The organism is Chloroflexota bacterium, from assembly GCA_016219275.1.
Lineage (GTDB): Bacteria > Chloroflexota > Anaerolineae > UBA4142 > UBA4142 > JACRBM01.
In genome coordinates this window covers 1-57,671 of the sequence record JACRBM010000050.1, presented here as the reverse complement: position 1 = coordinate 57,671, position 57,671 = coordinate 1, and the positions used below count along the sequence as shown (strand labels likewise).

The window sequence follows — 57,671 nt, the reverse complement described above, 5'->3', positions numbered from 1 at the left end:
CTGATTCCCCCACTTGCTTGTCCTCAATGACTCGGTAGTACGTGTCATCCTCATGCGCGTATTTTTGAAAGATGCTCCACGCGACCACGTCCGCCGCTTGCAATGCTCTTTCGTTCCGCGAGTCTGCATTTACGAATGTCAACGTGCTTCCTACCGGTTGCGCGTTCACAATCGTGTTCGCCAGTTTATCCCACAAACTCGCTTTGGTGTAACGGCGATCCATCGTCAAAATTACGCGCGAGTGCTGTGCCAGAACCAGCCGCACACACTCGGCGCACGTCGCGCGGTACCAATCTTCCGGATCGTCCGGCACGCGCGCCGCTTGTTTGTCCAAAATCGCCGCGTAAATTTGAATGTCCAACTGCGCCAGCCGGTTCAACATCTGAAAAATGAGTTTGGGCGGACTGTGCCACGCTTTGATTTCGGGAATTTCGCGCAACTCTTTACCCAAACTTTTGCGCGTGCGCGTAACGACTCGTCGCAAAGGTTCCAGATTACTGCACACAATCCCGGCGACCACCAGATAGCGCGAGGAACGCGCGCTGTGTCCCGTATCCCCAGCTTCGTCAAACACGCCCTGCATCAAAACCAGATCACTCACGCGCCAACTCCCTCAATCCCAACGAGCAAATGATGCGCGGTTCCTGGGTCTGTTGTTCCTCTTCGACGATGCACAGCCGATCATCTTCGCGCAAACTGATGACAATTTCCGCGAGTCGTTCATCGGGAATACTCGCGCGCAGTTGGCGATTGAGCGCATCTACCGCCGATGAGCGCAAAGGATAGCGATAGATTTCATCAATCGCTTTCAATAATTCTTGCGTCTCGAACAATGTGCCTTGGATGCTTTCGGCGTACCGCTTCAAGCGTTCGTACGTGCGGAAGCGCGCGCCGGACGGTCGCCCCAATTGTCCGCCCACCGTTTTTTCATCGCGCACAATTTTCTCGACGCCCTGCCGAACTAGGTCGTGGTGCTTTTCATCGCGTGGTATTGCCGGCGTGTCCGCTGAACACTCCGCCGCTTTGAGAATGGCATACTGCGATTCGGTGACACTCTTGCCATCCTGGTCTACCCATGTGAGCGCATCATTACCTTCGGCTGTGCGGAGATAGACCAGCACGCCTTCAGGCGCCTGCGCCGTAGACGTATGTGCTCGCGTTGAGAACGCAATGGGTGGCAAATTCGGGATTGTCGTTTTGAGTGCTGGGTCGGCGTCAGTTGCGTTTTTCCAAATCTGGTACGCGTACGATGCCAAATCCACCTCGGTATCCGCTTCACCGTCGAGGATACCAGACTTTTCCGTGAACAAGTCGCGCACGGTTTGATCGTTACGGTCGTCTTCAAAAAACATTTCATCCGTGCCAACCACTTCGGCATTCTCTTGCAAGCGTTGGCGCACGCGCGAACGCAAGCGAATGATGCGCTCGACACCATCGGCTGGTAGAAATGAGTAGCACAGTATCTCTTCCGCCAATTGTCCAATGCGGTCCACGCGTCCGGCTCGCTGGATGAGGCGAATGATCGCCCAGGGCAAATCGTAATTCACGACGATGTTACAGTCCTGCAAGTTTTGACCTTCGCTCAACACATCCGTCGCGACCAGTACGCGCAGTTCGTCCTCTGGTTTGATGTACTCGCGTTGATTGTTGCTGACCGGGCTAAAGCGCCACGCCAACTCGGTCGGGTCCGCCGAATCACCCGTTGCGCCCATGAGTTTTTTCAGACCGCGCGCTTTCAACTGTGCTTCGAGATAGTAGACTGTATCGGCGAACTGGGTGAAGATGAGCACCTTGTCGCGCGGATGTTTTTTCGTCAATAGTTTTTCGAGCGCGTTCAATTTCGCATCGCGCGCCGGATCCCAATCGCGGCACAGCGTGAGAATCCGTAGTAACGCGTTGGCATCGCTCTGCAAATCGGCGACCAAATCCATGTCTTTGGCGCGTGATTTCTTTGCCGATTGATTCTTGAACAGTGCGGAACGCAACCACTTGAAGCGCGTTTTGTATTGCGTCGCATACTGATTGTAGATTTCTGCGGCGCGTTGTTTGAAATCGGTTTCGGTGCGCAGCGCATTCCCCGGCATCACGCCTTGCGCTTCGCCATTCTCATCGTCAAACAATTCCGCTTGCGCGCCGCTATCCTCGTCCGCATCGTTCACGCGCGCATCGAGCAGTTCTGCGCCTTGCGTACCCAGCGGAATCGGCAAATCGTTTGCGAGTGCGTGCAGGAAAATATAATTACGAAGAATGTGCCGCTCGACCGATTGCACGAACGCCGAACCGCTACTTTCCAAACGCTTGAACAGGTTCGTCCGGCAGAAACCCATCAAGCGTTTGCCCGCGCGGGACAGGTCTTGCAGAATTGCATCCTCAGCCGGTGTTAGGAGCACACGCGGCGGATCCGCATAGTTGCCCATGCCATAGCGGGGCAAGCACAAATTATTGATCGTGTCCACCACGTCGGGCGCATACATGCGTGCGTACTGATCGTTCGGATCGGCATCGTCAATCTTGAATGGCACTTTGCGCGGCAAGCGCGTTGGAAAGTAGGATCGTCGCCCGTCCGCAAAGGTGAGATACCGACGTCCGTGCTCGTCCTGGTTCGCGTAATTCGTCTGGATGAAGCCGCGTGTGCGCCGCACGAGATACAAGCGCATCAACTCGCGCCAGTCTTCGGTAGAATCGCTTTTCTCGAACGCGGCAAGCGTGCGCAAGCCGCATTGATGCCGGCGGATAAATTCCGTTTCGCCAATCTCGCCAATCAAGCGTTCGGGGCGAATGCCAATGTCCTTGTCCTCGGGCACAAACAAACGCAATTGATTCGAGAGATCCAGGTAGGTCTTGTTGTACGGTGTCGCGGTGAGCATCATCACCTTGCACTCGTTCTTTTCGATGTACTGTTCGATGACTTTGTACCGCTTGCCCTCGCGGTTCCGCAAGTTATGGCTTTCATCCAGAATGAGCAAACGATGCCGCGGGAGACGCATTAACTGATTCTGAACCTGGCTCAGCGACATAACCGTCGCGCGCAAGCCGTACCGCATCCGATAATCATTCCACATCTTGACCAGGTTTTTGGGACAAATAACCAGCGTTTCGAGGAACTGATCGTTCTCCATGATGCTCGCGACTGCGGTCGCCATCAGAGTCTTGCCCAAGCCAACCACGTCACCGATGAGGACGCCACCCCGTTTATTCAAGTGATGTGCCGCGATCTTGACCGCCGCTTTTTGAAATTCAAACAACTCACGTTCAAAGCGTGCGGGGACGCTGAATTCGGCAAGCCCAGCGCGCGCTTCTTGCGAAAGGTGGTATGCCATATCGAGGTAGATGTGATACGGCGGAATCATCTCTTCGCGTGCCCAGGATTGCTCGATGATCGTCGCGAGTTCGTCCGAAATGTCCACGCAGAATCGGTCGCTCCACTGTTCCTCGAACCATGCGCCAAGTTTCTGGCATGCATCTAGGTCGAGCACGTCTACATTCAATTCACCTTGCTTGGAGAGACCTGCCATCGTGAGGTTGCTACTACCGAGGTAGCCAATGATGGGGTTGATGGGATCGGAACGAAAGAGGAGATACAGTTTGGCGTGGAGTTGGTGACGCAAAAAAAGTTTGACGACGACTTGCTTGGCGCGGATTTGTTTTGCAAGACGACGCAAGCCGGCTTCATCTGCGCTCGTCGGCGCGCCGATGGTCAATTGTTCGCGGAAATCTTCGGCGAGTTTCTTTTTCAGGCGGATTGTGGTTTGATTATCAATGCCGCTTGATTCAATGAGTCCGATGGACTCGCGCAATTCGTCCTGCGGTAACTTCTGCATACCAACGAGCAAGCGACAGCGATTTTCTTCGCCGCCCGCCCAGCGTTCAATATAGGCGTCAAGTTCTTTCCATCCTCGCAAGTTGAAATAGCCGACACAAAAATCAGCGCGGTTAGCAACATGCAATGTTTCTTTGAGTGCTGGCGCAAGGTACTGTCGAATGTTGTCAAAGATTCGCGGCATTGCGGTATCCTCGATTGGAATGAAAACAAACACCCGCCCTGGTATCCATTTGACCAGAGCGGGCATTCGTGCTACACTCTCGACCGTCCCTGGTGGTCTCTCACCTCGGACAATGCCTCGCGGGTTCTGCGAAAACTCCGCGGGGCTTTTGTTCTACATTATACTCTCTGTAGTTGATTTTACAAAACCAGTGTGTGGCTTATCAAACTGGGGAATGCCTATCTCTGACCTGCTCGAGCATTCGCCGAACCCAGAAGTGTCTGGGGCTTGCGCTCTGACACATTGAAGGGAACGCCAAAAGCTGAAAAAGCCATCTTGACAAAATGTATATACGGGGATAAACTGTAGAAGATGACAAAAGATGTGATGCTTTCGCCTATCAGGATTGAAAAAAAACTGCGCAATGACAGCGCAAAAGTAGCCAAACGAAAAGGTTGGACGATCTCATTTGTTGTTCGGTCAGTGCTACAAGCATTGGCACGTGGCGACGAACGCGTTATTCGGATTGTCGAAGAAGAACTGAATAAAAAATAGGGCAAACGAGTGTTAGCAGCACTCATTCGCCCTCTGCCCGCAGTGGTATAGCCCCCACCACGAGCAGTCGTACTATCATTGTATTTGCAATAGCGCAAAACTCACTTTGGGATGCACAAAAGCACCCGTTTTCAGGCGTTTGAGCCGCGATTCTCTACAGGGCGGCTTTTCCTAAAGTGACTTTTGCGGTATTGCTTGTATTTGCATTTCCTGGGGCTGAAAAGCCCCTTTTTCTTTTCTATCGTATCACGGAAACACGGTAACGGAAATCCGTGATATAGAAATCACGGCAAAATCACCAGTTTCCGTGATTGTAGGATTGGCTCTCCTGTGGTTTACTGAGCAAAATTATCTTGAAGGGGAGTCCATGAGCGAGAGCACCGTCGTATTGATGGTAATGGTGAACGTGCTCTGCGCGATCGGGAACTTGTTAGTTCGGATCGAGCGCCGCTTGTGCGCGATTGAAAAATCGTTCAAGCGGTAGATATGCACAGACCGTGTTCCCACAGATCAAAACACGGTCCGTGCACTTTCAAACCTTTGGAACTGTCCCAGGTTTAATTGGACTTGGGACCATTGGAGATCCTTTGCAGTCCTAGACAAATAGAATCCCTCGTTTGAACACCTCTGTTCATTCGTAAAGCCACCTTTCAGACTTGAACTGAAAACCGGCCGCTTACGATGCGGCTGCTCTACCGATTGAGCTAAGGTGGCGCGAATCTTTTCGGGTGGGAATATACCACACTTTGCGTTTTTTGCAAAATGCCTGTGCGGGAGTATAATCGGTCTGGATGTTCTGCCTGCCTCGTCCACGCGAGCAGGTTGCCTGGTTGTCCGCTGGTGGAACCCGAAGCGCGGTTTAGTTTGTAACTACACGGCGTGTCGTTCGTAAATACTATTGCGCGTCTGTTTGAATCTATTCTGTCCGTCATTCTTTTGGGGGATGCGCGAATTGTTGAAGTGTGTTATGCTCATCCCCGTCAAGAGCAAAACGCAAAGAACGGCATGTCACACGTGTGAGGAGCAAACGATGTTTGGCAAACGCCCCAAGCCGGTCGAAAAATCGAACGGGAACGCGTATCAACACGGGAATGAACACCTCATCGAACTGCGTCAGGTCGTCAAGAATTTTCAAACTGCCGCCGGATTGTTCACCGCGCTCAAAGATGTAGACCTGCGCGTGGATCGGAGTGAATTTGTCGCGGTTATTGGCAAATCCGGCAGCGGCAAGTCCACGCTCATCAACATGATCGCCGGGATTGATCGCCCGACCGCGGGCGAAGTCTTTGTCGGCGATACCGCCGTGCACAAACTCAACGAGGGACAAATGGCGGTATGGCGCGGTAAAAACCTGGGAATCGTTTTTCAGTTCTTCCAACTTTTGCCGACGCTTACACTCGTCGAGAACGTGATGCTGCCGATGGATTTTTGCAACGTACACCCCTCGCGCGAGCGCGAAAAAATCGCGATGAATTTGCTCGATCAGATGGAGATGGCGGATCACGCGCACAAATTGCCTTCCGCGATTTCCGGCGGTCAGCAACAACGCGTCGCGATCGCGCGCGCGCTCGCGAACGACCCGCCGATCATCATCGCGGACGAGCCGACCGGCAATCTCGATTCGAAAACGGCGGACGCGGTATTCACGGTATTTCAGCAATTGGTGGATCGCGGCAAGACGATTTTGATGGTGACGCACGACAACGATCTCGCGAAACGCGCGACGCGTTCGGTGATCATCGCCGACGGCGAGATCATTGAGGAATCGCTCGCGCGCGTGTTCGCGTCGTTGAGCGCGCCCGAGTTGATCGCCGCGACGCACAAAGCCGATCCCGAACGCTACGTGCCCGGCGCGGTCATCATCGCGCAAGGCAAGCACAACGATCATTTGCACGTCATTCTCAAAGGGCGTGTCGAAATTCTCAAGCACGCGCCCGATGGCACCGAGATGGTCGTCGCGACGATGGGCAAGGGACAGTACTTTGGCGAAATCGAAATGCTCTCCGGCGCGCCCAGCATCGCGACCGTGCGCGCGTCTGACGACGTGGAGACCGTCATGCTCGATCGCGCGGCGTTCCAACGGATGGTGGATGGCTCCAAGACGACGCGTGCGGAAATTGATCGCATCGCACAACAACGTCTTGCCGAGAATCGAGGCGCGCGATGATCGGTCCGCGCTGGCGGAAAATTTTGCGCGACCTCTGGCTCAACAAGACGCGCACGCTTCTCGTCGTCCTTTCGATTGCCGTTGGCGTGTTCGGCGTGGGTACGGTAACGCACACGTTCACGACCGTGCAAGACGAAATGATGGCGAATTATCCCAAAGCGCGTCCGGCAAGCGCGACGATTTACGCGGACGCGTTTGACGATACGCTCCTGGAAACCATCCGCCGCATGCCGGGTATTGCGGAGGTCGAAGCGCGAACCTCGCTTACGCTTCGCTTGCGGGTCGGTCCCGATGAATGGAAATCGCTCGGCGTGTACGCCGTGCCAAATTTCAACGATATTCGGATCAACCAAGTTGTGCCGCAGGGTCATTATAGTCCCGCACCGAGTTTCGGCGCGGAGCGCGGCGAATGGCCCCCCGCCGACCACGCGATTGTTCTCGAACGGTCATCCTTGCTATTGCCCGGCTTACTACCGCCCGGGGTCAAGGTGGGCGATTTTCTCGAAGTGGAAACGACGCGCGGACCCAGGCGCATGTTGCGGATTGCCGGGTTGGCGCACGAAGAGACCAATTTCCCCGCGACATTCATGAGTCAAGCGTACGGCTACGTGACGCTCGATACGCAAGAGTGGTTGACCGATTCGCGTAAACCGGATATGTTGATGATCATCGTCGCGGACAAAACGCTTGACAAGAATGGCGTTACGGCGATAGCGAATCGCGTCAAAGAAAAAATGGAGAGTGGTGGACTAACCGTCTATGCCGTTCAGGTACCGGAGCCGGGCAAACATCCGTTGCAAGATTTGTTCGCCGGTTTGCTCTTGCTCTTGAACTCGCTCGGTTTCGCGTCGTTGATCCTTAGCGGCTTTCTCGTCGTCAACACGATCTCCGCGCTGTTGAGTCAACAGGTTCGTCAAATTGGGATGATGAAAGCGATTGGCGCGCGCGCGCGTCAAATCGTGTTGTTGTATCTCGTGATGATTCTAATGTTCGGCGTGATGGCGCTTGTCTTGGCGGTGCCGTTGAGTGTAATGACCGCCGGTCAGTTGAGCCAATATCTCGCCGGTTTCATCAACACCGATTTTCCGCCGTTCACGATTCCCACGAACGTGATCGCGCTCGAAATCGCGATTGGGTTGATCGTGCCGCTGGTCGCCGGATTGTTGCCCGTGCTGACCGGCACGCGTGTAACGATTCGTCAAGCGATCAGCGATTATGGAATCAGTCAGCAAACCAAGCCCGGTTGGTTCGACCGTTTGTTGATGAGCGTGCGCGCCTTGTCGCGTCCGATGCGCTTGTCGTTGCGCAATACGTTTCGCCGCAAAGGACGCCTTGCTCTCACATTGCTCACCCTGATCCTGGGCGGCACGATTTTCATTTCGGTGTTGAGCGCGCGCGATTCGATGGGGCAGACGCTCGAAGACCTGCTCAAGTATTGGAAGTTCGACGTGCTCGAAACCTTTGCGCGCCCGCGCCGCATCGAAGAAATCGAACAGATCGTACGCGATTTGCCCGGCGTCGTGCGCGTCGAGATGTGGGGCTTTAGCAGTGTGCGGCGATTGCGCGCGGACGGCAGCGAAAGCGACAGCGTGATTCTCTTTGCGCCATCACAGGGCACGACGATGCTTGAACCGACCGTAATGCGCGGACGCTGGCTTTTGCCCGACGACGAAAATGCAATCGTCGTCAGCAATACGTTTCTCCAGACCGAACCGGATGTCAACCTGGGCGACGAAATCACACTCAAGATTTCGAACCGCGAACACAAATGGCGCGTGGTTGGGGTGGTGAACGCGCGCTTTGGCGCGGGCGGAGTCGCGTATGTCAATCGCGATTATTATGCGTACGCGGTCGGCGAGACGGGACGCGCCGCGAGTCTGCAGTTGGAAACCGAAAAACACGATCCGGTTTTTCAAGCCCAGGTGAAGAAAAATTTGGAGGAGCGATTCAAAAAAGCCGGGATTCGCGTCGGCTTTGGGATGACGAGCGGCGACATTCGCACGTCGAATGAAGTATTCTTCAACATCATCGCCGCGCTCTTGCTCGCGATGGCGGTCTTGATGGCGATGGTCGGCGGGCTGGGTCTGATGGGCACGATGTCACTCAACGTCATCGAACGGACGCGCGAGATCGGCGTGATGCGCGCGGTCGGCGCGTCGAATGGCGCGGTGCGCGGCGTGGTGCTCGTCGAAGGGATGTTCATCGGCATCTTGAGTGGATTGCTGGCGTCGGCGCTGGCGTACCCAATTGGCAAGTTGATCGCGGAAGGTGTTGGCGTGGCATTGTTCCAGCAATCGCTCAGTTATCAATTTTCGATTGCCGGTGTACTAGTCTGGATGATTTTGGTCGGCGTACTTTCGGTGCTGGCGAGTATCTTGCCGGCGCACAACGCCTCGCGGTTGACCGTCCGCGAGATTTTGGCTTACGAATAAAACTTGATGCGTGAATTGAGATTTCACGGCTCACGCATGACGAAACATTGATTCAAGGAGAACACTGTGAGACGCTTATTTCTGATCACTACTTTGATTTTGATTGCGTTCGGTCTGCTCGCGTGCGGCGGCGCGCCAACGCCCACGCCGAAACCAACGGCGGCGATTTCAGTAGTCAAAGCAAGCAGCAAAGTGGTTGCCGAAGGTAAGATCGTGCCGGTGAAAAGCGCGGCAATCGGTTTTCAGGTCGGTGGAATTATCGCGCAAGCGCCGGCTCAAGTGGGCGACAAGGTGCAAGCCGGTCAAGTGCTCGCGCAACTCGATGCGAAGCAGTTCCAACTGCAACTTGACCAAGCCGAAGGCAACCTCGCGTCTGCCAAAGCCAAGCTCGATCAACTCAAGCGCGGTCCGATCGCATCAGACCTATCTGCTGCCCAACAGAGTGTCAAGTCTGCCGAAGCCGCATACAACAATTTGCTTACGCCCGATCCAAACGAAATGATCGGGATCAAAGCGGACATTGAAAAGGCGAAAGCCGCCGTGGACCGCGCGCAAGCCGCGTACGACCGCATCGGCGGTGATTCGAATCCGTTCGCCAACATGACGCTCGAACGCATGCAACTACAACAGGCGTGGCTCGATTATCAAAAAGCATTATCCGCGTACAACTTGAAGATCACTCCGCCCAAGAGCCAGGTCGAAGCGGCGATCTCCGCGATACAAAACGCGCGCAATGGTCTCTCGAAATTGACGCCGCAAGCAGAGGACATTGCCGCCGCTGAAGCCGCGGTGAAAACGGCGACTGCCGCGCGCGATCTTGCCGCGGAAAATTTAAAGAACACGAAACTCGCCGCACCGTTCGATGGCGTCATCACCGCGATTGATTTGCGCGTCGGCGAATTCGCCGCGCCGAACGCGGTGGTTGCGCGCATTGCCGACACAGCGCAGTGGCAAGTCGAAACGACCGACCTCACCGAGATCAACATCGTTAGCGTGAAAGAAGGCGACCCAGTCACCGTCACGCTCGACGCGATTTCGGGACTAGAGTTAATCGGCAAGGTGACGCGCATCAAAGGGTTCGGCGAGAATCGTCAAGGCGACATCGTATACTCCGTCACGGTCGCGCTTGACAAACAAGATGAGCGTCTGCGTTGGAACATGACCGCGAAAGTCAGTATCGGCAAGTAGAAAGCGACCCTATGGGTTCACAAAACCCATAGGGTCTTTTAATGCGCGCGCCCGAAAGTTTGTGATATGCTTAACGATGTGATATAATGGCAAGCATAAACAGGTAGCAAGTACACCAGAAATAAATCGTGCTTTAGTGGCTTACTACTTGTTTCCTTATGTACGTGATTTTTCCTTAAGGAGCGAAAACCTATGGACGCTCAAACGATAAAGGCAAGTGATATTCCGGTCGCGCGCGACGATCCCGCGTCGAAATCGGGACAACCTGGGATTGTGTTTGCGAAACTCGACGACGTCGTGCGCTGGGCGCGCACCGGTTCGATGTGGCCCCTGCTGTTCGGTCTCGCGTGTTGCGCGATTGAAATGATGGCGGTCTACATGCCGCGTTTCGATCTCTCGCGCTTTGGGATGGAAGTGTACCGCGCGTCGCCGCGCCAAGCCGACTTGATGTTTGTCGCTGGGCGCGTCTCGCGCAAGATGGCGCCCGTCGTGCGGCAACTATACGATCAGATGATGGAACCCAAGTGGGTCATCGCGATGGGCGATTGCGCGGCGTGCGGCGGCATCTACAACAATTACGCGATTCTGCAGGGCGTGGACGAAATTATTCCGGTGGATGTGTACGTCGCCGGTTGCCCGCCGCGTCCTGAGGCGTTGATGGACGGCATCTTGATGTTACACGATAAAATCAAGAACGGCGCGCCGAAAGGGCAGATCAAGATCGAAGGGTTTGGTCTGCGCGGATAATAGTAGATCGGGTGACAGGTTGAGGTGACGAATGGCTTTGCCGCTAGATACCAAACTCATCTATACTAAACACGCGCGCCAAAGAATGATTGAGCGCAAGGTCACAGCGGAGCAGGTTTAAGCGGTCCTGTATACGCCCGATAATTGGTACCACGGTGAAGACGATGAAATCATCGCGACGAAACGAATAAGCCCGCGAGTGGTGATGGTTGTGTATCAATCTATTCCCGACGGTATCAAGATCATAACGGTAATGATAGAGTGAGGTGATCGTAATGCGAATCACATACGACAAAGATGCCGATGCGATGTACATTTATCTAAGTGAAAAAGATGTTGCCAAGACAGTCCGTGTTTCCAATCACGTGATGGTGGATTTGGACGCGGATGAAAACTTGAGGGGTGTCGAAATTCTTTTTGCGAGTGAAATGTTTGCCGACGCGGATTTTTCGCACATCCATCTGCAATTGCCCAAGGTCGGTGAAATAGATTTGCAACTCCCAATTCCGGCTCAATAGGTTCCACGAATGTCCATCGAAACCACAATCAGTCACCTGCGCGCGCGTTTTCCCAACGCGCTCAACGACATTTCCGAATTTCACGGCGAGACGCGCGTGACGATTCCGCGCGATGCGTTGCTCACCGTGACTCGCTTTCTGCGCGACGAGTGCGAGCCGCGTTTCCAAATGCTCCTCGACATTACCGCGCTCGATTGGTTCCCGCGCGAGCCGCGCTTTGAGGTTCTGTACTATTTGCTCGCGCTGCCGAGCAACACGCGCATTCGCTTGCGCGTGCTTCTCGCCGGGGACGACGCGAATGTGCCGTCGGTCACGCCGGTTTACACGGGCGCGAATTTCTACGAACGCGAAGTCTACGACTTGTTCGGGATCGCGTTCACCGATCATCCCTTTTTGCATCGCATCCTCTTGCCCGATTACGTGACCGGGCATCCGCTTCGCAAAGATCATCCGCTCGGTTACGAGCCGGTCGAGTTCACCCACACGTACGACGAGATTCAGCCGGACAAGCCAAGCGCGATCCCGCCGCCGCAAGCGCAAAAATTGTTGGGTAGCGTGCGCGGCTCGCCGGTCGAAATTCCGGTCGGCTTGCCCGATCCACAAACGCCCTGGTCGGCGGAAGATTCGGATACGTTGCTCATCAACATGGGACCACATCACCCGTCCACGCACGGCGTTCTGCGCGTCGCACTCGAAGTGGATGGCGAGCGTATCGTCAACGCATTGCCGGATATTGGCTACTTGCACACGGGCATCGAAAAGACGGCGGAGAACAAAACGTATCTCAAAGCAATTCCATTGTTCGACCGCATGGATTACCTCGGCGTGTTCTTCAACAATCTGACGTATGTCCTCGCGGTCGAAAAGTTGATGGAGGTGGATGTACCCGAACGCGCGCAAATCGCGCGGGTGATCCTGTGCGAACTTCAACGCGTCACGTCGCACCTGATCGCGGTTGGCTCGCAGGCGATGGACATTGGCGCGGTGACGGTAATGACATACGCGTTCCGCGAACGCGAGAGCGCGCTCGATATTTTCGAGATGGTGAGCGGCGCGCGCATGATGACCTCGTACTTCCGATTCGGCGGACTAGCGCTCGATTTGCCGGCGGGATTCTCTGACGCCGTGCGCGAATATATCAAGACCATTCCACCGCGCCTCAAAGAGTACGAAGACCTGCTCAACAAAAATCCGATCTGGCTCGAACGCACGCGCGGCATTGCCGAGTACACCCAGGAAGACGCGCTTGCTTACAGCGTGACCGGTCCGATGTTGCGTGCGACCGGCGTGAACTGGGATTTGCGTAAAGCTGCGCCGTACATGGGCTACGAGCAGTACGAGTTCGATGTGCCGGTGAGCACGCGCGCGAAAGCGGATGTGCTCGAATGCTACTACATTCGCATGGAAGAAATTCGCCAGAGTCTCCGCATCATCGAGCAGGCGCTGGATAAATTGGCAAAGACCAAGGGTCAACCGCACGTCACGAACAATCGCAAGGTCGCGCCGCCGCCGAAACAAGAATTGCAAACTTCGATGGAGTCGCTGATCCATCATTTCAAATTGTGGACGGAAGGATTCAAGCCGCCGGTCGGTTATGCGTACGCGGCAGTCGAATCGCCGCGCGGCGAGCTGGGTATGCTCGTTTCGAGCAATGGTAGCAACATGCCGCATCGTGTGCGCGTGCGGACACCTTCGTTTGCGAATCTGCAAATCCTGCCGTTGATCTCCAAGGGTTATTACATCGCGGACTTGGTTGGTATCATCGCGATGACGGATATTATTTTGGGAGACGTGGACCGATGAATTTCAGATTTCAGATTTCAGATTTATGATTTTTCAATCTGAAATCTGAAATCATCAATCTGAAACCGGAACTTAACGATGGAACATCTCATTCTGCGCGATCTCGATATCGAAAACCTCAAAGACATTACCGTTTACGAACAGCACGGCGGGTACGGCGCGTTGCGCAAGGCGATCAAAGAAATGACGCCCGACCAGGTGACGGATATGGTCAAGGTGTCTGGTTTGCGCGGACGCGGCGGCGCGGGTTTTCCTGCCGGCGTCAAGTGGAGTTTTCTGCCCAAAGGTGTCTTTCCGCGCTATCTCGTCGTGAACGCGGATGAGTCGGAACCAGGGACGTTCAAAGACCGGCAGATCATGGAATGTAACGCGCACCAACTGATCGAAGGCATCGCAATTGCGTCGTATGCGATTCAGTGTCATCACGCCTTCATCTACATTCGCGGCGAATTCCCGTACGCGGCAGAGTGTCTCGAACGCGCGATTGCATCAGCCGAGCAACGCGGCTATCTCGGCAATCATATCGTCGGCTCCGATTTCCATTTACAAATTACCGTTCATCGCGGCGCAGGCGCGTACATCTGCGGTGAAGAGACCGCGCTGCTCGAAAGTATGGAAGGCAAACTGGGTCAGCCGCGCGTCAAACCGCCGTTCCCGGCAAGTGTCGGTCTTTACAACAAGCCGACCGTCATCAACAACGTCGAGACGCTCGCGAACGTGCCGGTGATTATCGAACGCGGCGCGGAGTGGTACGCCAAAATCGGCACGCCGAAATCTACCGGACCCAAAGTGTTTTGCTTGAGCGGGCACGTCAATCGTCCTGGCAATTACGAAGCCGCGTTCGGTTCGATTTCGTTTCGCGATTTGATTTACGATTTGGGCGGCGGCGTGCGCGGCGGCAAAAAGTTGAAAGCGATTTTACCGGCGGGCGCGAGCGGTCCGATGGTCAGCCCGCTCGTGAACGAAGCGGTGCTCGATGTGAAACTTGATTATGAGGCGCTCGCGCCCTTTGGCTCGACGCTCGGTTCGGCGTCCGTGATCGTGTTGGACGAAGACACGTGCATCGTGTGGGCGGCGAAAAAGATGACGCACTTTTTTAAGAACGAGTCGTGCGGCAAATGCACGCCGTGTCGCGAAGGCACGTACTGGTTGTTGCGAATGTTGGAACGCATTGACGAGGGCATCGGGACGCGTGCGGACATTGACTTACTCACGAATGTCGCGAATCAAATCGTCGGTCGCACCTTGTGTCCGCTCGGCGATTTCGCCACGTCGCCGGTGCTGGGTAGCGTCAAGTTGTTCCGCGAGGAATATGAACGCCACATCAAAGAGCGCGGATGCTGGGCGAAGAAATAGTGGCGAGTGGTTCGTGGATGGTGAATTGTCCACAACGAATAGAAAGAGAGTATGCCAATGACTACCACAACTCTCGATGAAAGTCACCTCAAAGAATTGTTCAAGCAAGCAATGCTTGAATTGCTCGTCGAACGCAAAGATGTATTCTACGATTTGTTTGCCGAAGTCATCGAAGATGCCGCGCTGGTCAATGCGATTCGTGAGGGCGAAGCCGACGAGCCGGTCAGTCGTTCAGAGATTTTTGAGATTCTTGGGAGCGGGGCGTGAAGACTCTGTTCAAGAGCAGTTTCGCCAAAGACTTGCGGAAAATCCGCGACGCCAATCTGCAAAGGCAAGTCAAAGAAACGCTTGAACTGATTGAACGAGTTCAGTCGCTTCAAGAAATGAGCGACATCAAGAAACTCAAGGGTGGCGACCGTTACTATCGCATTCGCATCGGAGATTATCGCATCGGTTTGATTCTAGACAACGATACCGTTATCCTGGTTCGCTTTTTGCATCGCAAAGACCTCTACCGATATTTTCCGTAGAAGCAAAGCGGAGGCGCAAAATGGCATTATGGGAAGTGTGTAGAATCAAACACGTTTGTCGTGTAAAGGGATTTATGGGTTTTGAATTTGGAAAGGATGTTGCTGTTCTTGATACACCAAATGGCGAACAAGCGATTGATGAAACCCCTGAATTTCGTTACTCTCAAGGTGAAGAGAAAAATTGCTTGAGGAACGGGCAAAATTAGTGGGAAGATTGCTATCCGGAGGTTGGGAACCAATAAATTCTGAACGAGGATTGGTCACAGTATTCAGACGCCAAGTTCCCTAATTCGCAACTCGCAATTCGCAATTCCTAAATCGCAAATCGCAAATCGGAAATTGAACTATGCCTCAAGTAATCATTGATAACAAAAAAGTTCTAGTCTCCAACGGCACGCTCGTCGTCGAAGCGGCGAAACAAGCTGGCATCGAGATTCCGGTATTTTGCTATCACCCGAAACTCTCGCCGGTCGGCATGTGCCGCATGTGTCTCGTCGAAGTTGGCACGCCGCGACGTGGCAAGGATGGGCAGATCGAAAAAGACGCGAACGGCAACGATGTGATCGCGTGGATGCCCAAACTGCAGACCGGCTGCACGACGGTCGTCTCCGAGGGGATGACGATTCGCACGAACAGCGCGCCCGTCGCCGAAGCGCGTCGCGCGATTGTCGAGTTTTTGCTGACAAGTCATCCGCTCGATTGTCCGATTTGCGACAAGGGCGGCGAATGTCCTCTGCAAAATCTCACGATGGCGTACGGACCTGGGCAGTCGCGTTTCCCCGTCGAATCGAAATTTCACAATGAAAAGCGCGTACCGCTCGGCGATTTGATCATGCTTGATCGCGAGCGGTGCATCCAATGCTCGCGTTGCATTCGCTTTCAAGACGAAATCGCGGACGATCACGTCCTGGGTTTCAACGCGCGCGGACGCGGCTTGGAAATCGTTTCGATTTCGGAGCCGCCGTTCGATAGCAAGTACAGCGGCAACACGATTGATATTTGTCCGGTCGGCGCGCTCACCTCGCGCGATTTTCGTTTGAGCGCGCGGGTCTGGGAAGTAAAAGATTCTCCGAGTGTATGCGCACACTGTTCGGTCGGATGCAACATTTTGATCGGCGAGCGCGATCACGCGATCAAACGCATCGTCCCGCGCGAGAACGAACTCGTCAACGAGATTTGGCTGTGCGATAAGGGACGTTTCGCGCATCACTTTACGACATCATCCGAGCGATTGACCAAGCCACTCATTCGTAGAAATGGGAAGTTGGAAGTTGGAAGTTGGAATGAGGCGCTCGATTTAGTTGCGTCAAAGTTCAGTGAAATCAAAAAACAATCAGGCGCGAACGCGCTCGGCGGTTTCGGCGGCGACCGCGCGTCGAATGAAGATTTGTACGTGTTTCAAAAATTATTCCGCCAGGTGCTCGGCTCACCCAATCTCGAACATCGCGTCGGGTGGAGCGCGACGAACCTGGGTGCGGACTTGGTGCGCTTGTTCGGTGCGGGCATTGACACGAATCTGAGTGCGCTCGACAAGGATGTTGCGATTCTCGTCGTCGGTGCGGATCCGGAAGAAGAGCAACCAGTCATTCGCTTGCGACTGTCGCACAGTGCGCGCGCGTTTGGCGCGAACTTGCTCGTCGCGAATCCGCGCGTGACCAAACTCGCCGCACACGCGAAACAATCGGTCATTTACAATTTCGGAACCGAAGCGTACTTTTTGCTCGGCGTCGTGCGCGCGATTCTCGACGAAGGTCTCGAAAATAAAGAGTTCATCGCCGCGCGCGTTCAGAAATTCGACGCGTTCAAACAATCGCTCGAAAAGTTCACGGTCGAGCAATGCGCCGCGATCGCGCACGTCAAAGCGGACAAGATTCGCGACGTGGCGCGCGCGTTTGCATCATCGCCCCACGGTGTGATTCTCTACGGACGCGAGGCGATGTGGTCGCAACAGTATGACCAAGCGGTTGCGTCCGGCATCGCGACCTTGTTGCTCATCACCGGGCACGTCGGCAAAACGAATAACGGTCTCGTCGCGTTGTATCCGCACAACAATTCGACCGGCGCGTTCGATTTCGGTTTGATTTCGGATCACGGCGTCGGTCGCGCTCAAGTGGATGCAAAAGGTTTGTGGGCGCGCGATTTGATCGCGGGCAAGGTGCGCGGATTGTACGTGATGGCGTGCGACCCAGCATCGGATGGTGGATTCGTCAAGCCCGATTTTCTCGTCGTGCAAGATTTGTTCCTGACCGAAACGGCAAAGCAAGCAGATGTGGTGTTGCCGGCGCAATCAGTTGCCGAACGCGACGGCACATTCACGAACACGGAACGCCGCGTGCAATTGTTCCGCGCGGCAATCAAACCGGTCGGTGAAGCGAAAACCGATTGGTGGATCGTTTCTGAAATCGCCAGGCGACTGGGCGCGACCTGGATGTACGCGAACGCGTCAGCCGTGATGGATGAAATCGCAACGACCGTTCCGCTTTACAAAGGAATGACCTACGCCACACTCGCGGAGAATGTGAAAATGCCGCGCGCGCCGTACGGGCAGGGCAATCCCAGCGACGAGCCGACCGACATCGCGATGGGCGATCTCGAAAATGTTTCGAGCGGCAAAGCATGGGCGAGCGTCGCGGAGCGCGATGCGGCGGCGAAGTTCGAATTGATTTGGAATGAGCCGAGTCAACAGTCAACAGTCAACAGTCAACAGTATTCGTTGGCGGTGGCGAGGTCGTTGTTTGATCGCGGGACGCTTGTAAACAGATCGCAAATCATTCAGCCGCGCGTGCCATCGCCGTACATCGAAATCAATTCCCAGGATGCGGAAGAACTGGGTATTGCCGCGGAGCGTGGCGCGCGTGTGCGCGTGTCGTTCGATACGCGCGTGATCGAAGTGAACACGCACATGGATGGTCACATCCCGCCAGGTGTCGTGTTGATGCCGAACAATCTCGATGGCACCGCCGCGTTGCCGATGGGTGCGCGGGTGAAGATCGAAAAGGTGTAGCGATGACGCGCGAACGCGTTCGAACTCGCGTGAAGAAAACCGTGCATGAACGCCCTGCAACGTACAAAGCGGCGGTTGCCACTCAACCCAAGTTCAAACGTGTCACGCGCCGGCAGATCAACGCGGTTGTACGCAAGATCGTGGATGAATTCAATCCCGAAAAAATAATCTTGTTCGGCTCGTACGCGTATGGCAAACCGACGATTGATAGTGACGTGGATTTGCTAGTCGTGATGGAGAGCGAGGAACATCGCGCGCGACGTGGAGTCAAAATACTAAACCAATTGTTAGATGTCCCCTTTCCGCTTGATGTCCTAGTGCGAACACCGCAGGAAATCCAGAGTCGGATTGATATGCAAGATTATTTCATGCGTGAGATTGTTCAGCGGGGTCGCTTGTTATATGCTCGATGACGTTCTGCCACAATGGATCGAAAGAGCGGAAGAGGATTTTTGCCAATCGCAAGTAGCCTTGCGTCAACGCAAGTATCCTGCGTATAACAGCGCATGTTTTCATGCTCAACAGAGTGCTGAGAAATATCTCAAGGCGTTTCTTGTTCGCCACCACGTCGTTTTTCGCAAGACGCATGATTTACGAGAATTGCGACGACAGTGTATTGAGTTAGACCGCGCATTCGATTTACTGACCGATTCTTTGTTGTTGCTCAATCAATTTGCAATTGACGCGCGCTACCCAGGTTTGCCGCTGACGAAAGACGACGCACGCGATGCAGTTGCCGCGATGAAACAAGTTCGCCAATTCGTCCGCGCACGGCTCGGATTGAACACGTGATAATTGTCTGAGGTTTGAAAATGGCTTTCCCCGATCTTGGCGCAATTGTAAAAGGCATGTCCGTGACGCTGCGTGAGATGTTCACGCCGCCGGTCACGATTCAATATCCCGAAGTCAAACGGCCGGTCGCACCGCGTTTTCGCGGACGGCACGAATTGAAGCGGCACGCGGACGGTCTTGAAAAATGTATCGGCTGTTCGTTGTGCGCCGCCGCGTGTCCCGCCGATGCGATCTACGTCGAACCGGCGGAGCAGACCGACGCGGAACGTTATTCGCCGGGCGAACGCTATGCCAAACGATACGAGATCAATCTGATTCGCTGTATCTTTTGCGGATTCTGCGAAGAGGCATGTCCGACCGGTGCCATCGTGCTCGAACACCAGTACGAACTGTCGTACTATAATCGCCGCGATGCGATCATCACGAAAGACAAACTGCTCGTCGCGCCGCCCGCGCCCGATCAAGCCACGCCGCGCGCGCTGGCTGACCCAGGAAATCTCTACGCCGCGATTCCACCGATCAAAGGCGGAGTTGAGCAATAATTTCCTTCAGTTCCCTCAGTTCCCTTGACGGATTCAAGGGAACTGAGGGAACTGAAGGAAATGAAGGAATTAGCGCAAACTTTTCAACAATGGAGTTGAAGATGCCCGAATTCGCGTGTCCCCCCGGTCTCGTTTGTCGTCCCACGTTTTGGAACATTCCCGAATGGCTGCAGATCGCCGTCTATCTTGGCGGTTTAGTAGCCATTTTGATTTTCGCGTACGGCTTGTGGTTGCGCGTTCAACATTGGCGCAAAGGCAAGGGCACGTTTTCGTACCAGCCGCTTGGTGAACGCCTCAAGCAATGGCTCGTGATGGGCGTCGCGACGAAAAAGGTCGCGCTCGATCATCAGCCCGCCGGCGCGATGCACGTGAGTTTGATGTGGGGCATGATTATCCTGTTCATCGGCACCGCACTCGCGACGATTGACTGGGACATTACCAAGCCGCTGATTGACGGCAAGCAATGGCGATTGTTACAGGGCGACTTTTATTTCCTTTATAAAGTTGTCCTCGATATTTTTGGACTCCTTGCGCTGATTGGACTCACCATCGCGTTCGTCATTCGCTACGGCGTCAAGCCCGAACGACTCGACGGGCGATCCGGCAAAAAGTACTTTCGCGAAGATTTGTGGATCATCGGCGCACTGCTCTTGATCGTCGTCACCGGTTTTCTGATTGAAGCATTGCGTCTCGCGGGTCAACCCGCCGAAACGCAGAAACTCAGAGAGACGGTAATGTACTGCACGACCTGCTCGGTGATCGGTTTTCCGCTCGCGCAACTGTTTGCCGGAATTGATCTCAACACGCTCAAAGGATTGCACGTTTCGATTTGGATTTTGCACGCGGTCGCGGCGTTGACGTTGATCGGCACCGTGTCGTTCACCAAGATGTCGCACTTTGTCGTTTCGAGTGTCAACACATTCTTCAAAAAGCTCGAACCTGCTGGCGCGATTCCCAAGATTCAGGATATTGAGAACCAGGAATCATTCGGCATCAGCAAGCTCGAAGAATTCACGTGGAAACAGTTGCTCGATTTCGACGCGTGCACGCGTTGCGGACGATGCCAGGACGCATGTCCCGCCGCGTTGACCGGCAAGGCGTTGTCGCCGAAAAACGTCATCGTGAAATTGTTCGAGGTATCGAACGCGAAAACGCCGGGCGCGATTCACAACGAGGTGATTGACGCGCAAGAGTTGTGGGATTGCACGACGTGCATGGGATGTGTCAACGCGTGCCCGGTTTCGATTGACCAACTTGGCACGATCATTGACCTGCGTCGTTATCTCACGCTCTCCGAAGGTTCGGTGCAACCGTCCGGCGCGGGCGCGATGAATTCGATGGAGCGGCAGGGGAATCCGTACGGGTTTCCCAAGCAGGATCGGCACAAGTGGATGCAAGGACTCGATGTGCCGTTCGCGGATAGCGACACCGAGTACGACGTGCTGTTCTGGGTTGGATGCGCGGGCGCGTACGATCAGCGCGCGCAAAAAATCTCGAAAGCGTTTGTCAAGATTTTGCAAACGGCGGGCATCAAGTTCGCGGTGATGCAAGAGGAACGCTGTAACTGCGAATCGGCGCGGCGGCTCGGCAACGAGTACTTGTATCAGATGGCGACGATGGAAATCGTCGAATCACTCAAGCAGTACAAGTTCAAGCGCATCGTCACAACATGCCCGCACTGTTTGAATACAATCAAGAACGAGTACCCGCAGTTTGATGGCAAGTTCGAGGTTGTGCATCACACGGAGCTCATAAACGGACTGATAGCGGATAAACGGATAAGCCCAAAGCGGATGAATGAATCACGTGTCACGTATCACGATTCGTGCTACCTGGGACGCTACAACGGCATTTTCGATCCGCAACGCCATGTGTTGCAAGCGGTCGGTGCGAACTTGGTCGAGATGAGACGCGCGCGCGCGAATGGTTTGTGTTGCGGCGGTGGCGGTGGCAGAATGTGGTTGGAAGAAAATACCGGGACGCGGATCAACAACAAACGTTTCGAAGATGTGATCGCGGTGAACGCGCAGACGGTTGCCTCGGCGTGTCCGTTTTGCATGACGATGTTGGACGATGGCGCGAAAGCGTTGAGTGTGGATGAACAGATCGCGCGCAAGGATATCGCCGAGTTAGTGGCGGAGGCGTTATAGCGCGGAACTTGCAATAGACGCGAAAATCGCGAAAGAAAATAAGAGAGGCGAGTCATTCGACTCGCCTCTCTCGTAAAATCATCAACCATGTCATGCTTTGCTATTATGCTCCACAGTGATGACGACTTTTCCGCGAGCGTGTCCTGCTCCAAGATAGCGGAGAGCTTCCGCCGTTTCACTTAACGGGTAACATCTATCCATGACCGGTTTTACTTTGCCGGCTTCTAAAAGTTCTTTCATAAAAAGCAAATCTTTCTGGTTTGCTTTCGCCGTGAAACCTCCCAGCTTCCTACCCCCGTTTTCCGACATCCAGGTTCCCAGGAGCATTGCCTGGAAGATCTGAGTTGGGGAACCTCCTGCCATGACATAGATGCCCTTTGGCGTGAGGGCGCGCTTGTAAGCTGAAAGCGGATGATAACCATTCGCCGCCAGAATCAGGTCATACTGTTGCCCGTTTTTGGTGAAATCTTCTTTGGTGTAGTCAATGACATGGTCTGCCCCAAGTGAGCGTGCCTGATCAAAATTCCGGGTACTGCACACAGCAGTGACTTGAGCGCCGAACGAATTGGCAATCTGCACTGCAAACGTTCCCACCCCACCCGACGCACCTTGAATTAATACTTTTTGCCCAGGATGAATTTGTCCTTCATCGCGCAGACCCTGCAGGGCAGTGAGAGCTGCCATGGGTACCGCCGCGGCTTCCTCAAACGATAGATTTGCCGGTTTCAGCGTTAACGCTCTTTCGGGAACAGATACATATTCGGCAAAACTGCCATTCCCAAATGCGCCGATATCCCCGAACACCTCATCACCCAGCTGAAACTGCTTGACGTTTCTGCCAACCGCTTCAACTCGCCCCGCTATGTCAGCGCCGAGTCGCGTGTTTTTGGGTTTGAGCAATCCTCCACCCATCAAGCGAAGCAGGAATATGTCTGCGGTCAGGAAATGCCAGTCATAGGCATTTACCGACGCCGCATGAACTTTGATTAAGACTTCATCGTCCAGCGGGGTCGGTTTTTCCACCTCTTTTAATTCAAGAACATCGGGAGATCCATATTTTGTGTAAACGATTGCTTTCATGAGTGTTCCTCCAAAGTGATGACCACATTGCCTTTTTTATGCCCTTGCTCAACATAGCGATGCGCCTCGACAATTTGTTCCAACGGATAAACCCGGTCAATAACCGGTTTGAGCTTGCCCGCCTCGACCAATCCTTTGAGCGCGAGTAGGTTTTCGAGATTATCGCCGCCGTCCGAGTCGGCATGGACGTTGAGGTAGACGCCGCCCGGCTTGAGCGCCTTTTTTCCCTGCGCTGGTGAAAGTTTACCAACCGCGTCGAAAATCACATCGTACCTCTCGCCGCTTTGCGTGAAATCCTGCCGGGTATAATCCATCACCTGGTTCGCTCCCAGCGATTTCACCAGTTCCAGGTTTGCGCCACTGCATACGCCGGTCACTTCCGCCCCAAAGTGGCGGCTGGCAATCTGCACTGCATACGTGCCGACCGCGCCGGACGCGCCATAGATCAGAATTTTTTGTCCGCGCCGGATTTTTCCCTTTTTGAGACATTGCAGAGCCGTCTGCCCCGCGCCTGGGACGGCGGCGGCTTGGTCGTAAGTGAGGTTTGCTGATTTGATCGCGATCACCCCGTTTTCGGGCAGGCATTTGTACTCGGCATGCCCACCAAAATTCACGGCGAAGGTGGACGCGAAAACTGGGTCGCCCGGTTTAAAGCGCGTCACTTTTTTCCCCACGGACTCAATTTCTCCGGCGAGTTCCATTCCCAGGATCGGATGTTTGGGTTTGCGCCATCCCAGGATCAGACGCGCCATGAATTTCTGCCAGCCAGAGATGTTCGGTAGATTGAAACTCCGCATGATCGTGTCGCCGATGGTGACGGTGGTGGCATGAATTTTGACTGACACCTCTTGATCCTTCGGCGTTGGTTTCTCGATCTCTTTGAGTTCGAGAACATCTGGCGAACCAAACTTTTTGTACACGACTGCTTTCATTGGAATTCCCTACGTTTATATTTGTGTTGCCAAACACGCGGCGAGTTCTTGTATGATTTTCGCACAACCACCATCGCGCACATAACTCGCGTGGTCGGCTACATTCTCAAACTTGCGCCCAACGATTTTGGCACATTCGAATTCATAGTCGGAAGCCGTCAGGAATTTTTCCAACTCGGCTGAAGGAGCCGTGAGATTGAAACTTTGTTTGCCGCCATTCTTGAGCGTGTTGATTCCTTTGAACCAAATTGCGGCGCCCAATACGCCACACGCGCCACCGCTTAGACCGATGCCACCGGCAAGTCCTGCCGCCATGACCACGTGCATTTCTGATACGCCCATCTTCTGCGCCAGCATTGCCGCGCAACTGACCGGCTGAGTTGGCATATTGATCTGCTTTTCGCCAAGCGTGTGGTTAATCGTATCGAATGCAATCTGCGCGTAATCCGCCGCCAAACGAAAACAACCAATCGGTCCGCCTTTGGCGAGAAACTTGACCACCTGACCTTTGGATGGTTTCTTCCATTCCATCTCGGTGATTTCAGCGCAATTGATTTCTTTAGCGCGCGTGTGAAACGCTTCGACAAGTTTTTGCGATGCCAGCAATGCCTCAACTTCTGCGCGCGCGCCCGCGCCATAAAGCCGATATGCTTGCGCGCCGGCGGCGAGTGCTCCGCCCCACAACATTCCACATTGATAGCCGTTACCCATTATTCCGCCGGCTAATTGCATAACGGCGCACTCTTCAAGTTTCAACGGCTGATCGAATGAGCGGTCAACGACCCCCATAATTGTTTGCGATCAGGTTCCTTCCTTCAGAAATGTTCGGACCGTTCCCAACGCCGAGATTTTTTTCTCTTGAGCGATCATCGTTTCGACTCCTTGTGTCGCGCGATTATTTACGTCTCTTTAAGCAGACTTGCGATTGCCGCCGGATTGAATCCTTTTACGATCAACCAGACCGCCATCACCATTTCTTGAACGAGGATGGGAAAGTTGATCACGAAAATAACCGGCGACATACCAGGCGCGACGACGCGGAACAAAATCAAAAAGGCGGTGCTCACGTGCATCACAATCGCGATCAAGCCCCAAATGGATATCCAGCGCGGGATGAGTTTGGATTGATAGAAGACGCTGTAAAGCATTAGCGCATCCAAACTGAAAACGATGATCAACAGAGTATTGATCGAATCATGTCCGGATTGGAGTACCGCGCCCAAGGTTTGAAAATATGAAGCTTGAGTTCCCGCCCCTGTAGATTGCTGACTAACAATGATTAGGAATAGTCGTGTGACTATCATGGCAATATAGGCAACCGTTTCAAGTGCCCCCCGAAAGATAAGATACCCGAGAGCCAGGACTTCATTGTATTTTTTTAAGATTGGGAACAGCATCACCGGAACCATCGCCAATGCCAATGCCATCGTCAATACAAAGAGGAGTCCGATGATGATTTGATTTTCATGGACAGCGACTTGGCGCAGATAATCCGGATCCGTTAGAATGGATTGTGTGAAAACCACGCTGAGAATACCTGAAACCGTCCCAATAATGTACAGCACGCCCACAATTGTTGCGGTCGTTCTGTTTGTCTCATGGGGACTTGATTTGGTGTTCATTTTTTCTCCTTGTTGTGATTGATTTGGCGTAAACAAGCCGCCTACGCCAATTTACGATTTGACCTTTGACACATCTGCCTAGCTTGTCCCAAGCGTAGTCGGATGCCCGGGTTCGACGCGATTGACCGAGACCAATGGCATTCCCAAATCACGCACTTTTTTGAGCAAGCCGTGCAACGCGGCTTGATCAACCACCGCGCCGGTCAAAAGCGTATCGCCGTTTTCTTCTAGCGTGATGGTCATGCCCTCAAACCAGTCTGCCCATTGAGAATCCAAATGTCCCTTGATTCTGATCTGGTAGACTTGTGATTGGCTTGGTTCATGTTCGTTTGGCATTTTGGTTTGCTCGTTGATCTGTGAATCAACATCCCCAAAAATCTTAGGCGTGCGTTTGTACAGCGCGCGCCGAAGGAGTTTGGCAACCGACGATTGCCGGCGCTTGGTGAACGAGTTCGTCATTCTCAAGCGCATCTACCATGAACAGCGCATAGTCCACGCGGCGCGTCATGTTGCTCGCAAGAATTGGATCGCCCACATGCTTGCTCCACACCGGCAATCCCTGGCTCACGCCCTCTTCAAGGTCGCTCCCACGCACGACCGTCCACCGGGTGTCGCTGGCAAAAATCCGCCGGCACGCTTCTACCTGATCATCAAGATCAATGAAGGGAACAATCCGTGTGAGCCAGCGGGCGATCTTTTCCTCTCTTTTTAACGATGGCGGGTACACGTCTTTGCCATCGCGTGTGATGTGCCAGCCGCAAGAAAAAATGAGGCGCGCGCCAGGTTGTGCGTAATCGAGTACGGCTTGCGCGGTCCCGGTCGAGTAATGCTGATTGCCCCACGGCACCAGCACCGTGAGCACTCCATCACACCCGGCGACTGCTTGCTTGATCACCGCGCGGTCGTTCGTCGCGCCGGGAATGATCGTAATGCGCGCTTTGAATGTGTCGAGCTTGCTCACACTGCGTTCGCGACACACACCAACTACCTCATAGCCCCGGTCAAGCGCGTGTTGCACCATGTACTGCCCAAGTTTTCCAGAAGCACCTACGATACAAACTTTTTTCATTTTGATCTCCCTTCGGCGACACAAAATTGGCTGTGCCATTTGTTCAATGCACAGCCAATATATCTGCTCGACGGTATTGATGGGTAGATACTAAAGTATTGTTCGGAGGTATTGTTTTGGGGGATGGGCGAAGCATTTTTTTCGCCGCAGTTCAGGCGAAAAAAATGCTTGCCCTTACAAGAGACCCAGCGCGCGTCCGCGCGCGACCGCTTCGGTGCGATTGCGAACTTGGAGCTTGTCGAAGATGATGCGGCTGTGCCCTTTGATTGTACTCAAGGCGAGGAACAGTCGCTCGCTAATCTCGCGATTCGAAAGCCCTTGCGCGATCAGTTTTAGTACTTCTAACTCGCGCGCGCTTAATGGCTCTACAAGAATTTTCGATTTTCGATTTTCGATTTTCGATTCAGGTTGTGGAAACGCTGACAAGAGTTTTTCTATGTAATCAACCTGTTTATTGTCTCCGCCGCGCGATTGTTTTTCAATACAAATTCGAAAATCTAAAATCATCAATCGCATCGGCTCGCCTTCATCCACAAAGAGACGAATCAAACCGCCCGGCTCAGCCAGTGCCAGCGCGTCGCCCAGAACTTGCATCGCCTTGTCCTTTTCGCCGTGTGCATACAGAGCGATCGCCTGCAACACCATTGCCCTGAGTCGTTCATCTGCCCAACCTTTTGCTTCCATTTTTTGGCGAAATGGTTCCAGCACTGCTAACGCGGCGGATGGGTCGTTCTGGGCGATGAGCACGCGTACCTGGCTGAGCGGGAGTTCATATTGCAGAGCCAGTTGAGCGGCTGTGGCAACCTGACCCTGGCGAAGCAGAACCGGCACCTGCGCGGTAGCGATTTCCGGCAGGCGCAGGAGAAAGTTTTCCTGGCGCGCAGATTGTTCGGACTGCGCCAACATTGCCGCCGCACCATCCACATCGCCTTGAGCCAGTTTCAAGCGGGCTAGGAAGACTTGGCTGATAATAAAACGGTCAATCACCCGGTCATACTGCCGCGCCAGGTTGAGACTGTTTTCTCCGTGATGTTGCGCCGCGTCCAAATCGTTCCATTCGTAAAAAATGTGCGCCAGCCCAAGATGCGCGCCAGAAGCGAATGCGAGCGGAGGATTCCCGGCAAGCTGGAGCGCGCGCCGATACGTTTCCGCCGCGCGCGCGAGTTCGTTTTCGATCTCTTGTAGCGTGGCTAAAGTGCTTGTCGCCAAGAGTAGCGCAAAGTTACTCGCCGATGCTTGTGCGAGCGTCAAGGCGTTATTCACCGCGTCGCGGGCGGCGGCGCGCTCGCCTTGAAAAAAATAAGCGATACTCTGTGTCCAGTACGCCGAAGTGCGATCCGACAAATTGTCCGCATCAAGATATTCCAACGCGCGCTTTGACTGGACGAGAATGGTTTCAGTCTCGTAACGCGTCAGCGCTAACGTCGCGCGCGCGGTGGCAATCCGCCCGATAAGGTTGCGCGTCTTGTCCGTCGGCTCCGCGCCTTGCAATCCGTTCTCGGCAGATTGCAACTTTTCTTGAACGCCGGTGGTGATTCCAACAATCAATGACAATGCGGCAGAACGCCACCACAACGCGGGTCTTGCATCCAATACTTGCCTGGGCAGTGCATTCAGCCAATCCAAAATTGTGTTCACCGCGCCGGGAAAGTGAAGCGGCATCCGTTCACCCTCAATCAATCTCGTTGCGCGCTCGACATCCTTGGCGGCAGTTGCATGACGAAAGGCTTCAAACGCCAGTCCGTTGTTTTCATACCATTCACTGGCACGAATATGCAGTTCGGCGTTTCCTTCAGGGGCGAGACTTGATCCCAGCCGTTTCCGCAACAAATCTCCAAAGAGATGATGATAGCGGTACCAATGCCGTTCGTTATCCAGCGGGACAATGAACAAGTTGGCGCGCTCAAGATATTCCAGAGTGGCTTGCCCGGCAACAGCCGAGTCGCGCAGAACGGCATCACACAGAGAACCACAAATCCGGTCGAGAATAGAAGTGCGTAGCAAAAAAAATTGAACGCTTTCGGATTGTCGTTGCAGAACTTCGGCGAGCAAATAATCCAGGACGAAACGATGACTGCCGGTGAACGACTTGATAAAGCCGGTCGTGTCTTGATGTCCCTGCATTGAAAGCGCGGCGAGTTGCAACCCAGCGATCCATCCTTCGGTGCGGGTTTCCAGTGCGGCGATGTTTTCTGCCGAGAGACTTAATCCCATCACCTGGTTGAGAAATCCTGCGGCTTCGATGGAAGTAAAACGCAAGTCGGCGGCGCGCAGTTCGATCAATTGGTCCCGGGCGCGTAATCGAGCCAGGGGTAGATGTGGATCCTCACGCGTGGCAATCACCAGGTGCATCTGTGGTGGCAAGTGCTCAATCAGAAAGATGAGGGCATTGTCAATCGATTTGGCATCAATCGCATGGTAGTCATCAAGGACGAGGATGAAATTGCCGGCACGGGGAATGGTCGTGATTTCATTGAGCAGAGCCGTCAGATTCGCTTCGATGGATGGCGGTTGAGGGGCTTGGAGCACACCCAACACCCCTGCTCCAATGTTCGCCATAATCGTCTGCAAAGCAACGATCAAGTAAGTCAGAAAGCGTGTGGAGTCGCTATCCCCTTCGTCCAGCGACAACCAAGCGACTGGTCGCTCGCAACCGGCGACCCATTCGCTGACCAACGCGGTTTTGCCAAAACCGGCAGGAGCCGAGATGAGGGTCAACTTGCAACCCGAAGAGAGACCTGCGTTCAGCCGCTCGATCAAGCGGGGGCGGAGGACAACTTTAGGACGCGGTGGGGGGATATAAAGTTTGGTGGCTAGAACTGGCGTAGACATGGATCAATTATAACACACACACACATCAAAATTCAAAAAACGGCAAAACCTAACGGTTTGTGTTGTGGCGGCGGACAGATGTGGCTTGAAGAAAACACTGGGACGCACATCAACAACAAACGCGTCGAGTATGTGATTGCAGTGAACGCGCAAACGGTCGTGTCCGCGTGTCCGTTCTGCATGACGATGCTCGACGATGGCGCGAAGGCGTTGAGCGTGGACGAAAAGATCGCGCGCAAGGATATTGCGGAGTTGGTGGCGGAAAGTTTGGAACGCGAATAACGCGACCCTTCGACTTTGCTCAAGGTGCACGAAGGTTGCGAAATGAAAACGAGAGGTCTGGCTGATTGAAGCGCGATCTCTTTTACCACATTTGCAAATACTCTGCTACCCGCTCAATCGCCTCCACGAAATTTCTCCGTCCCAATCCCACCCGAAAATGATCGCCGGGAAAATCAAAAATGCTTCCTGGGACGATCATCACACTTTGTCGTTCGCGCATGTCTGCACAAAATTGTTCGACCGACGTTCCGCCAATCCAGCGCGGAAACGCAACGGAACCGGCGTGCGGCTTGAGCCAGGTAAAGCGATTCGCGTGCTCGGCGAAAAACTGTGCGGCGATTTCTAGATTATTGTGAATGATGGTGAGATTGCGCGCGATGATTTTTTCTTTGGCGCGTAGCGCGATGATGCCCAGAATTTCGCTTGGCGCGCTGTTGCAGATCGTCGTGTAATCCTTGAAACGTTGACACGCGTCCAGAATCGCGCGCTCGCGCGTGGCGAGCCAGCCGATGCGGAGACCGGGCAGCGCGAAGGTCTTGGACAAGCCGGACAATGAAATGCCTTTCTCGTACAGATCGCACATCGCCGGCAAGCGGCGCGCCGGATCGTATTCGAGCAAGCGGTACATTTCGTCGCTGAAAATGTGCGCGCCACGTTGCCGCGCCAAATCCACCATCGTGTCCAGCTCGTCGCGTGTCGGCAAATAGCCGGTGGGATTGTGCGGAAAGTTGAGGACGATCAAGCGAGTGCGCTCGGTGAGCAAGCGCGCCAACTGATCGAGGTCGAGCTGCCAGTGGTTATCGCGCAATTCAAATGACCAAGGCGTGACATCGCCACCGATGGCGTGCGCGATTTCGGACAGCGATTGGTACGCCGGAGAAATCGCGACGACATGATCGCCCGGCTTGAGCAAGGTGTGCATCGCGATAAAAATCGCTTCTTCCGGCGCGGCGATCAGCACATCGTCCGGCGTCATCGTTTCGTACATCCGCGCAACCTCAGCGCGCAAGAGTGGATGTCCCGGCGTTTCGGTGTACCCCAGACCCAGGTTTTCCCACAACGCGAGACCATCCGGGTCCGCCATCTGAAGCAGTTCGAGCAGAGATAAACTCTCGCAATCGGATGGGCAGAGCAGGTACTGTGCCTTGAATTCGTACTCGGCAAAATAGCGTTCGAGTTTGAACGGCGCGATTTGCATGGATGTTCCCCTTGGAGCGGATTCCGCTCTGATTTATGGTGATATGACGCATTCAAGACCTATCAGGTTTCTAAAAACCTGACAGGTCTCCCGTAAACGCAATAGGAATTCGCTCTAAACGATGAATCGGTGGCGCGAGGTCGTTCGCCAATACGCTACTTGACCGCGACGCCTTTGAAAAAGGTGTAGCTGAACGTTCCATCTTCGCCGGCGGTCGCGTGCAAATCGGCGATGCCGCGTTCCCAGGTCTCAAGATCGAGCAATCCCTGTTTGAGCGCCTGCTCTCGTGCGCCATTGACCATCGCGGTGAATGTATTCTTGGTAAATCCTTCAACCCATTCGGGTCTGCTCGAATCGGCATAGACCTGGCGCGGCGTGACGCGAATGTTTTTGAATCCCGCGCGTTTGAGCAAGGGATAGAGTTGTCTGCCGATCAACGCATTGCCGCCCATGCTCGCTTGAATCTTGACCAAACAATCAATCGTTTGCTGCGCGAATGGACTCTCTGGATAAAAATAGGCGGACGCATGATCGCCTTCGATGACGGTGAGCGTCCCCCCAGGTTTCACGACAACCTTCAATCGCGCCAACGCTTCGAGCGGTTGCCGCAGATGTTCCAACACAAAGCAAACAAAGATGTGATCAAAACTGTTTGCATCAAATGGGAGATCGAAAATATCTTCCGTACGAAAGGTGACATTTGTCAAACCTTGTTGCGCGACGCGTGCCCGCGCTGTTTCGACGGACTCGGGCGAAACATCAACCGATGTGAAATGCGCCTGAGGACTCTGCTGAGCCAGGATAATCGTTTGCGCGCCGACCCCACAGCCGGCTTCCAACACTTGGCTATCTGCCGGATAGATTGTGTCGTGATGCAATAATTCGGCGAGTGTGTTCGCTTGGTCGAGCAAACGGTCGCTTTCTCGCCCAGAATACCCGTGAACATAGTCGTTTGTGCTCATGGTTCCTCGCTGTGGTTTACTGTTCAATGCTTGCGAGTATATTCCAATCGCGCACTGGAGGCAATTTTCATAGAGTCAAGCCCCGATTGTCATCGCGACATCCGTGGTGGGAGCATTGACAAGTTTGAACGGGAATGGTATAGTAGAAACACTTGAGCAATCATTCAACTATCTAGGTGACGATGCGTAAACGAGCCGATGTCTGCGACGTGCTGTACGTGAGTACCGCGCAGGTCAAGCGCGCGGGCAAACACATGCCGGCAATAGACCGCGTCATGCAAGCCGCGGAAATCTTCGCCGCGCTGGGCGATCCGACGCGCGTGCGGATCATCGCCGCGTTGGCGCAAGCCGAGCTGTGCGTGTGCGACCTTGCCGCGCTGTTAGAGATGACGGTCTCCGCGGTATCGCATCAACTGCGGGTGCTTCGTCACCTGGGTCTGGTCAAGTATCGCAAAGAAGGACGCCTGGCGTTTTATACTGTCGAGGATGAACATGCCAGCGAGTTATTGACGCAAGTGCTCGATCACCTCCAGCACACGCGTCCTTGAAATTTTTCGTGAGGATTTAGCCAATGACAGAAACAGTGGAACTAGCCATTCGCGGAATGGATTGTGCGGAATGTGCGGTGCACGTCGAAGAACGCATCGGCAAGATTGCCGGCGTTGCTTCGGTCAAGGTGTTCTTGACGGCGGAACGCGGCGTGGTCTCGTTCGATTCGGAGCGTGCGGAACCCGCCGCGTTCGTTCGCGCGATTGAGGAACTGGGTTATCGCGTCGAGTCGCCGAATGCGACGCGGCAGGTCGAGGCGCGACAAAAGATCGGCGAACTTGCCGGCGCGGCGCGCTTTGCGTTTGTCGCGGTCGTCGCGGTGTTGGCGCTCGCGAGTTTGCTGGTCGAGCGGCTGGGTCTGTTCAATCGCATTGTCGAACAGATTCCCACGCCGGTGTTCGGGCTGGCGGTACTCGTCGGCGGTTTGCCGATTTTTCGCAGTGCGCTCGCCGGTGTCCGCGCGCGGCAGATCAACGCGGATTTGTTGATGAGCATCGCGATTGGCGCGGCGTGCGTGATCGGGGAATTTCTCTCCGCCGCGCTCATCGTGTTCTTTATGAGCGTCGCGCATTTCCTCGAACACTTCACGACCGAAAAATCGCGTGCGGCGATTCGACACTTGGTCGCGCTCGCGCCAAAGACCGCGCGCGTGTTGCGCGACGGCGCGGAAATCGAAATGCCGATTGAAGCGTTAACCGTCGGCGATGTGATCGTCGTGCGACCGGGCGAACGTTTGCCGGCGGACGGGCAAGTGATTGTCGGTGCGAGCGCGGTGGACCAATCGCCCATCACCGGCGAATCGTTGCCGGTGGACAAGCGCGCCGGGGATGGCGTGTACGCCGCGAGTATCAATCAACGCGGCGCGCTCCAGGTGCGCGTGACGCGCGTCGGGCGCGATTCGATGCTCGGCAAGATCGTTCGCTTGGTCGAAGAAGCCGAAGCCGCCAAAGCGCCAGTCCAAAAATTCGCCGACCGATACAGCATGATTTATTTGCCCGTCGTCCTTGGCGTTGCGTTCCTTACTTTTCTCATCACGCGCAATCCGGTAAACGCGATTGCCGTCCTTCTCGTCGCGTGTCCGTGCGCGATTGCGTTGGCGACTCCGCTTGCCGTCGTTGCGGGCGTCGGTCGCGCGGCGAGTCGCGGCATTCTCATCAAAGGTGGTTTGTATCTCGAAGCGTTGGCGCGTGTGGACACGTTGGTGATGGACAAGACCGGCACGTTGACGTTTGGACGACCGAAAGTTACCGACGTGGAGATGGCAGAGGGCAGATGGCAGATCGCGGATTTGGATAAATCGAAAATCGAAATTCAGAAATCGAAAATTCTCCGGCTTGCCGCGAGCGCGGAAAAATTCTCCGAGCATCCGCTCGCGTCCGCGATTTTGGACGAGGCGAACGCGCGCGGCATCGCGATTGAATCGCCCGAATCGTTCGAGGTGATGGCGGGGCAAGGTGTCGTTGCGCGCTGGAACAGTCACGCGATTACGTTTGGCAATCGCCGACTCATGGATGAGCAGGGGATCGCGCTCGACGACGCGCTCGCGCAACGCGCGGACGAATTGGAACGCGCCGGCAAGACGGTGATGGTTCTGTCCGACAATCATCACGTCAGCGGTTTGATCGCGGTGGCGGATGTGGTGCGCGAAGAGGCGCCGCAAGCGATGGAGGAACTCCGGCGCATCGGCATTCACCGGATGATCTTGCTCACCGGCGATAATGCGCGCGTCGCGGCGGCGCTCGCGCAACAACTGGGGGTCGAGTATCGCGCCGAGATGTTGCCCGAAGACAAAATCGCGTTCGTGCGCGAACTCCAATCTGCCGGACATCGCGTCGCGATGATCGGCGATGGAATCAACGATGCGCCCGCGCTCGCGCAAGCGGATGTCGGCATCGCGATGGGCGTGGCGGGAACCGACGTCGCGATGGACGCGGCGCACGTCGCGCTGATGACGGATGACTGGGCGCACATCCCCGTCGCGATTCGATTGGCGCGCCGGACGTTTCGCACGATTCAACAAAACATCGCGTTCGGTTTGTTGTTCAACGTTGTGGGCTTGTCGCTCGCCTCGCTCGGCGTGTTGACGCCGGTGATGGCGGCGGCAGCGCAATCGTTTCCCGACGTCGCGGTCTTTGTGAACTCGTCTCGGTTGTTGAAGAGCGAATAATCAAAGCGCGAATGGCGCGTCGTTGCTCTTACGTAACTCGAACAAAGATTTGACCCTATTTTGACCTAGTTTCTTTATAATCGGCGATAAGCATGACTTATCGTTGACAGTGAAGCTGCTGTTGAAATGCGTTACGGAAGGTGACGGATTGCCTTTCGACGTTACACGTAAGCGACGATTGGCTTTTTAATTTCTCTTTCAAGGAGGCGAGGGAAACAATGTCCTTCCTACGCAAATTCTGGCAAGGGATTCGCTCGATCAAACCTCGACAGTGGTTCCTGGGGTTTGTTACACTCGTCGTTTTATTCATCCTCTTTCTGGGCGCTTCGTACGCGTGGGATTATACGAACAGCGCCGCTTTTTGCGGCACCCAGTGCCACACGATGCCGCCGCACTATGATTCCTATCAACGCTCTCCTCACGCGCGGGTTCAATGCACCGAATGTCATATCGGACGCACCTTTATCGGCGTGGCATTTACGCGCAAAGCGGTGGATGCCCAATTCGTGTGGGCGTATTTGACCGGCAATTATGAATATCCGATCCACGCCAAGGGTTTGCAGCCGGCGCGCGAATCGTGCGAGAAATGTCATTGGCCCGAAAAATTTTCCTGGGACAAGGTCATCACGCTCGCGGATTACCAGACGAACGAGAAGAATACCCAGGTCGCCACGACACTCGTGATGAAAACGGGCGGTGGTTCCGCGCGCACCGGGCTGGGACGCGGCATCCACTGGCACATCGAAAATATCATCGAGTTCAAGTACACCGACAAGTTGCAACAGGAGATTCCCTGGATTTCCGTTACGAATGCGGATGGAACCAAGACGATCTACACCGACATCGAAAAAACCATGACCGCTAGTCAGCTCGCCGGTTTGCCCACGCGACTAATGGATTGCATTGATTGCCACAATCGCGTTTCGCACACATTCATGTCGCCGGATCAAGCGGTGGATGCGGCATTGCAGAACAAACTCGTTGACGAAGCGATTCCGGAAATCAAGAAAAAGGGCATCGAAGTCCTGACCCCGCACTATAAAACTGACGCCGAAGCCAAGCAAGCGATTGGCAATCTCGATCAATTCTACAAACAGAATTATTCCGCCTACTATACGCGGAACAATGCGACGATTCAGAAAACCATCAAGTATCTCCAGGACTTGTATCCGAAGATTTATTATCGCGATCAAGAACTGGACTGGACGACGCATCCAGATAACGTCGGACACAAGGATTGGCCCGGCTGTTTTCGCTGTCACGACGGCAAACACTTTACGCCCGACCGCAAAGAATCCATTCGACTCGAATGCAATGTCTGTCATGCGATTCCCGAAGTGACGACGGCTAATGGCGGCGCGGCGCTTTTGTCTCTCTCGCGCACGGATGAACCGCCATCGCACAAGACGACGACCTGGCTCGCCGAGCATCGTACGCAATTCAACACCTCATGCCAGGTGTGTCACGATACGAACAACGCCGGCGGCAAAGACAACACGTCCTTCTGTTCGAATAGCGCGTGTCACGGTATCGAATGGAAGTTTGCCGGTCTGAACGCGCCCAAGCTCGCCGAAATCGTCAAAGCGCCGATTCGCCCGGTCTCTGCGCCTGGCTCGACGCCGCGAACGGTTCCGCATCCGGTTGGTGGGAATCCGGATTGTCAAATTTGTCACGCGCCGAATGCTCTGGCGTTTCCCTATCCGGTGGATCACACCAATCGTCCGAATTCGACTTGCCTGGGTTGCCACAAGCCCGCGGTAGCCGTTGCGGTAACAACTCCTGTGCCCGGCGCGGCGTCGGGCGGTCCACCAAAAATTCCGCACAGTACCGCGGGGCGGACGCAATGCCTGGGATGTCACGGGACTGGGACTGCCAGCATTCCACAGATCACACAGTTCCACAAGGATTTTGGCTTCACCAACAACAATTGCTTGACCTGTCATAAAGCTGCCGGACCTGGGGATGCGACCGCGACACCATCCGCGTCCCAATCAGCGCAACCGGCGGCAGGCGGCATCAAGAAACAACCTGCCGATCACGCGGGGCGCGTCATTTGCTTGGCGTGCCATCAAGCCGGTGTGGGACCCAAGCCCCCGGCGGACCACGCAGGACGCGCGGACGATACGTGCAAGGCGTGTCATCTACCGTCGTAGAGATCGCGGATCGCAAATTGCCGATGGCAAAATAGAAACCTCTGGCTGGCGCAAAAAACCGGTTTCTTAAAGAAACCTGGTTTCTGGCGGACCCTCCACCAAACTCCTGCCTGCAAAATGGAAACCTCGGTTGATGATGACTCATCAACCGAGGTTTTCTTTATGTTCAATCGTGCCAGGTCACTCGATCTCGAACACACAACATGGATCGCCGACGGCGATGCAATGGGTTTCTTTGACCTTGGCGGATTTGTGCCACGCCTCTTCCCAAAACCCGGCGATGTAGCCGGCGAGCGGATGACAGATCGGTTTCTTTTGACGCGGGACGGAAGCCGCGAGCACTGAGTCGCGGACTTCGATACACGTTTTGCCGTTCTCGCGCACGAGCGTGCCGACGCCCCAATGCGCCTGGGTGAACGCGAGAAGCGCGGCGACGAGCAGGTCTTCGCCGTGGATGGTGAGACGCTGGCTCAACATCTGCGCGCCGCGCGCGCCGCCTTTTTTGCCGGCGGTGTACAAAATACCGCCAATCCCGATGCCCAAAAACTTGAGACCCGTCTCGTACAGTTCGCCAATAATGCCGCGATCAATCAAGACCGATTCATCGCGTATGAGTTGAATGACCTGATCTTCGTCGAGCACAACATTGCCCCCGGGGGAATTTTGGATTTTCGATTTCAAATTGCCGAGAATGCCGCGACCACAAATCGAAAATCGAAAATCGAAAATTCCTACAACATTCCGTCTGCAGTGATAATCGCTTGCGCGATTTCGCCGAGTTTCTTGTTTTCGTTTTGACTGCGGCGTTGCATCCGGCGGAACGCTTCTTCTTCGGTGAGATTCAGTCGGCGCATCAAGATACCCTTGGCGCGCTCGACGAGTTTGCGCGTTTCGAGCGCGTCGCGCAGATCGTCCACCTCGCGGTGCAAGGATTGGAATTCCTTGAAACGCGACACGGCGAGCGCAATCGCGGGCAACAGATCGTTCTCCGAGATCGGCTTCATCAAGTACGCCGCGACGTTCGCGCTAGCGGCGCGCTCGGCGAGTTCTTGCTCGCTATACGCGGTGAGCAAGATGATCGGGATCGGGCGTTCGCGCGTGATCGTCTCGGCGGCTTCGATGCCATCCATTTCAGGCATCTTGATGTCGAGAATCGCGAGATCGGGCTTGAGTTCGTTCGCCAGATGAACGGCTTCTTTGCCGTTGCCGGCTTCGCCGATGACCTTGTGTCCCAACGATTCCAATTGACCCTTGAGACTCATCACACGCAGACTTTCGTCGTCGGCAATCAAAATGCGGAGCGGTTCCATATTCACCTCGTATCAACTAAAGTATGTGCTACGCGCCGCCGCGTTGGATGCGGACCCACGCGGTCGTACAACCTTCGCCGTTGGCAATGCCCATTCTGCCGCGCAAATCTTTTTCGACGAGCGTGCGCGCGATTTGCAGACCCAGCCCGCGCGAGGTTGCCAAATCGAATTCCTCCGGCAAGCCGGCGCCGTCGTCCTGCACGCGCAGAAGAATTTCATCGCCATCCCAATCGAGTTCGATTTCGATGTGACCCGCGGTGCGGTCGCGCAAGCCGTGTTCCATCGCGTTGCAAACCAGTTCGTTCAGCACCAGCGAGAACGCGGTCGCCTGTTTCGAATTGAGCAAGATGCTGGGACCTTGCACGTTCACGGTAATGTGTTGATTGGGACGCACCATACTGCGCCGCGCCTGGTCGCCGATGAGTTGTGCGAGCGCGGTGATGTCCGTTGCGCCTACGCTTTCGAGCGAGAGCATTTGGTGCGATGCCGCGATGCTTTTGATGCGTGTGATCGAGTCGCGCAAACTTTCCTGGACTTCGGGGCGCGGGTTGCGCGACATTTCGAGCGAGAGCAAATCGGCGACGGTTTGCAAATTGTTCTTGATGCGATGATGCATCTCTTGCATCATCGCGTTGCTCGCATCCGCTTCGCCTTCGGCGCGCTCGCGTTTCGCGATCTCGCGCGCGACCCAGTTCAACACGACCCAGGTGAACGCCGGTCCGCCAATGCCAAACACGATCATCTCGAACGCCACCATCAAGGGATGCGACTGCGTCTCAAAAATGAGATGCGACGTGATTTCGTAGAACATGACGATGGCGACGATCAGCAACGGGATGAGTTGCTTGAGCACGCCGACGCGTTGCGAGAGTAACTGCTCGGCGCGCGGCTTGGCTTGCGGAAAAACGCTCATACGCTCCGACGTTTATTTCCACAGCGCGGGCAGAAATTATCTTCCGCGCGCAACGCGCGCCCGCACTGGGTACAAAATGCGGCGGCGGTTCCATTCGCCGGTTGCGGGCGACGCCCTTTTTTGGACGGAACCCGCGATGCTTGACGCGCGGCATTCGGCGCGGTTTGGCGCTGGCGCAAAATGAAAACACCGAACACCGCGACCAAGCCCAGGACGACAGCGGCGGCAACCAGAAACGCGTTTTGCCAAACGCTGGGTTGTTGCGGCGCGGCGGTCGCCGGGCTACTCGCTGACGGCGCTGCCGCGAGCATGTCTTTGGTCAAGCGAGTTTCCGCCCGCGTGTATTTGATCTGCGCGTTAACGCTTTGCCCGGCGGCAAGGTTCGCGAACTGCGCGCCATAGTACGACAAGCCATCGGTGGGGTCCACGCGCGTTAGTTGTGTCGGCGGAGTCGAAGTGAAGTTGGTCGCGCGCGCGGGCTGTTGAATTTCCAACACAACTTGGTCGGCGGGCGCACCCAGTTTGAGCGCAAAATCCATCGTCTTGTCCGGCGTACCGCGCAACAAATCGTCATAGTACTCGACCCAGTATTCCGCGGTCGCTACCGTAAACGTGACGCGCTTGAAGCCATCACCCAGATCAGTGCTGCGCGAAACTTGTTCCGGCGCTTGTCTGCCGTCGGGATTAACGTAGGTGGTCACGATCACTTCGGCTTTCGCCGGGACGAGCACCGAGACTTCGCGGGGCAGGGTGCCTTTATCCGCAAAGACGCCGTTCAGGATCACGAGCACGGTCGGGCGGTCGTACTCGGGCCAAATGGAGATATTGAGCGATGTGAGACGGTTGGGGTCTTGCGCGAATGCATCGGCGCGCGCGGACAACAAAAAGACCAGCGCCATCATCGCGCTGAAAACTATTTTTCGCTTGGTCATCGCGATCCTTTGGACATTTAGATTCAGTGATCGGTCAGTCATCGCCGTTGATGCACCGAACGCTTTCGCTTGTTTGCTTTGCAGATATTATCACGAGCAAGTCAGAGGGTAGTCAAAGGACGGTCAAAAACTGGTTTGTTGGAGAGTTGGGTGGTTGGATCGTTGGATCGTTGCATAGTTTGTTCGTCACAATTCGCCGGATCATCCGACCTCTCAACCAGCCAACTGCCCAACAATTCAACGATTCAACGATTCAACTAACTTCCACTCGCGTTCACGAACACGTGCAGAAACTTGACGCGTCAGTTCGAGCGCGCGTTCAGCGGCGGATTCTGAAATCGTGCCAAGTCCACACGCGGGGGTGATGAGCGCGCGCGCGTAGAGCGTATCGCGGTCAATTCCTTTTTTGACGAGCAACGCGATTGCCGCGTCGAGCCGCGCGACGAGCGATTCAGCCGTTTCGCGCGCGATGTGTTCGGCGATGGTCGGCACGATGCCCCAGGCGAGAATGCCATCGCGATGCAAAAAGTGTTTCACCTCGTCGGCAAAGAGCGCGAGGTTCTCGGCGTAGGTGTACGCGTCGAACGAAATCACATTGACAGACGTGTCGAGCAACATGCCCCAGTCGGTGTTGCCGCAACAGTGCGTCCCTTTCAATCCTTGCAACGCGGAAAAAACTTCTTCGAGATCGCGCACGACTTCCTCGCGATTGAGCGCGACGAGCGACGCGCCGACGAGCGCGAGCGAAGGTTCGTCAATGAAAATGATGGTATCGCAACTTTGCGAAGGCGCGAAGCGTGAACCTTCGCAAGGTTGTAACACGGATTGCAAAAATTTTTCCTGCCACTGGGCTTTGCGCGCGAGATGTTTCACCAGCACGTCGCGTAATGCTTCATCGTACAACATCGGCTTGAGTGTTTGGTCAACGACCTTCAAGCCGAAACTGATCGGACCGGTGACCTGACCTTTGAGCATCACCGTGTCGCGCAGCGCGCTCGCCGAATCGCGCAGCGCGTAGAGACCGGCGGCATAATCTGCGCTCATCGCGAACAGTTCAAGGTCGTCGGTCAGGTAGCGCACGTAAAATTCTTCGACCTGCGCCAGTTTGTCGTCGCCGATGACTGCGCCCATCCACTCGTGCGGCAGATCAAGTTGCACACTCGGCAGATGATCGCTGTACTGCGCGTACATGTTCTCACGAAAATCGCGGCGCGGCAGTTGGGGCCAGAACGGAATCGTCGGAAACGTTTTGAGCACCAAATCAATCGCGGTGCGTGGATCCGGATGCGGCAAACTGCCAACGCCGGTCGCGAGCGCGCGGGGGACAAACTCGGTCATCGGTTTTTCTCCTCGTCAGATTGCCCGTATTCTAACACGAACTTTATGAAAGACCAAACCTTGACCACTAAAAACGAACAAACGAATGTCCAATTGAGACTCGGACAAAGGTTGCACATGTTTTTGACCTCATTTTGACCGCTAGTTGTTATTCTTTCAGCGGAGATTCTCGAATCTCCGCTATTCCATTTCCGCGCAGGTGCAACGAAGGAGGAGAGCCAACGATGGCAATCAAGGTCAAGCATCCCGTTCCGAGCGACATTGAGATCGCCCAAGCATGCAAGATGAAACCGATTCTTCAAGTCGCGGAAGAAATCGGTTTGAAAGAAAAAGAGCTTGAACTCTACGGCAATTACAAAGCCAAAGTCCACCTCGAAGTTCGTGAACGCCTCAAGAAACGCAAGCAAGGCAAGTACATTGATGTCACCGCAATTACGCCTACCCCCCTCGGCGAAGGTAAAACTACGACAACGGTCGGTCTCTCACAGGCGCTTGGCGCGCATTTGAAACAAAGCGTCATCACCTGCATCCGTCAACCCTCGATGGGTCCCACGTTTGGCATCAAGGGCGGCGCGGCGGGCGGCGGCTATTCCCAGATCGTCCCGATGGAAGATTTCAATCTGCACCTGACCGGCGATATTCACGCGGTCAGCGCGGCGAACAACCTGCTTGCCGCCGCAATCGACGCGCGCATGTTGCACGAGCGCGATCCCAAGATTGACGACGACAAACTCGCCGTCGCCATCTGTCCCGATGGTCATTTCCCGCTGGCAGTTCAAAAACGCGCGCAACGTCTCGGCATCAACGCGAACAAACTCGCGGACTTGAACGCCGAAGATAAACGCCGCTTGTTCCGCCTCGACATTGACCCGAACTCGATCACCTGGATGCGTGTCGTGGATATTAACGACCGCTTGATCCGCAAGATTCAGATCGGTCTTGGCGATGAAGAAAAAGGCAACGAACGCATCACCGGTTACGACATCGCGGTGGCGTCCGAAGTGATGGCGATCCTGGGTTTGACCAGCGGCATCGAGGACATGCGCGACCGCCTGGGTCGCGTCGTCATCGGCACCAACTCCAAGGGCGAAGCGGTGACTGCCGAAGACCTGGGCGTCGCCGGCGCGATGACGGTCTTGATGAAAGACGCGTTGCTCCCCAACTTGATGCAAACGCTTGAGGGCACGCCCGCCTTCGTGCACGCCGGTCCCTTTGCGAATATCGCGCATGGCAACTCGTCCATCGTCGCCGATCAGATCGCGCTAAAACTCGCGGATTACGTCGTGACGGAATCCGGCTTTGGCGCGGACATCGGCATGGAAAAATTCATGGACATCAAGTGCCGCTACTCGGGCTTGATTCCAAACGCGGTCGTCATGGTCGCGACGGTGCGCGCGCTCAAGATGCACGGCGGCGGACCCAAGGTCGTCGCGGGTCGCCCGCTCGACAAAGCGTACACCGAAGAAAATCTCGCGCTCCTCGAAAAGGGTATGCCGAATTTGCTCAAGCATATCGAGAACGCCAAGATGTTTGGCGTCCCGGTCGTCGTCGCGATCAACTCGTTCAAGTACGACACGAAAGCCGAAGTCGCGCTGATCAAACGTTTGGTCGAAGAAGCCGGGTCGCAAGCTGTCGCGTGCTCGCACTGGATGAACGGCGGCAAGGGCGCGAAGGAACTGGGCGAAGTGGTGATGGACGCGGTAAAAAAGTCGAATCACTTTGAGTTCCTCTATCCGCTCGATATGTCCATCAAGCAAAAGATCGAAACGATCGCGACCAAAGTGTACGGAGCGGACGGCGTTGATTACACGCCCGAAGCTGAAGCCAAGATCGAACTGTACACGAAACTCGGTTTCGACAAACTGCCGATCTGCATGGCGAAGACGCACCTCTCGTTGTCGCACGACGTTGCGCTCAAAGGTCGCCCGACCGGTTTCCGCATTCCGGTGCGCGACATTCGCGCGAGTGTTGGCGCGGGTTTCCTCTATCCGCTCTGCGGCACGATGCGAACGATGCCAGGTCTGCCGACGCGTCCGGTGTTCTATGATGTTGATCTCGATTTGAAGACCGGTAAAGTGTTGGGGTTGTTCTAAGCAGTGCGATAGTGCGGTAGTGCGATAGTGCGATAGTTGGAAAACTGCCGCACTATCGCACTAACTGCCGCACTAATGCACTAACGAACTATTGCACTATGAAGATACTCGCTGTCGTGACAGGCGAATACGGGCGACGAATCGCCCACAACGTGCGTGAGTACGGTCCGAAAGATTGGACGGTAAATGAATGGACTGCACCCTCGCACTTTCCCATTGTCATTGAAGACCCGCGCGATTTTTTGCCCGCATCACTCCCGCCCGCCGATTTGATTCTCGCACTCGCTGAAACCTCCGGCGTTGCCGAACTGCTGCCCGATGTCGCGCAAATGACCGGCGCGAAAGCGATGATCGCGCCGATTGACCGCAACGAGTGGTTGCCAAAGGGTCTGATGAACCAACTGCGCGAGTGGATGAAACAAGTCGGCGTTGTCAGCGTTTTCCCAAAACCATTTTGCACTCTTACCGAAAAATCCTTTAGTCTGCGCGGACAACGCGTCGAGTACACTCAGCCGCTCATCGCCGAGTTCGCGCGATATTTTGGCAAGCCGCGTGTACGCGTCGCGGTGGATGAAGACGCCAAGACGATTGCGCGCGTAGACGTTGATCTCGACGCGCCGTGCGGGTGTATGCGCTTTGTGGCGCAGGGCATCGTCGGCGTAACGCTAGACGATGTGGAATACCAGGCGGGCATGTTGCATCATCACTATCCCTGCCTCTGCTCGATGGGCATTGACCCAGATTACGCCGATACATTGTTGCACGTCAGCGGTAATCTATTTCGCGATGCGTTCAGCGAAGCGATCAAACCGCACCGCGAGGTGCATTATTTCAAGCCAGAAGGTTTCGTGGACTGATTTTCGATTTTCGATTTTGGATTTCTGAATTCGCAAAGCGCGCGCTGACGTTCCTAAATCGAAAATCGAAAATCGAAAATCCAAAATTCCAACGGAGGGATTCAAAAATGGAACAACTATCACTCGTCATCCCCGCGCTCTATGCCGATCATCATGTCACGAACATCAAGCGATTGCTTGCGCCCATCGCGGGCGTGGAAGATGTGGTGGCGAGCGCGGCGTTCAAAGAAGTCTTTATCGAATTCGACCCCGCCAAGACGACGTCAGCCGCTATCGTGAAAGTGTTGACGGGCGCAGGTTACGCGCCGGGCGAACTCGAAGTCGTTGCCGAGTCGCCGTATGCTACGGGTGATCCGGCGTGGGATAAACTGGGCGTGCGCGCGACGACGACGAGTCAAGTGGATTTGCAATTGTCGGGCGAGTTCCGGAAATACTAGTATTCAGTAATCAGTATTCAGACTGAATACTGAATACTGAATACTGAATACTGTTCACTGATATTCAAGGAGGAACCATGGCTACCCAGAAACCAACCGTTCAAACGATTGACCCCGCCGTTGCCGAGATGCTCGACCGCGCGGATCAACTAGGATATTCGACTGCATTTAGCCGCGCCGCGAAAATGGCGGCGTGCCCCATCGGTGCGGAAGGCGCGTGTTGCCAGATGTGCAACATGGGTCCGTGCCGTCTCGTCCCGACGAAAGCGAACCCCGACCCAGTTGGCGTGTGCGGCGCGACACGCGCGACGGTTGCCGCGCGTAACATGGCGCGTCACATCGCGGCGGGCACCGCGGCGCACAGCGATCACGGTCGCGATCTGATTTTCACGTTGCTTGCCGTCGCGGAAGACGAAGCGCAAGGGTACGAACTGCGCGACGAAAATAAACTCCGCACCATCGCGGCGTACTTTGGCATCCAGACCGACGGCAAAGACGCGCGCAAGATCGCGCACGAAATTGCGACGGTCGCGCTGGGCGACATGGCGGGACAAAAAGGCGAACTCAAGTACACCGCGCGCGCGCCGAAAAAGCGTATCGAGTTGTGGCGCAAACTGGGCTTGATGCCGCGTGGCGTGGACCGTGAAGTCGTGGACACGTTGCACCGCACGCACATGGGCGACGACCAGGACGCCGAGCACATTTTGCACGGCTCGCTTCGCACCGCGCTCGCGGATGGCTGGGGCGGCTCGATGATGGCGACGGATATTTCGGACGTGCTGTTTGGCACGCCCGCGCCGCTCGTCAGCAAGGTCAACCTGGGTGTGTTGAAAACCGACGAAGTGAACATCGTCGTTCACGGTCACGAACCGACGCTCTCCGCGTTGATCGTGCGTGTGGTCTACGAACCGGAGATGATCGAGTACGCAAAATCGAAAGGCGCGCAAGGCATCAACTTGACCGGCGTTTGCTGTACGTCGAATGAAACGTTGATGCGCCAGGGCGTGCCGAGCGCGGGCAACGATCTGAATCAGGAATTGTGTGTGATGACCGGCGCGGTCGAAGCGATGATCGTGGACGTGCAGTGCATCATGCAATCGCTTTCCGACCTCGCGTCGAAATTCCACACCAAGTTCATCACCACGTCGCCGAAAGTGAAAATCACCGGCGCGACGCACATCGAGTTCAACGAACACGAAGCGTTGAACATCGCGCGCGACATTGTCAAGATCGCGATTGACAACTATCCCAATCGCAAGGACGTGCAGATTCCGTCGCACGTCGCCGACCTCGTCCCAGGTTTTTCGCACGAGTACATTCGCTACATGCTCGGCGGTTATTATCGCGGCTCGTTCCGCCCGTTGAACGATGCCGTGATGGCGGGGCGTTTGCGCGGCGTGGCGGGCGTCGTGGGTTGCAACAATCCGCGCACGACCCAGGATGCCGGACACAATTACATCGTGAAAGAATTGTTGAAGAACGACGTGCTCGTCGTCCAGACCGGTTGCGGCGCGCTGGCGAATGCAAAATATGGTTTGCTTACCGGCGAAGCCGCGCTCGAATACGCGGGTCCGGGGTTGCGCGAAGTGTGCGAAGCGATCGGCATTCCGCCGGTCTTGCACATGGGTTCGTGCGTGGACAACACGCGCATTCTCACCGTGCTCGCCGAAATGGCGAGCGAGGGCGGACTCGGCGAGGACATCAGCGACATTCCGGGTGTTGGTATCGCGCCCGAGTGGATGAGCGAAAAGGCGCTCGCGATTGGCGCGTACTTTGCGGCGTCCGGCGCGTACGTCTTGTTCGGCGTCAATTCGCCGGTGGCGAACAGCGAAGAAGTCGAAAAATTGATGAGCGAGGGCTGGGAAAAACTTGTCGGCGGCAAAATGGAATTCGTGCCCGATCCCGCCGAGATCGTGCGTCGCTCGCTCGCGCACATTGACGCGAAACGCGCCGCGCTCAAACTGCCGATCTACGACGCGTCCAAGTGGGGCAAGTCCGGCGACAAGCGCATGCGCGAATTGTTGTCGCTCAAAGATCGCCAAGCCGCGCTGTACGGCGGATTGCCGGTCGCGGCGGAGTAACCTCACCCCCTTCCCCCGTCCTTCGGACACCCCTTCCCCCTCTCCTGATTGAACTTCATCAGGAGAGGGGAAGGGGGGCGGGGGGATGGGGGTGAGGTCGAGCGGACGCACAGGGTCGTGCTCCGCTCTTTATGCTGTGTGGTGAGAATGGCAACGCACGCACGTCGCGCGCACCAACCTGCCCATTGCGGGGCAATGTGATTGGGAAGGATCCAATCGAAATCATGGAGACACCCATGCTAGACCAAATCGCCAAGTACCGCCAAATTGTCACCCTCGCCGATGGCACGCGGGTCTTGTTCCGTCCACTCGCGAAGGAAGACAAATCCGAACTGCTCTCGCTTTTTCAGCCGGTCAGTAGCGATGATTTCAGACTGATGCGTAACAACGTGCGCGATCCGCAGGTGGTCAGTAGCTGGATCGAGAATCTCGACTATCGTCGCACCTTGCCCATCGTTGCGGTGGTGAACGACCATGTGGTTGGCGACGCGACGCTGCACTTTCGTCCCGGTCCTGGGCGACACCTTGCCGACGTCCGCATCTTTTTGTCGAAGGAATTTCGGCGACGCGGCTTGGGCGTGGCGTTGTTGCGCACGCTGATTGATGTGGCGCGCAAACTGGGTTTGCAACAACTCGTCGCCGAAGTCATCGCCGATCAGGTCAAGACGATTGCCGCGTTTCAGAGTTTGGGCTTTGAATTGCGCGCGACCTTTACCGATTATTTCATGTACCCCGATGGCGAGACGCAAGACGTCGTCGTGTTGGTCTTGCGCCTTGCCTCGAAGAAAGAAGAATTCTAACGAATTTTCGATTTTGGATTTTCGATTTTCAAATCCAAAATCAAAAATCGAAAATCAAAAATTGAATTGACCATTCGATAACTCGAAGGAGGAACTGAATGTCTCGTTACATTGCCACATCGGCGATTCGCGGCGCGAACAATATTGTCCGCGAAACGGATGCGTATCTGCAAAAAGCATTGAATGAAAAAGGCGCGGATGCCAAGGTTGGCTTTCCCAACACTGCGTATTTTTTGCCGACGATCATGGGACTCACTGGGCGTAAGGTCGAGACCGTCGGCGATCTCGTTCCGGTGATGGATCATGTCAAGTCGTTGATGCATCCCATCCCGGCGGAATCGAAATGGACGCCGTACCTGGGTGAAACGCTCGACAGCGGCGTGGCGACTTTGCTCGCAGAAGAAACGTTGATGGCGTTGCGCTATCTGTACGGCGATCAACCGGAGGCGCTCCCCGGATTTCAACTCGCGCAGGCGTCGTTCACGTCGCCGGAGTTTTCTAAAGGAAACGGCGGCGGACACCTCAACGGACCGATTGACGACATTCAACTGCGCTCGTGGGGCATTCAACTTGTGGACGGTCGGATGCCCGGCTTCGCGGCGATTGTTGGTTGCGCGAAATCGAACGAGGTCGCGGTCAAGATTGTGCGCGAACTGCAACGGCGCAACATCCTCATCTTTCTCGCCGGCAATGTGAATGGTCGCTCGATCATTCATCAGTTGCAAGAGGAAGGCGTCGAGATGGGATACGATACCTTCATCGTCCCGTTCGGCACCGACACGCTCTCCGCGATTTACGCGATCGGTTTTGCGACGCGTTCCGCGTTGACCTTCGGCGGCATGAAGGGCGGACAGTCGCGCGAGATTTTGTTGTACAACAAGGCGCGCGTGTTCGCGTTCGTCCTCGCGCTCGGCGAAGTGGACGATTTGAAATACGCGACCGCCGCAGGCGCGATCTCCTACGGCTTCCCCGCGATTGCCGACACAGTCATTCCGGAAATTCTGCCGACCGGCGTCACGAGTTACGAACACGTCATTTCGATGCCGTTCAACGAAATTCCCGGCAAGGACGATTTGGAACGCGCCGAGAAACTCGTTCAGCGTTGCATCGAAGTACGCGGCGTCAAGATCAAGATGACCGAAGTGCCGATCCCAGTTCCGTACGGCTCAGCGTTTGAAGGCGAAGTCGTCCGCAAAGCCGACTTGCGCGCCGAATCCGGCGGCAAGCGCGCGCGTTGCTTCGAGTATCTCTACAATTTGCCGATGGACAAGGTCGAAGACGGCAAGGTCACGGTCATCGGTCCCGATTTGGACGCGATGCCCGAAGGCGGTGCGTTCGATATGGGCATCGTCGCCGAAGTGGCTGGGCGCAAGATGCAAGAAGATTTCGAGCCGGTGCTCGAACGCCAGATTCACCACTTTGTCAACGGCGCGTCCGGCGTGCAACACGTCGGTCAGCGCGACATTACGTGGATTCGCGTATCGAAAGCTGCGTTCGAAAAAGGGTTCCGTCTTCAAGACATCGGCAAGGTTTTGCACGCGCGCTATCACGCCGACTTTGGCGCGATTGTGGACAAGATTCAAGTCACGATTTATACTAATCCCGCTGACGTGAACACGATGCTTCAGGTCGCGCGCGATGCGTACCAAAAACGCAATGTGCGTCTCGCGGATATGGTGGACGAGCAGGTCGAAGAATTTTACTCGTGCACGCTCTGCCAATCGTTCGCGCCCAATCACCTCTGCGTCATTTCGCCGGAACGGGTTGGCTTGTGCGGCGCGTACTCGTGGCTCGACTGCAAGGCAAGTTTCCAAATCAATCCAACCGGTCCCAATCAGCCGATTCCTAAAAAACAAATCATTGACCCAGTCAAGGGTTACTTTAGCGGCTCGAACGAATTCCTGTACCAGAATTCGCATCAGCAATTCGATACCGTTTCGATGTACTCGATTATGGAAAATCCGATGACCGCGTGCGGTTGTTTCGAGTGCATCGTGATGGTGATTCCCGAAGCGAACGGCGTGATGGTCGTTTCGCGCGAGGATACTTCGATGACGCCGGCTGGCATGACGTTCTCGACGCTTGCGGGTATGGCGGGCGGCGGTTTGCAAACGCCGGGCGTGATGGGCGTGGGCAAGTACTATCTCACGTCGAAAAAATTCTTGAGCGCGGACGGCGGGTTCAAGCGCGTTGTGTGGATGTCGTCGGTGCTCAAGCAAACGATGGCGGACGAGTTCAAAAAAGCCGCCGAGTTTGCCGGCGATCCAGAGTTGATCGAAAAGATCGCGGACGAACGAGTTTGTACCGAAGTGCCCGATCTCGTCGCGTACCTCGAATCGAAAAACCATCCCGCGTTGACGATGGACCCGATGATGTAAACAACGGATGGAAACGGATAAACGGATGGCAATTCGTTCATTCGCTGATTCGTTCTAATTCGTTGAGGGAGGATTCGATGACGAAATTCGTGCGCGATGTGATGCGAATTGGCGTGCCGGTGTGCGAGATGGAAACGCCTCTACCTGAAATCGCAAAGATCATGGCGCGTGAAAACGCGGACGCCGTCGTCGTGATGGACGAGGTGGGTTCGTGCGGCGTTGTGTCGCAAAGCGACCTCGTGCGCGCGTACCCGCGCAACTTTGAGTTGCTCACGGCAAAAGATGTGATGACTTCCAAGGTGCTCACCGTGCCGCCCGATGCCGCCGCGACCGCGGTGGCGCACATGATGATGGACGAAAAAGTACACCAGGTTTTCGTTTTGCACGAACATCCGGGCGCGGGCAAGCCGAGCGCGGTGGTGACGATGCGCGCGCTCGTGCGCGAAATGGCGGGCTTGGAACCGGAACGACCGGAGCCGCCGATAAAACGCAAGTGATATTTTCTTTGCTCCCCGCTTCTCTGCTTCCGCGCAATTAGCAGAGGCGCAGAGGCGCGGGGGCGCAGAGGTGAGAATGTCCCAGTCGAACGAAAAACACTTTAGCCCGCGCACGACGAACATTCTGCTCGGCGCGTCGGTGGTCATTCTGATCGCGACGGTGTTGGTGCGCTATCTCACCAACGCGCCGCACGAAGCCGTACTCGTGGCGATGGCAATCGGCGTGTTTTTGTTTTTGCTCGTTGCATTCGATCAACCTGAATAATGCACTAGTTCAATAGTGCGATAGTGCGGTGGTTTAAAATCCACTTGCTCAACTATTGCACTAACACACTAACGCACTATCGAATTAAATGGAGGCATAATGCCAGTTACAGTTGAAATTCCCAAAGACAAGTACGCCGGTAAAGTGCGAGAGATTACGCTCGGCGCGACGAAAGAACAGGGCGGCACGCGCGCCAAGACCGTGACCATCGGCGGCGAGAACGCGTTGCCGTTCATGCACTTTGAAGGCGCGTTCCCCAACACGCCGGCGCTCGCGATTGAAATTCAAGATCGCAAGCCAAGCGATTGGTCGCCGGTATTGCTCGACGCGTGGAAAGCGGTCGCGGATGATCCGGTGAAATGGGCGCAAGCCGCACAAGCCGCCGGCGCGGATGTGATTTTGCTCAAACTCAATGCGACGATGGCGGACGGTTCCAAGAACACGCCCGCGAACGCGGTCAAGGTTGCGAAGGATGTGCTCGGCGCGACCGGATTGCCGTTGATCGTGTTCGGTCCCGGTCAAGCCGACCTGGACAACGAATTGCTCGTGCCCGTCGCTGAAGCGGCGAAGGGTGAACGACTCGTCCTGGGTCTTTGCGAAGACAAGAATTATCGCACGCTCGTCGCGGCGGCGCTGGCGAACGATCACCTCGTCAACTCGCGCACGCCGATGGACGTGAATCTCTCCAAGCAACTCGTGATTTTGATTCACGATATGGGCTTGCCGCTCGAACGTATTTTGATGGACCCGACGACCGGCGCGCTCGGCTACGGCATCGAGTACGGTTACTCGGTGATGGAGCGTCTGCGTCTCGCCGCGTTGCAGGGCGACGGCATGACCCAACAACCGATGCTCGTCACGCCCGGCGAAGAAGCGTGGCGCGTGAAAGAATCCAAGGTCGGCACCGATGTGCCGGCGATGTGGGGTGATTGGGCGGAACGCGCGATTCATTGGGAAACCGTCACCGCGTCCGCGCTCGTCGAATCCGGCGCGAACATACTCGTGATGCGTCATCCCGAAGCGCTCAAGCGCGTCAAGGCGATGATTGGCAAGTTGATGGGGAAATAAAATTACCAAGTACCAATTTACGAGAAACGTAATTGGTAATTGGTAGTTGGTAATTGTGATGGCTACGCTCAGTCGCGCGCGACAAAACTGGATACTCTACATCGCGTTCGTTGTATTGCTTGGCGCGTTGCTCTGGCTTTCGCCGGCAGAGGCGACGCTGGGCAATGTCGTCAAGTTGGTGTACGCGCACGGCGCGGCACAGCGCGTCGCGATGTACGCGTATCTCATTGCCGGCGCGCTCGGCATTGTGCATTTGTCATTGCAAGCGTTTTTTGCGAAACGCGTAACCCCACCCCAGCCCTCTCCTTACCAAGAGGAGGGAGCGGGAGGGGTGTTTGCCCGTTGGTCGCGTGCGCTGATGGAAAGCGCGATTCTGTTTTGGTTCATCCAGTTTGTCGTGAGTCTGCCCGCGCAAATGCTCGCGTGGGGTGGCATTTCGTGGACCGAGCCGCGCGTGATGAGCGCGCTGTGGGTGCTGGTGTTTACGGCGCTCGTCTATGGCGTGGCGCATTGGGTGGGCGATGCGCGCTCGTTGTGGATGCCCGTTGCGGCAATCGCGAACGCGACCATCGCGCTGATACTGCTTCGTGGCGCGGCAAATATCTTGCATCCGATTGATCCGATCCTGGGTTCGGAATCCATCGCGATCAAGGCATTTTACGCCGCGATTGTGCTCACGACCGGCGCGCTCGCGATTCTGTTCGCGCGTGAACGTGTCGCAAGTTAGCCGCAGGACCATACTCGCCAACCGCAAACGGAAAAAATTCTGTGGCGAAAGAAGGAACGTTAAATGTCAACGCCAAATGAATTCGAACGCATGCAAGAAACAATCGCAACGATCAGCCACTATGCCGAAATCTATCACAACGGTAGGGTGGATTTGATATCGTTCGACGGCGAGACGGTCGTCGTACATCTGGGCGGCGCGTGCGAAGAATGCCCGCTGATGCCGTGGACGTTACACCGCGTTGTGGAAAGCACAGTGCGCGATCTCTTCCCGAAAGTGAAAGAGGTCAAGGCATTGCAGGCAAAGTAAACAGTGAACGGTGAACAGTGAACAGCAGACTGTTTACTGTTTACTGATTCGACAAGGAGCTAGAATGGACGCGAAAACTAGTTGGGAAACGTTCTTCAAAATGATGATCATGGAAGAACATGGCGCGCAGAAAAAATACGAAATGGCGATGAATCTCGCGGACACGCCGGAATTGAAAAAGGTCTTCGAACGGTTCATGCAAGAAGAAATGTTCCACGCGCAAATCCTCGAAGGCGAATTGCTCAAACTCGAAAAGAAAGGCATTTAGTTCGATAGTGCGATAGTGCTCTGGCGAGATAGTTAAAGGACGCCACTATCGCACTATTGCACTATCCAACTATTGCACTGGAGGACAAACATGGCATTAACCGGTTTGCAGATTTACAAACTCTTACCGCAAACAAACTGCAAAGAATGCGGATTTCCAACCTGCCTTGCGTTCGCGATGAAACTCGCCGCGAAGCAAGCGGAATTGAGCGCGTGCCCGTACGTTAGCGAAGGATCCAAGCAACAACTCGAAGCCGCGTCGCAACCGCCGATTCGTTTGATCACGCTCGTCGGCGCGGACAGTAAAAAGGTCGAGACGGGCAACGAGATCGTCCTGTTCCGCCACGAGAAAACTTTTTATCATCCCGCCGGCGTGTTCGTGCGCGTCAAGGACACGCAAGCCGCCGATCAACTCGCGGCGGCGGTGAAAGAGATGGACGCGTTCGTCGTGGATTATGTCGGCATCAAGTTGCATCTCGACGGCATCGCGGTCGAGAACGCGTCGGGCGACGCGGCGAAATTCGCGGCAGCCGTCGAAACCGTGCGCGGCGCGACCAAGATGCCGCTCATCCTGATCGCGCAAGACGCGGCGGCATTCGAAGCCGCGCTCGCGAAATTGCCGGGTGAAGCGCCATTGCTCTACGCGGCGGACGCCTCGAACGCGGCGGCGCTCGCGGCGGTCGCAAAAAAGGCGAAAGCCCCGCTCGCGGTCAAAGGCGATGGCACGCTGCAATCGCTCGCGAACCTCACCGAAACAGTCAAAGCCGCGGGCGTCGAAGACATCGTGCTCGATCCTGGGACGCGTGATTTTCTCGGCGGGCTGACGACCGCGACCCAGATTCGGCGGCTCGCGATCAAAAAGAATTTCCGTCCGCTCGGTTATCCGATCATCGCGTTTCCCGGCGAAGGTGTTGCATCGGCGGATGAAGAACCAACGCTCGCCGCGCAAGCGATTTCGAAATACGCGGGCTTGGTCGTGCTCGATACGTTTACGCCCGCGCGCGCGTACGCGCTGCTCGTGTTGCGCCAGAACATTTACACCGATCCGCAAAAACCGATCCAGGTGCAACCTGGGTTGTACGAGATCAACAATCCGAAACCGGATTCGCCCGTGCTCGTCACGACGAATTTCTCGATTACGTATTTCTCGATTTCGAACGAGGTCGAAGGCGCGGGCTTGCCCGCGTGGTTGCTCGTTGCGGACGCGGAAGGCATGAGCGTGTTGACCGCGTGGGCGGCGGGCAAGTTCGATTCGGACCGCATCGCAAAAGCGGTCAAGACGACGGGCATCGAATCCAAGATCAACACCAAACGCATCGTGCTCCCTGGCGCGGTCGCCGTGTTGATGGGTGAAGTCGAAGAAGCGCTGGCGGGTTGGAAAGTCGAAGTTGGTCCGCGCGAAGCGGTGGATGTGCCGGCGTTTTTGAAGTTGAAAGCGTAGGAAATAATTCAGGGGTCAGAATTCAAGAGATTCTGACTCCTGGATACTTGGGTTTCGATCCAGATTTGACTCTCGCGGTAACAGACACACAACCGAAAAAATTCAGTTTGCCACAATGTGGTCCAGGAAAAATCAATGCAGACTCGAACTGTAGGACTTGGCACAATATTTTTTTTGTTGTTGGGCGCTATCTTTTTAATTCAACCACCTATAATGACTCAGGCGAGTTTTCCAAATGCCACGCACTCTTTCAATGGATGGCTTGCCGTTAATGGGGGCAATGCCCAAGTCCCCTACGATTCTGAAATCAGTTTGGATCCCAGTATTTCCAGTTTCACGCTTGAAGGATGGATCAATAGCCCAACGTTTGGCTATGGCAATAGCAGTTCCTGGGATGTAGTTTCCAAGCTTTCGAGTTTTAGTTTGAAAACTGGGCATACATATCTTTTGGGCTTTCCAGGAACTAATACTTACTATGTTACTCTGATGCGAAATGGTGTTGGAACACTCCACACTGGGAGTTCTTGTTCAGAGTGGGATTCATGTATGCCGACTGGGTGGTTCCACTTTGCGTACGTCTATGACAAACCAAACAACAAGTGGATGTTCTTTTGGAATGGCGTAAAACTTGATGAAGTTATTCAAACTCCACTTACATCTACTCAACCGCTTGTCTTGAAATACGCGCAAAAAATGGACGAGTTCCGTATTTCAAATAATGTACGGTATTCAGCAAATTTCACAGTTCCATCCGATCCATTTACCTGTGACGCCAATACGCTGGCACTGTGGCACTGGGACGAAGTTCAAAACTCGACAACTTTCCACGATTCGTGCGGTGCTACCGATAATGTAATGACTGGCGCGAGTGGCGCGCATACCGAAGGAGTAACTGCACAGAATACCAACACGGTATTGGTCTCTTCTCCGAACCCATCTATTATTAGTCAATCCGTAACTTTAACAGCAACCGTGAGCATTACTCCAACTGGTTCTGAAATTCCCACGGGGAGTATTACTTTCAAAGACGGGGCTACGCCGCTAATTACGACGACGTTATCGAATGGGATCGCAACATACATCACTTCGACTCTTGTGGTAGGATCGCATACGCTTTCCGCAGTGTATAATGCTGACCCTGCTTTTGTCATGAGTACCTCGCCAGATTTGGTGCATATCGTAGAGAGTATCATCTATCGCTTGTATTTGCCGAGCATTTTGAGATAGCAGGTTGGTGCCTGACGAGCTCCCTTTGGTGGTTTTCTGACAGGAGAAGTCGCTTATCGCTACCCAACAAGTTCATTTCAAGCCACAAGATATAACCGTCGAGATCAAACACGGCGCGTTGATTTCAGATGCGGCGCAGCAAGCCGGCATAGACATCAACGTGCCGTGTGGCGGTCAGGGGCGCTGCGGGCGATGCGCGGTCGTCGTCGAGCGCGGCAATGCGCGGCGTCGCTCGACGATGCGTCTCAGCGCGTCCGATCTCGAAGCTGGGTATGCGCTCGCCTGCCAGACCGTCGTCGAGGGCGACCTCCAAGTATTCGTCCCGCCGCAAGAAGAAATCACGCGCCATCTCACGACCGAAAAGACCGCCGCTAAAATCAGCGTGCCGTTCGAGTACGATTGGCGCGAACATCAAACGGTCGGCAAATATTTTCTCGAACTCGAACCGCCCTCGCTCGCGGACAACACCGACGACGTGTCGCGGCTCTCGCGCGAACTCACGCGGCGATTCAACATCCGCGATTTGTGCGTGCCGCTTCCCGTGTTGCGAAACCTCGCGCGGACTCTGCGCGAAGCGGAATGGCGCGTCACCGTCGTCGTGGATCGCTCCGGCGATGAACCGCGCCTCGTGGATGTGCAACCCGGCGATCAATCGTTTTCGCTGTACGGCGCGGCGGTGGACATTGGCACGACAACGGTCACGCTGTACCTAGTTGATCTGTTCACCGGCGAAGTCGTCGAAACCGCGGCGGACTACAACGGGCAGATTCGGCGCGGCGAGGATGTGATCTCGCGCATCATCTACTCGTCGAAAGACGGCGGCGGACTGATGGAGTTGCAATCGCTCGTCGCGACGACGATCAACAAACTTGTCGAGCGCGTGACGTTGCGCCGGAAAATTCATCCCCACGATATTTACAAAATGACCATCGTCGGCAACAGTACGATGATGCACATTTTGCTGGGTCTCACGCCCGACCCGATTCGCCTGACGCCGTACATCACGACGATCAATCATCCGCCCCAGGTGTTGGCGACCGAGATCAATCTCAACATTCATCCACAAGCGACGGTGGACTCGTTGCCCGGCGTCGCGAGTTTTATGGGCGCGGACATTACCGCGGGTGTGTTGTCGTCGGGCACGAACGACACGGACAAGGTGACGTTGTTCCTCGACATCGGCACGAACGGCGAGATGGTGTTTGGCACGCGCGAGTGGTTGGTAAGCTGCGCGTGCAGCGCGGGTCCCGCGTTCGAAGGCGCGGGCGTGTATCACGGCATGCGCGCGACGACCGGCGCAATCGAAGAAGTGTGGATCAACGGCGAGACGAAGGAACCGACGATTCGCGTTATCGGCGGCGGCAATGCGCGCGGCTTGTGCGGCTCGGGTCTCATCAGTCTGCTCGCGGAAATGTTCATCACCGGCGTGATGGACAAGGCGGGCAATATCAATCTCGATCTGCCGACGCCGCGCGTGCGCAAAGGTGAACACGGTTCCGAGTACGTGATCGCGTGGGCGAGTGAGAGCGAAACTGGCGCGGACATTGTCGTTACCAAGCCGGACATTGACAACCTCTTGCGCGCCAAAGCCGCGATTTACGCGGGCTATGTGATGCTTGCGCGCAGTGTCGGCATGACGCTCGCGGATGTCGAGCAGATGTTGATAGGCGGTTCGTTCGGTCAGTACCTGAACATTGAAAAAGCGGTCGAGATCGGTTTGCTGCCCGATTTGCCCTGGGATCGTTTTCACTTTCTCGGCAACACGGCGGCGCGCGGCGCGTACATGGCGCTCCTTCGCCGCGATGCGCGCGACGCGATTGCGGACATTGCGCGCAAGATGACGTACATCGAACTCGCCGCGGACAACGCGTTCACCGATCAATTTATGGCGGCGCTGTTCCTGCCGCATACCGACCTGACCGCGTTTCCGAGTGTGCAGAAAGTGTTGGAAGGGCAAGAAAGGGCAACACTAGTCGGAAAGACTTGCGGTAAAAAGTCAAGAGGCAAATGAACCAATTTGAGACGAGTTTTGAAAGCGCATGTCGTTTGAAGGGCGCATCAAACTAACCGAACCGAAACTGCGCTTTTCCGCCGGCGATACCCAGGTATGCGGTTGTG

General features: G+C 55.2%; 51 protein-coding genes and 1 tRNA gene (1 of these 52 running past the window's edge). 35 read left to right on the top strand and 17 right to left on the bottom strand.

Annotated features, from left to right (window positions below; all coding sequences use genetic code 11):
• Together HY868_12870 and HY868_12865 are read right to left on the bottom strand one after the other, a co-directional pair.
• Nucleotides 1–601: the 5' portion of a DUF3800 domain-containing protein gene (locus tag HY868_12870; protein ID MBI5303022.1), read on the bottom strand. Its footprint begins 14 nt before the window's first position; 601 of the gene's 615 nt are visible here — the first part of the coding sequence; its start codon is at nucleotides 599–601; the stop codon falls past the left edge of the window.
• Nucleotides 594–4,004 (bottom strand): NgoFVII family restriction endonuclease, encoded by a 3,411-nt coding sequence (locus tag HY868_12865; protein MBI5303021.1) that lies wholly within the window; start codon nucleotides 4,002–4,004, stop codon nucleotides 594–596. The genes HY868_12870 and HY868_12865 overlap by 8 nt, the downstream gene beginning before the upstream one ends.
• Nucleotides 4,005–4,355: 351 nt before the next feature.
• On the opposite strand from HY868_12865, the gene HY868_12860 reads away from it, so the two are divergent.
• Nucleotides 4,356–4,538, top strand: coding sequence for a hypothetical protein (locus HY868_12860; GenBank protein MBI5303020.1), 183 nt, complete (start codon nucleotides 4,356–4,358; stop codon nucleotides 4,536–4,538).
• Between the two features lie 641 nt (nucleotides 4,539–5,179).
• On the opposite strand, the gene HY868_12855 is transcribed toward HY868_12860, so the two are convergent.
• Nucleotides 5,180–5,252 (bottom strand) — tRNA-Thr (locus HY868_12855).
• Nucleotides 5,253–5,568: 316 nt separating this feature from the next.
• On the opposite strand from HY868_12855, the gene HY868_12850 reads away from it, so the two are divergent.
• From HY868_12850 to HY868_12780, 15 genes are all read left to right on the top strand, one after another.
• A complete protein-coding gene (locus HY868_12850; protein ID MBI5303019.1) occupies nucleotides 5,569–6,705 on the top strand; it encodes an ATP-binding cassette domain-containing protein in 1,137 nt (378 codons plus the stop codon).
• The gene (locus HY868_12845) at nucleotides 6,702–9,137 is read left to right on the top strand and encodes an ABC transporter permease (GenBank protein MBI5303018.1); all 2,436 of its coding nucleotides are present in this window, start codon (nucleotides 6,702–6,704) and stop codon (nucleotides 9,135–9,137) included. Before HY868_12850 ends, HY868_12845 begins: the two co-directional genes overlap by 4 nt.
• 66 nt (nucleotides 9,138–9,203) lie before the next feature.
• Entirely contained in the window at nucleotides 9,204–10,325 is a 1,122-nt protein-coding gene (locus HY868_12840; GenBank protein ID MBI5303017.1) for an HlyD family efflux transporter periplasmic adaptor subunit, read from the top strand.
• Nucleotides 10,326–10,517: 192 nt separating this feature from the next.
• The gene (locus tag HY868_12835) at nucleotides 10,518–11,072 is read left to right on the top strand and encodes an NADH-quinone oxidoreductase subunit B (GenBank protein MBI5303016.1); all 555 of its coding nucleotides are present in this window, start codon (nucleotides 10,518–10,520) and stop codon (nucleotides 11,070–11,072) included.
• 275 nt (nucleotides 11,073–11,347) lie between these two features.
• Entirely contained in the window at nucleotides 11,348–11,590 is a 243-nt protein-coding gene (locus HY868_12830) for a DUF2283 domain-containing protein (protein ID MBI5303015.1), read from the top strand.
• Between the two features lie 9 nt (nucleotides 11,591–11,599).
• The gene (gene nuoD / locus HY868_12825; GenBank protein ID MBI5303014.1) at nucleotides 11,600–13,393 is read left to right on the top strand and encodes an NADH dehydrogenase (quinone) subunit D; all 1,794 of its coding nucleotides are present in this window, start codon (nucleotides 11,600–11,602) and stop codon (nucleotides 13,391–13,393) included.
• Between the two features lie 78 nt (nucleotides 13,394–13,471).
• Complete coding sequence (gene nuoF / locus HY868_12820) at nucleotides 13,472–14,749, top strand: NADH-quinone oxidoreductase subunit NuoF (GenBank protein ID MBI5303013.1); 1,278 nt, start codon at nucleotides 13,472–13,474, stop codon at nucleotides 14,747–14,749.
• A gap of 57 nt (nucleotides 14,750–14,806) precedes the next feature.
• A complete protein-coding gene (locus HY868_12815) occupies nucleotides 14,807–15,016 on the top strand; it encodes a hypothetical protein (protein MBI5303012.1) in 210 nt (69 codons plus the stop codon).
• On the top strand, nucleotides 15,013–15,279 hold the full coding sequence (locus HY868_12810; GenBank protein ID MBI5303011.1) for a type II toxin-antitoxin system RelE/ParE family toxin: 267 nt from the start codon (nucleotides 15,013–15,015) through the stop codon (nucleotides 15,277–15,279). The genes HY868_12815 and HY868_12810 overlap by 4 nt, the downstream gene beginning before the upstream one ends.
• Nucleotides 15,280–15,299: 20 nt before the next feature.
• Nucleotides 15,300–15,485, top strand: a complete 186-nt coding sequence (locus HY868_12805; GenBank protein MBI5303010.1) for a hypothetical protein — start codon at nucleotides 15,300–15,302, stop codon at nucleotides 15,483–15,485.
• 140 nt (nucleotides 15,486–15,625) lie between these two features.
• Nucleotides 15,626–18,283 (top strand): NADH-quinone oxidoreductase subunit NuoG, encoded by a 2,658-nt coding sequence (gene nuoG / locus HY868_12800; protein MBI5303009.1) that lies wholly within the window; start codon nucleotides 15,626–15,628, stop codon nucleotides 18,281–18,283.
• A gap of 2 nt (nucleotides 18,284–18,285) precedes the next feature.
• A complete protein-coding gene (locus HY868_12795) occupies nucleotides 18,286–18,696 on the top strand; it encodes a nucleotidyltransferase domain-containing protein (protein MBI5303008.1) in 411 nt (136 codons plus the stop codon).
• Complete coding sequence (locus HY868_12790; protein MBI5303007.1) at nucleotides 18,686–19,075, top strand: HEPN domain-containing protein; 390 nt, start codon at nucleotides 18,686–18,688, stop codon at nucleotides 19,073–19,075. The genes HY868_12795 and HY868_12790 overlap by 11 nt, the downstream gene beginning before the upstream one ends.
• Nucleotides 19,076–19,095: 20 nt before the next feature.
• A complete protein-coding gene (gene nuoI / locus HY868_12785; protein ID MBI5303006.1) occupies nucleotides 19,096–19,617 on the top strand; it encodes an NADH-quinone oxidoreductase subunit NuoI in 522 nt (173 codons plus the stop codon).
• Nucleotides 19,618–19,718: 101 nt separating this feature from the next.
• Nucleotides 19,719–21,767, top strand: a complete 2,049-nt coding sequence (locus tag HY868_12780; GenBank protein MBI5303005.1) for a 4Fe-4S dicluster domain-containing protein — start codon at nucleotides 19,719–19,721, stop codon at nucleotides 21,765–21,767.
• A 90-nt stretch (nucleotides 21,768–21,857) separates the two neighbouring features.
• Here HY868_12780 and HY868_12775 read toward each other — a convergent pair whose 3' ends face one another.
• From HY868_12775 to HY868_12745, 7 genes are all read right to left on the bottom strand, one after another.
• On the bottom strand, nucleotides 21,858–22,847 hold the full coding sequence (locus HY868_12775) for an NAD(P)-dependent alcohol dehydrogenase (protein ID MBI5303004.1): 990 nt from the start codon (nucleotides 22,845–22,847) through the stop codon (nucleotides 21,858–21,860).
• Nucleotides 22,844–23,779 (bottom strand): NAD(P)-dependent alcohol dehydrogenase, encoded by a 936-nt coding sequence (locus tag HY868_12770; GenBank protein MBI5303003.1) that lies wholly within the window; start codon nucleotides 23,777–23,779, stop codon nucleotides 22,844–22,846. Before HY868_12770 ends, HY868_12775 begins: the two co-directional genes overlap by 4 nt.
• Before the next feature lie 15 nt (nucleotides 23,780–23,794).
• The gene (locus HY868_12765; protein MBI5303002.1) at nucleotides 23,795–24,568 is read right to left on the bottom strand and encodes a C-GCAxxG-C-C family protein; all 774 of its coding nucleotides are present in this window, start codon (nucleotides 24,566–24,568) and stop codon (nucleotides 23,795–23,797) included.
• Nucleotides 24,569–24,678: 110 nt separating this feature from the next.
• A complete protein-coding gene (locus tag HY868_12760; GenBank protein ID MBI5303001.1) occupies nucleotides 24,679–25,401 on the bottom strand; it encodes a DUF4386 domain-containing protein in 723 nt (240 codons plus the stop codon).
• A 78-nt stretch (nucleotides 25,402–25,479) separates the two neighbouring features.
• Complete coding sequence (locus tag HY868_12755) at nucleotides 25,480–25,737, bottom strand: hypothetical protein (protein MBI5303000.1); 258 nt, start codon at nucleotides 25,735–25,737, stop codon at nucleotides 25,480–25,482.
• A gap of 43 nt (nucleotides 25,738–25,780) precedes the next feature.
• Entirely contained in the window at nucleotides 25,781–26,470 is a 690-nt protein-coding gene (locus HY868_12750; GenBank protein ID MBI5302999.1) for an NAD(P)H-binding protein, read from the bottom strand.
• Between the two features lie 174 nt (nucleotides 26,471–26,644).
• Nucleotides 26,645–29,302, bottom strand: coding sequence for a LuxR family transcriptional regulator (locus HY868_12745; GenBank protein ID MBI5302998.1), 2,658 nt, complete (start codon nucleotides 29,300–29,302; stop codon nucleotides 26,645–26,647).
• Between the two features lie 78 nt (nucleotides 29,303–29,380).
• Here HY868_12745 and HY868_12740 point away from each other — a divergent pair, with 78 nt between their 5' ends.
• Nucleotides 29,381–29,584, top strand: a complete 204-nt coding sequence (locus HY868_12740) for a (Fe-S)-binding protein (protein ID MBI5302997.1) — start codon at nucleotides 29,381–29,383, stop codon at nucleotides 29,582–29,584.
• Nucleotides 29,585–29,666: 82 nt separating this feature from the next.
• Here the strand turns inward: HY868_12740 and HY868_12735 are convergent, their stop codons facing one another.
• Nucleotides 29,667–30,782, bottom strand: a complete 1,116-nt coding sequence (locus HY868_12735; protein ID MBI5302996.1) for an aminotransferase class I/II-fold pyridoxal phosphate-dependent enzyme — start codon at nucleotides 30,780–30,782, stop codon at nucleotides 29,667–29,669.
• A 155-nt stretch (nucleotides 30,783–30,937) separates the two neighbouring features.
• Entirely contained in the window at nucleotides 30,938–31,744 is an 807-nt protein-coding gene (locus HY868_12730) for a methyltransferase domain-containing protein (GenBank protein ID MBI5302995.1), read from the bottom strand.
• Nucleotides 31,745–31,926: 182 nt separating this feature from the next.
• Between HY868_12730 and HY868_12725 the strand changes: the two genes are divergently transcribed.
• From HY868_12725 to HY868_12715, 3 genes are all read left to right on the top strand, one after another.
• Complete coding sequence (locus tag HY868_12725; GenBank protein ID MBI5302994.1) at nucleotides 31,927–32,292, top strand: helix-turn-helix transcriptional regulator; 366 nt, start codon at nucleotides 31,927–31,929, stop codon at nucleotides 32,290–32,292.
• A 23-nt stretch (nucleotides 32,293–32,315) separates the two neighbouring features.
• The gene (locus HY868_12720) at nucleotides 32,316–34,460 is read left to right on the top strand and encodes a cation-translocating P-type ATPase (protein ID MBI5302993.1); all 2,145 of its coding nucleotides are present in this window, start codon (nucleotides 32,316–32,318) and stop codon (nucleotides 34,458–34,460) included.
• A 218-nt stretch (nucleotides 34,461–34,678) separates the two neighbouring features.
• Entirely contained in the window at nucleotides 34,679–36,613 is a 1,935-nt protein-coding gene (locus HY868_12715; GenBank protein MBI5302992.1) for a NapC/NirT family cytochrome c, read from the top strand.
• 180 nt (nucleotides 36,614–36,793) lie between these two features.
• Here HY868_12715 and HY868_12710 read toward each other — a convergent pair whose 3' ends face one another.
• From HY868_12710 to HY868_12690, 5 genes are all read right to left on the bottom strand, one after another.
• Nucleotides 36,794–37,255: a hypothetical protein gene (locus HY868_12710; GenBank protein MBI5302991.1), complete on the bottom strand. Its 462-nt coding sequence runs from the start codon at nucleotides 37,253–37,255 to the stop codon at nucleotides 36,794–36,796.
• An 89-nt stretch (nucleotides 37,256–37,344) separates the two neighbouring features.
• The gene (locus HY868_12705) at nucleotides 37,345–37,923 is read right to left on the bottom strand and encodes a response regulator (GenBank protein MBI5302990.1); all 579 of its coding nucleotides are present in this window, start codon (nucleotides 37,921–37,923) and stop codon (nucleotides 37,345–37,347) included.
• A gap of 28 nt (nucleotides 37,924–37,951) precedes the next feature.
• Nucleotides 37,952–38,836, bottom strand: a complete 885-nt coding sequence (locus tag HY868_12700; GenBank protein ID MBI5302989.1) for a sensor histidine kinase — start codon at nucleotides 38,834–38,836, stop codon at nucleotides 37,952–37,954.
• On the bottom strand, nucleotides 38,833–39,768 hold the full coding sequence (locus HY868_12695; GenBank protein MBI5302988.1) for a zinc ribbon domain-containing protein: 936 nt from the start codon (nucleotides 39,766–39,768) through the stop codon (nucleotides 38,833–38,835). Before HY868_12695 ends, HY868_12700 begins: the two co-directional genes overlap by 4 nt.
• Before the next feature lie 237 nt (nucleotides 39,769–40,005).
• Nucleotides 40,006–41,106 carry a methionine synthase gene (locus tag HY868_12690; protein MBI5302987.1) on the bottom strand — a complete coding sequence of 367 codons (1,101 nt, stop codon included), beginning with the start codon at nucleotides 41,104–41,106 and terminating at the stop codon, nucleotides 40,006–40,008.
• A 224-nt stretch (nucleotides 41,107–41,330) separates the two neighbouring features.
• Here HY868_12690 and HY868_12685 point away from each other — a divergent pair, with 224 nt between their 5' ends.
• The 15 genes from HY868_12685 to HY868_12615 all read left to right on the top strand — a co-directional run bounded on the left by HY868_12685 (nucleotide 41,331) and on the right by HY868_12615 (nucleotide 57,564).
• Nucleotides 41,331–43,199 (top strand): formate--tetrahydrofolate ligase, encoded by a 1,869-nt coding sequence (locus tag HY868_12685; protein MBI5302986.1) that lies wholly within the window; start codon nucleotides 41,331–41,333, stop codon nucleotides 43,197–43,199.
• 98 nt (nucleotides 43,200–43,297) lie between these two features.
• Entirely contained in the window at nucleotides 43,298–44,056 is a 759-nt protein-coding gene (locus HY868_12680; GenBank protein ID MBI5302985.1) for a hypothetical protein, read from the top strand.
• 107 nt (nucleotides 44,057–44,163) lie between these two features.
• Nucleotides 44,164–44,493, top strand: a complete 330-nt coding sequence (locus tag HY868_12675) for a heavy-metal-associated domain-containing protein (GenBank protein ID MBI5302984.1) — start codon at nucleotides 44,164–44,166, stop codon at nucleotides 44,491–44,493.
• Nucleotides 44,494–44,570: 77 nt separating this feature from the next.
• A complete protein-coding gene (gene cooS, locus HY868_12670) occupies nucleotides 44,571–46,574 on the top strand; it encodes an anaerobic carbon-monoxide dehydrogenase catalytic subunit (GenBank protein ID MBI5302983.1) in 2,004 nt (667 codons plus the stop codon).
• A gap of 236 nt (nucleotides 46,575–46,810) precedes the next feature.
• On the top strand, nucleotides 46,811–47,374 hold the full coding sequence (locus HY868_12665; protein ID MBI5302982.1) for a GNAT family N-acetyltransferase: 564 nt from the start codon (nucleotides 46,811–46,813) through the stop codon (nucleotides 47,372–47,374).
• A gap of 98 nt (nucleotides 47,375–47,472) precedes the next feature.
• A complete protein-coding gene (gene cdhC, locus HY868_12660; GenBank protein ID MBI5302981.1) occupies nucleotides 47,473–49,752 on the top strand; it encodes a CO dehydrogenase/CO-methylating acetyl-CoA synthase complex subunit beta in 2,280 nt (759 codons plus the stop codon).
• Between the two features lie 77 nt (nucleotides 49,753–49,829).
• Nucleotides 49,830–50,249 carry a CBS domain-containing protein gene (locus HY868_12655; GenBank protein ID MBI5302980.1) on the top strand — a complete coding sequence of 140 codons (420 nt, stop codon included), beginning with the start codon at nucleotides 49,830–49,832 and terminating at the stop codon, nucleotides 50,247–50,249.
• Between the two features lie 76 nt (nucleotides 50,250–50,325).
• A complete protein-coding gene (locus HY868_12650; GenBank protein ID MBI5302979.1) occupies nucleotides 50,326–50,514 on the top strand; it encodes a hypothetical protein in 189 nt (62 codons plus the stop codon).
• Between the two features lie 99 nt (nucleotides 50,515–50,613).
• Entirely contained in the window at nucleotides 50,614–51,582 is a 969-nt protein-coding gene (locus HY868_12645) for an acetyl-CoA decarbonylase/synthase complex subunit delta (GenBank protein ID MBI5302978.1), read from the top strand.
• 58 nt (nucleotides 51,583–51,640) lie between these two features.
• Nucleotides 51,641–52,309 (top strand): hypothetical protein, encoded by a 669-nt coding sequence (locus HY868_12640; protein ID MBI5302977.1) that lies wholly within the window; start codon nucleotides 51,641–51,643, stop codon nucleotides 52,307–52,309.
• A 63-nt stretch (nucleotides 52,310–52,372) separates the two neighbouring features.
• Complete coding sequence (locus HY868_12635; protein MBI5302976.1) at nucleotides 52,373–52,618, top strand: NifU family protein; 246 nt, start codon at nucleotides 52,373–52,375, stop codon at nucleotides 52,616–52,618.
• A gap of 64 nt (nucleotides 52,619–52,682) precedes the next feature.
• Entirely contained in the window at nucleotides 52,683–52,886 is a 204-nt protein-coding gene (locus tag HY868_12630) for a hypothetical protein (GenBank protein MBI5302975.1), read from the top strand.
• 90 nt (nucleotides 52,887–52,976) lie between these two features.
• Nucleotides 52,977–54,326, top strand: coding sequence for an acetyl-CoA decarbonylase/synthase complex subunit gamma (locus HY868_12625; protein MBI5302974.1), 1,350 nt, complete (start codon nucleotides 52,977–52,979; stop codon nucleotides 54,324–54,326).
• 135 nt (nucleotides 54,327–54,461) lie between these two features.
• Complete coding sequence (locus tag HY868_12620) at nucleotides 54,462–55,553, top strand: Ig-like domain repeat protein (GenBank protein MBI5302973.1); 1,092 nt, start codon at nucleotides 54,462–54,464, stop codon at nucleotides 55,551–55,553.
• Between the two features lie 118 nt (nucleotides 55,554–55,671).
• Nucleotides 55,672–57,564 carry a DUF4445 domain-containing protein gene (locus HY868_12615; GenBank protein ID MBI5302972.1) on the top strand — a complete coding sequence of 631 codons (1,893 nt, stop codon included), beginning with the start codon at nucleotides 55,672–55,674 and terminating at the stop codon, nucleotides 57,562–57,564.
• The last annotated feature ends 107 nt before the right edge of the window (nucleotides 57,565–57,671 follow it).

Bases quoted from the DNA above. Each gene is read 5' to 3' on its own strand.
- HY868_12730 (MBI5302995.1), bottom strand. From the start codon at position 31,744: ATGAGCACAAACGACTATGTTCACGGGTATTCTGGGCGAGAAAGCGAC.
- HY868_12675 (MBI5302984.1), top strand. From the start codon at position 44,164: ATGGAACAACTATCACTCGTCATCCCCGCGCTCTATGCCGATCATCAT.
- nuoI (MBI5303006.1), top strand. From the start codon at position 19,096: ATGGCTTTCCCCGATCTTGGCGCAATTGTAAAAGGCATGTCCGTGACG.
- HY868_12635 (MBI5302976.1), top strand. From the start codon at position 52,373: ATGTCAACGCCAAATGAATTCGAACGCATGCAAGAAACAATCGCAACG.
- HY868_12835 (MBI5303016.1), top strand. From the start codon at position 10,518: ATGGACGCTCAAACGATAAAGGCAAGTGATATTCCGGTCGCGCGCGAC.
- HY868_12850 (MBI5303019.1), top strand. From the start codon at position 5,569: ATGTTTGGCAAACGCCCCAAGCCGGTCGAAAAATCGAACGGGAACGCG.
- HY868_12640 (MBI5302977.1), top strand. From the start codon at position 51,641: ATGGCTACGCTCAGTCGCGCGCGACAAAACTGGATACTCTACATCGCG.
- HY868_12630 (MBI5302975.1), top strand. From the start codon at position 52,683: ATGGACGCGAAAACTAGTTGGGAAACGTTCTTCAAAATGATGATCATG.
- HY868_12815 (MBI5303012.1), top strand. From the start codon at position 14,807: ATGACTACCACAACTCTCGATGAAAGTCACCTCAAAGAATTGTTCAAG.
- nuoD (MBI5303014.1), top strand. From the start codon at position 11,600: ATGTCCATCGAAACCACAATCAGTCACCTGCGCGCGCGTTTTCCCAAC.
- HY868_12735 (MBI5302996.1), bottom strand. From the start codon at position 30,782: ATGCAAATCGCGCCGTTCAAACTCGAACGCTATTTTGCCGAGTACGAA.
- HY868_12750 (MBI5302999.1), bottom strand. From the start codon at position 26,470: ATGAAAAAAGTTTGTATCGTAGGTGCTTCTGGAAAACTTGGGCAGTAC.
- HY868_12685 (MBI5302986.1), top strand. From the start codon at position 41,331: ATGGCAATCAAGGTCAAGCATCCCGTTCCGAGCGACATTGAGATCGCC.
- HY868_12755 (MBI5303000.1), bottom strand. From the start codon at position 25,737: ATGCCAAACGAACATGAACCAAGCCAATCACAAGTCTACCAGATCAGA.
- HY868_12665 (MBI5302982.1), top strand. From the start codon at position 46,811: ATGCTAGACCAAATCGCCAAGTACCGCCAAATTGTCACCCTCGCCGAT.
- HY868_12780 (MBI5303005.1), top strand. From the start codon at position 19,719: ATGCCCGAATTCGCGTGTCCCCCCGGTCTCGTTTGTCGTCCCACGTTT.
- HY868_12705 (MBI5302990.1), bottom strand. From the start codon at position 37,923: ATGGAACCGCTCCGCATTTTGATTGCCGACGACGAAAGTCTGCGTGTG.
- HY868_12720 (MBI5302993.1), top strand. From the start codon at position 32,316: ATGACAGAAACAGTGGAACTAGCCATTCGCGGAATGGATTGTGCGGAA.
- HY868_12830 (MBI5303015.1), top strand. From the start codon at position 11,348: ATGCGAATCACATACGACAAAGATGCCGATGCGATGTACATTTATCTA.
- cooS (MBI5302983.1), top strand. From the start codon at position 44,571: ATGGCTACCCAGAAACCAACCGTTCAAACGATTGACCCCGCCGTTGCC.
- HY868_12650 (MBI5302979.1), top strand. From the start codon at position 50,326: ATGTCCCAGTCGAACGAAAAACACTTTAGCCCGCGCACGACGAACATT.
- HY868_12625 (MBI5302974.1), top strand. From the start codon at position 52,977: ATGGCATTAACCGGTTTGCAGATTTACAAACTCTTACCGCAAACAAAC.
- HY868_12770 (MBI5303003.1), bottom strand. From the start codon at position 23,779: ATGAAAGCAGTCGTGTACAAAAAGTTTGGTTCGCCAGATGTTCTCGAA.
- HY868_12695 (MBI5302988.1), bottom strand. From the start codon at position 39,768: ATGACCAAGCGAAAAATAGTTTTCAGCGCGATGATGGCGCTGGTCTTT.
- HY868_12865 (MBI5303021.1), bottom strand. From the start codon at position 4,004: ATGCCGCGAATCTTTGACAACATTCGACAGTACCTTGCGCCAGCACTC.
- HY868_12860 (MBI5303020.1), top strand. From the start codon at position 4,356: ATGACAAAAGATGTGATGCTTTCGCCTATCAGGATTGAAAAAAAACTG.
- HY868_12845 (MBI5303018.1), top strand. From the start codon at position 6,702: ATGATCGGTCCGCGCTGGCGGAAAATTTTGCGCGACCTCTGGCTCAAC.
- HY868_12690 (MBI5302987.1), bottom strand. From the start codon at position 41,106: ATGACCGAGTTTGTCCCCCGCGCGCTCGCGACCGGCGTTGGCAGTTTG.
- HY868_12700 (MBI5302989.1), bottom strand. From the start codon at position 38,836: ATGAGCGTTTTTCCGCAAGCCAAGCCGCGCGCCGAGCAGTTACTCTCG.
- HY868_12790 (MBI5303007.1), top strand. From the start codon at position 18,686: ATGCTCGATGACGTTCTGCCACAATGGATCGAAAGAGCGGAAGAGGAT.
- HY868_12760 (MBI5303001.1), bottom strand. From the start codon at position 25,401: ATGAACACCAAATCAAGTCCCCATGAGACAAACAGAACGACCGCAACA.
- HY868_12715 (MBI5302992.1), top strand. From the start codon at position 34,679: ATGTCCTTCCTACGCAAATTCTGGCAAGGGATTCGCTCGATCAAACCT.
- HY868_12725 (MBI5302994.1), top strand. From the start codon at position 31,927: ATGCGTAAACGAGCCGATGTCTGCGACGTGCTGTACGTGAGTACCGCG.
- HY868_12645 (MBI5302978.1), top strand. From the start codon at position 50,614: ATGCCAGTTACAGTTGAAATTCCCAAAGACAAGTACGCCGGTAAAGTG.
- HY868_12680 (MBI5302985.1), top strand. From the start codon at position 43,298: ATGAAGATACTCGCTGTCGTGACAGGCGAATACGGGCGACGAATCGCC.
- HY868_12740 (MBI5302997.1), top strand. From the start codon at position 29,381: ATGTGGCTTGAAGAAAACACTGGGACGCACATCAACAACAAACGCGTC.
- HY868_12745 (MBI5302998.1), bottom strand. From the start codon at position 29,302: ATGTCTACGCCAGTTCTAGCCACCAAACTTTATATCCCCCCACCGCGT.
- nuoF (MBI5303013.1), top strand. From the start codon at position 13,472: ATGGAACATCTCATTCTGCGCGATCTCGATATCGAAAACCTCAAAGAC.
- HY868_12775 (MBI5303004.1), bottom strand. From the start codon at position 22,847: ATGAAAGCAATCGTTTACACAAAATATGGATCTCCCGATGTTCTTGAA.
- HY868_12795 (MBI5303008.1), top strand. From the start codon at position 18,286: ATGACGCGCGAACGCGTTCGAACTCGCGTGAAGAAAACCGTGCATGAA.
- HY868_12655 (MBI5302980.1), top strand. From the start codon at position 49,830: ATGACGAAATTCGTGCGCGATGTGATGCGAATTGGCGTGCCGGTGTGC.
- cdhC (MBI5302981.1), top strand. From the start codon at position 47,473: ATGTCTCGTTACATTGCCACATCGGCGATTCGCGGCGCGAACAATATT.
- nuoG (MBI5303009.1), top strand. From the start codon at position 15,626: ATGCCTCAAGTAATCATTGATAACAAAAAAGTTCTAGTCTCCAACGGC.
- HY868_12765 (MBI5303002.1), bottom strand. From the start codon at position 24,568: ATGGGGGTCGTTGACCGCTCATTCGATCAGCCGTTGAAACTTGAAGAG.
- HY868_12805 (MBI5303010.1), top strand. From the start codon at position 15,300: ATGGCATTATGGGAAGTGTGTAGAATCAAACACGTTTGTCGTGTAAAG.
- HY868_12620 (MBI5302973.1), top strand. From the start codon at position 54,462: ATGCAGACTCGAACTGTAGGACTTGGCACAATATTTTTTTTGTTGTTG.